Genomic DNA, 51,296 nt, shown 5'->3' on the forward strand with positions numbered 1-51,296 from the left:
TTTGGGTCCCTTTTCGCCCCCAGGCGGGAACAATCCCCCTCGCCCACAAGCCCGCTCCCATAGTTGATCTTCATTTGTCTGTTCTTAATCGGTTCTATCGCCATGAATATTTCAACTGCCAAAGCTCACATGGACATTTCCCAACCGGTGCGTAAAAGCCGGTTGGCCAATCCCGGCTGGTTCCTGGTCAGTCCCTCGGTGGCGTTGTTGCTGCTGTGGATGATCGTGCCGCTGGGCATGACCGTTTACTTTTCGCTGATCCGCTACAACCTGCTCTACCCTGGTGAAAACGAGTTCGTCGGGCTTGAGAACTTCAGCTACTTCCTCAGCGACTCGGGCTTCATACCCGGCGCCACCAACACCTTGTTGCTGGTCGGCAGCGTGCTGCTGATCAGCGTGGTGTTCGGCGTGTTGATCAGTGCGCTGCTGGAGGCCAGTGAGTTTCTCGGTCGCGGCATCGTGCGGGTGATGCTGATCTCGCCGTTTTTCATCATGCCCACCGTCGGCGCGCTGATCTGGAAGAACCTGATTTTCCATCCGGTGTCGGGGATCCTCGCCTACGTCTGGAAGCTGTTCGGCGCGCAACCGGTGGACTGGCTGGCGCACTACCCGCTGCTGTCGATCATCATCATCGTGTCCTGGCAATGGCTGCCGTTCGCGATCCTGATCTTGATGACTGCCATGCAGTCCCTCGACCAGGAACAAAAGGAAGCCGCGCGCCTCGACGGTGCCGGGCCGATCGCGATTTTCTGGCACCTGACCCTGCCGCACCTGGCACGGCCGATTGCCGTGGTGGTGATGATCGAAACCATCTTCCTGCTCTCGGTGTTCGCCGAAATCTTCACCACCACCAACGGCGGCCCCGGCTACGCCTCGACCAACCTCGCGTACCTGATCTACAACCAGGCGCTGGTGCAGTTCGACGTCGGCATGGCGTCCGCCGGTGGCTTGATCGCAGTGGTGATCGCCAACATCGCCGCCATCGTGCTGGTGCGCATGATCGGCAAAAACCTGACAGACAAAGCCTGAGGCCTGCGCCATGACCCTTCAACAATCCCGCCGTCTGCAAAGCCTGCTGCTCGGCACCCTGGCCTGGGCCATCGCGATCCTGATCTTCTTCCCGATCTTCTGGATGGTGATGACCAGTTTCAAAACCGAAATCGACGCGTTCGCCACGCCGCCGCAGTTCCTCTTCACGCCGACGCTGGAGAACTACCTGCACATCAACGAGCGCAGCGATTACTTCAGCTTCGCCTGGAACTCGGTGGTGATTTCGTTCAGCGCTACGGCCCTAAGCCTGCTGATCGCGGTGCCGGCGGCGTACTCGATGGCGTTCTACGAAACCCAGCGCACCAAGGGTACGCTGCTGTGGATGCTCTCCACCAAGATGCTGCCACCGGTGGGCGTGCTGATGCCGATCTACCTGCTGGCCAAGAGTTTCGGCCTGCTCGACACGCGCATCGCGCTGATCGTGATCTACACGCTGATCAACCTGCCGATCGTGGTCTGGATGATTTACACCTACTTCAAGGACATCCCCAAGGACATCCTCGAAGCCGCGCGCCTCGACGGTGCCACGTTGTGGCAGGAGATGGTCCGGGTGCTGCTGCCGATCGCCAAGGGCGGGTTGGCGTCCACAGTGTTGCTGTCGCTGATCCTGTGCTGGAACGAGGCGTTCTGGTCGCTGAACCTGACCTCGTCGAAAGCCGCGCCGCTCACTGCGTTGATCGCCTCCTACTCAAGTCCCGAAGGTCTGTTCTGGGCCAAGTTGTCGGCAGTGTCGACCCTGGCTTGCGCACCGATCCTGATCTTCGGCTGGATCAGCCAGAAACAATTGGTCCGCGGCCTGTCGTTCGGCGCCGTGAAATGAAGATCGCCGACTCAATGCGACCACTGTAGGAGCGAGCCTGCTCGCGATAGCGGAATGTCATTCAACAGTGATGTCGACTGACACGGCCTCATCGCGAACAGGCTCACTCCTACAGAAAAGCCCGCACGGCTCAACTGAATAACAACAAGTGGAGGCCCACCATCATGGCCAACCTGAAAATCAAGAATCTGCAAAAAGGCTTCGAAGGCTTTTCCATCATCAAAGGCATCGACCTGGAAGTGAACGACCGCGAGTTCGTGGTGTTCGTCGGCCCGTCGGGCTGCGGCAAATCCACCTTGCTGCGCCTGATCGCTGGCCTGGAAGAAGTCAGCGGCGGCACCATCGAACTCGATGGCCGCGACATCACCGAAGTCAGCCCGGCCAAGCGCGACCTGGCGATGGTGTTCCAGACCTACGCCCTGTACCCGCACATGAGCGTGCGCAAAAACATGTCGTTTGCCCTCGACCTGGCGGGCGTACCGAAAGCCGAGGTCGAGAAGAAAGTCGGCGAAGCGGCGCGCATCCTCGAACTGGGGCCAATGCTCGAACGTAAACCGAAACAGTTGTCCGGCGGTCAGCGTCAGCGCGTGGCCATCGGCCGAGCCATCGTGCGCAATCCGAAGATCTTCCTGTTCGATGAGCCACTGTCCAATCTCGACGCCGCCCTGCGGGTGCAGATGCGCCTGGAGCTGCTGCGCCTGCACAAAGAACTCAAAGCCACAATGATCTACGTGACCCACGACCAAGTCGAAGCCATGACCATGGCCGACAAGGTTGTCGTACTCAATGGCGGCAAAGTCGAACAAGTCGGCTCGCCACTGGACCTGTATCACCAACCGGCCAACCTGTTTGTCGCGGGGTTCCTCGGCACGCCGAAAATGGGCTTCCTCAAGGGCAAAGTCACCCGCGTCGAAAGCCAGCGCTGCGAAGTGCTGCTGGACGCCGGCACCCGCATCACCTTGCCACTGAGCGGTGCCAACCTGAGCGTCGGCGGTGCGGTGACCCTGGGCATTCGCCCGGAGCATCTGAATCTCGCGCAGACCGGCGACTGCACCTTGCAGGTCACCGCCGACGTCAGTGAACGCCTGGGCAGCGACACCTTTTGCCACGTGGTGACCTCGTCCGGCGAAGCCCTGACCATGCGCGTTCGCGGCGACCTGGCCAGCCGTTATGGCGAGTCGCTGAGCCTGCATCTGGACGCCGAACACTGCCATTTATTCGATGCCGACGGCGTGGCGTTGACCCGCCCGTTGCGCGCTGCAGCCTGATTTCGAGACCTTGTGATGAAACTCAATAAACACAACCTCAACCGCCTCGCCCCTGAGGTGATCCTGCCGGCCTATACCCTGAGCGACACTCGCCAAGGCATCGCGCACATCGGCGTCGGCGGTTTCCACCGGGCGCATCAGGCGTATTACACCGATGCGTTGATGAATGCCGGCGAAGGTCTGGACTGGGCGATTTGCGGTGTCGGCCTGCGCGCCGAAGACCGCCGCGCCCGGGACGATCTCAAAGAGCAGGACTACCTGTTCACCCTGTTCGAGCTGGGCGATACCGACGACACCGAAGTTCGAGTGATCGGTGCGATTCGCGACATGCTGTTGGCTGAAGACGGCGCACAAGCACTGATCGACAAACTCGCCAGCCCCGAGATCCGTATCGTTTCGCTGACCATTACCGAAGGCGGCTACTGCATCGACGACAGCACCGGCGAGTTCATGGCCCAGCTGCCGCAAATCCAGCACGATCTGGCACACCCAAACACACCGGAAACCGTGTTCGGTTTCCTCTGTGCCGCGCTGGCTAAACGCCGTGCAGCCGGCACGCCCGCGTTCACCTTGATGTCCTGCGATAACCTGCCGCACAACGGCTCAGTCACGCGCAAAGCGTTACTGGCGTTCGCCGCCCTACGTGATGCCGATCTGCGGGACTGGATCGCTAGCAATGTCAGTTTTCCGAACGCGATGGTCGACCGCATCACGCCGATGACCAGCACCGAACACAAGCTGCAACTGCACGATAAACACGCTATCGACGATGCCTGGCCGGTGGTTTGCGAACCGTTTGTGCAATGGGTGCTGGAAGACAAGTTCGTCAATGGTCGGCCGGCCTGGGAAAAGGTCGGCGTGCAGTTCACTGACGACGTCACGCCTTATGAAGAGATGAAGATCAAACTGCTCAACGGCAGTCACCTCGCCCTCACTTACCTGGGGTTCTTGAAGGGTTACCGTTTCGTTCACGAAACCATGAACGACCCGCTGTTCGTGCGCTACATGCGTGCCTACATGGACCTGGACGTGACCCCGCAACTGTCACCCGTGCCGGGAATTGACCTGACCGAATACAAGAACACCCTGGAGGCGCGCTTCTCCAACCAGGCGATTGCCGATCAACTGGAGCGCGTGTGTTCGGACGGTTCGTCGAAGTTTCCCAAGTTCACGGTGCCGACGATCAATCGATTGATTGCCGATGGGCAGGAAACCAAACGGGCGGCGTTGGTAGTAGCGGCTTGGGCGCTGTATTTGAAGGGCGTGGACGAGAATGGCCAGACCTACAGCATTCCTGATCCGCGGGCGGCGTTCTGTCAGGCGCTGGTGGCGGATGATGCGTTGATCACGCAGCGGTTGCTGGCGGTTGAGGAGATTTTTGGAACGGCGATCCCGCATTCGCCCGAGTTTGTGGCAGCGTTTGAGTGGTGCTGTAACAGCTTGCGCGATGCCGGCGTGACAACAACCCTCGAACGAGTACTCGCCAACTGATCATTCCCACGCTCTGCGTGGGAATGCCTCAAGGGACGCTCCGCGTTCCAATTCGCGAAAGGGACGCGGAGCGTCCCGGGCTGCATTCCCACGCAGAGCGTGGGAACGATCTTCGGCAGGGTGTATTCATGACAAACCAACATTTATTCCTCGGCATCGACTGCGGCACCCAAGGCACCAAAGCCATCATCCTCGACGCCGTCAGCGGTCAGGTGCTGGGCCAGGGTGCTGCCGCCCACACTCTGATCAGTGGCGCCAACGGCCGCCGCGAGCAAGACACCGCCCAATGGCTGGAAGCCTTCGCGAGTGCCACCCGCCGCGCATTGCTCGCGGCGAAGGTCGACGGCCAGGACATCCTTGGCATCGGCGTTTCCAGCCAGCAACACGGGCTGGTGCTGCTCGACGATCAGGGCCAGGTGCTGCGCCCGGCCAAACTCTGGTGTGACACCGAATCCACCCCGGAAAACGACCGTCTGCTGGTCCATCTGGATGGCGAAAAAGGCTCGCTGGAACGCCTCGGCGTAGTGATCGCGCCGGGCTACACCGTCTCCAAACTGCTCTGGACCAAAGAACAACATCCGCTGGTTTTTTCCCGGATCGCCCGCATCCTGCTGCCCCATGACTACCTCAACTATTGGCTCACCGGGCGCAGTTGCAGTGAATACGGCGACGCCTCGGGCACCGGGTATTTCAACGTGCGTACCCGCCAATGGGACTTGCAGCTGCTGCGGGATATCGATGCCACCGGACGACTGCAAGCTGCGCTGCCGGAGTTGATAGACGCTCATCAAGCCGTCGGCACGATCCTGCCGAGCATCGCTGAACACCTGGGTATCAACCCGCAGGCGCTGGTCTCCAGCGGCGGTGGCGACAACATGATGGGCGCCATCGGCACCGGCAACATCAAGCCAGGCGCTATCACCATGAGTCTCGGTTCTTCGGGGACGGTGTACGCCTATGCCGACCAGCCAAAAGTCAGTCCGGACGCTTGCGTCGCAACGTTCTGTTCCTCCAGCGGTGGCTGGCTGCCGCTGATCTGCACGATGAACCTGACCAACGCGACCGGGGTGATTCGCGAACTGTTCGAGCTGGATATCGAACAGTTCAACGACCTCGTCGCGCAAGCCCCCATCGGTGCCGAAGGCGTGTGCATGCTGCCATTCCTCAACGGCGAGCGCGTCCCCGCCCTGCCCCATGCCACCGGCAGCCTGCTGGGCTTGTCCATGACCAACCTGACCCAGGCCAACCTGTGCCGCGCGGTGGTCGAAGGCACGACCTTCGGTTTGCGTTATGGGCTGGACCTGCTGCGGCAGAATGGCTTACAAAGCCGCAGCATTTGCCTGATCGGCGGCGGCTCGAAAAGCCCGGTGTGGCGGCAGATCGTCGCCGACATCATGAACACCCCAGTCATCTGCACCGAACAAAGCGAAGCCGCGGCCCTTGGCGCCGCGATTCAGGCAGCGTGGTGCAAGTCCTGGGAAAGCGGGCATGAAGACAGCCTGGAGGATCTATGCAAACGCTGCGTGAAGCTCGATCCAGCCAGCGAAACCTTGCCGATCGCCGACAATGTGGCGGCCTGTCAGCAGGCCTACGAACGCTATCAACAGCATGTCGCAACCCTTTAAAGAGTAAATAACTATGTACCTGGTGTGTGGCGAAGCGCTGTTCGATTTCTTCAGTGAAGAGGACGCCAGCGGCCTGGCGTCAAAAGTGAATTTCAAGGCGATTGCCGGCGGCTCGCCGTTCAACGTGGCGGTGGGTTTGCGTCGTTTGGGGGTGGATGCGGCGCTGTTTGCCGGCCTGTCCACCGACTACCTCGGTCGGCGCTTGCAGCAGGTGCTGCAGGATGAAGGTGTGCGCCCGGATTACCTGGTGGATTTCGCAGCGCCTACGACTCTGGCGATGGTGGCGGTCGGGGCCAATGGTTCGCCGCATTACAGCTTCCGGGGTGAAGGCTGCGCGGATCGTCAGCTGAAAACCGAGCATCTGCCAGAACTGGGATCTGAAGTGCGCGGCCTGCACATCGGTTCGTTTTCGCTGGTGGTACAACCGATTGCCGACACGCTGTTGGCCTTGGTGCAACGGGAAAGCGGTAAACGCTTGATCAGCCTGGACCCCAACGTGCGGCTCAATCCTGAGCCAAGTATCGATCTGTGGCGCTCTCGGGTTGCCACCTTGGTTGAGTTGGCCGACCTGATCAAAGTCAGCGATGAGGATTTGAGCCTGTTGTACCCCGAGCAGGATCCGCAACGGGTCATTCAAGGCTGGCTGCAGCATCGCTGTCAGTTGGTATTTCTGACCCGTGGTGGCGAGGGGGCGACGGTGTTCAGTAGTGCCCATGGTTCATGGTCGGTACCGGCGAGTTCAGTGAAAATCGCCGACACCGTGGGCGCTGGCGATACGTTCCAGGCGGCGTTGATTGCCTGGCTGACGGAGCAGCAGCTGGATTCGGTTGAGGGCGTGCAGCAACTGAGCCGTGAGCAGATCGACGGCATGCTCAAATTTGCAGTGCAGGCGGCAGCGCTGACCTGCAGTAAGACCGGGCCGGATCTGCCGTATCGCCATCAGTTGGATCTTCGCTGAGGCTGATGGCCTCCTCACGACAGGCGGCATTCAGTCGGGTTAACCATTGCTTAACCTCGCGGTCCAAAACTTTACTGGACCGCACGCCCTCAGAGTTCTCTGACGCCCAGTGCGGCAGGTTCGACGCTTGAACGTCGAGCTTACTTCAAGCCTGCATCGGAGATCGTTCATGAACATGCGCATCTTGCTGGTTACCAGCGCTCTCGCCTGCACCGCGTTTGCCGGTCTGGCCCAGGCCAATGACACTTCGAGCTCCCAGGCGGTGCCATACCACTATGGTATGCCGCTGCACGTGGGCAAGGTCATTGCCTTGACCGAACCGTCGACGCAGGACTGCCAAGTGGTCACAGCCGACATGAAGTACATCGATAGCACCTCGGGCAAACCTGCTCAAATCTCATACCGTAAACTTTCTGACGCCTGCAGTTATCAGAACTGATTGAACGGTCTGATCGAACTGGCGCTGGGTCTGGTGATTTTCCAGACCTGGCGTGCGTCGGTGGAATTCGAAGCCGCGGGTTAAAGCGCTTTTCTGTCTGGATGCAGAGCCTGGGCAATGGTTTGGTGCTGCATGTCAGAGCGCAGCCCGGCGATCAGGTCATTGATTTCGCGGCAACCATTTAGCCTCTTGGCATTTATTCCGGTCACCATGAGATCGAGATGGTCGGTTTCCCGATCGGAATACACCTTCACGGTCATCGACAGGTCCGGCGACAGCGTGCATTGACAACGTTTCGGCAAAAAACTGCTTTCAATGATATTGCGAAGTTCCAAGGCAGAAAGAAACATGGTGACCCCTCTCCTTAAAGTGAGACTGCCAAACGACACTATCGAAACTGACGCAAGGAAATCCCCCGATCAGCTTAAGACCAGCTACAGCATAAAATACGCCTTGGATTTCGCACTGCAGCTCATCGGTAAATCAACGATTTAGCGAAACTAGTGCCAAACGGCCTCATGCGACCTGCAAGGCCGGCCCATTGTGCCGCTGGAATTGGCACACCTCCTTGAGTTTGCATTCACAGCTGACGGCAGTAAGAATGCGGCCTGGCAATCAGTATCTGCTGACACCACTCACAAGCAAGGAGGCAATCATGGGTTCGTTGATCCACATCAATACCGTTGGGCTAATAGTTGCTGGCCTGTCGTTCGCTGCGCACGCCGCGAAACTCGAAGAGGTCGCCCCATTCCCCAAAGCTGACAGCGGTTTCACCCGCCAGGTCATTCACCTTGCCCCACAGACTCAGGAAGACGACTACCAGGTCGAAATCCTCGCCGGCAAAACCCTGGCCGTCGACTGCAATCGCCAACGCCTGGGTGGCATTCTCGAGGAGAAAAACCTCGAAGGCTGGGGCTACCCGTTCTACCGACTGGAAAAAGTCATCGGCCCGATGAGTACGCAGATGGCCTGCCCGGACGGCAAGAGCAAAAAGGACTTTGTACCGGTGGTCGGTGACGGTTTCCTGCTGCGCTACAACAGCAAACTGCCGATCGTGCTCTACGTGCCTAAAGACGTCGAAGTCCGCTACCGGATCTGGTCGGCGTCGAGCAAGGTCGAGAAAGCCGTCCAGGAATAACCGTTCTATCCCGTTACAGGAGCGCCAATTTGATTACCTGCCACGTCAAATATGTGATCGATCCGTATCAACTCAGCGAGTTCGAAGCCTACGCCAAAGCCTGGCTCGGCATCGTCGAACGTTTGGGTGGTACGCACCACGGGTACTTCCTGCCTTCCGAGGGCGCGAGCAATATCGCCTACTGCCTGTTCAGCTTTCCTTCGCTGGCAGATTACGAAAGCTACCGGCATATCGCGATGACCGACGCCGAAAGCGCCGCGCTCGTAGCTTCGCTGGTCGAAAAGAAGTTTATCGTCAGCTATGAGCGGACCTTCCTGCGCCCGCTGCTGGCCTGACACTGCTCACGCCGGGACGTCGCTCAATGCGGCGCGCTCGGCCACATGACGCAAACTGTCGAAATTGATATTGGCGCCCGAGTCGATCGCGACCAGCGTCTGACCACGGGCGCCGGTCTGCGCTACGTATTTCTTGATGCCGGCCACGGCCAAGGCGCCGGAAGGTTCGGTGATCGAGCGGGTATCGTCGTAGATATTCTTGATGGCGGCGCAGAGTTCGTCGTTGCTGACCGTCAACACTTCATCGACGCAAAACTGGCAGACCTCGAAACCATAAGCACCGATCTGGGCGACGGCGACACCGTCGGCGAAAGTGCCTACGCTCGGCAGGACAACTCGCTCGCCAGCCTGTAATGCCGCGGATAAACACGCGGAATGCTCCGACTCGACACCGATGATGCGGACTTCAGGTCGCAAGTATTTGACATACGCTGCAATGCCCGCGATCAAGCCACCTCCGCCCACCGGGACAAAGATTGCATCCAGCGGACTTTGATGCTGACGCAGGATTTCCATGGCGACGGTGCCCTGACCGGCGATCACATCCGGGTCGTCGAAAGGCGAGACAAAGGTGCGACCGGTTTGTCGTGCCAGGTTCAGCGCATAGTCCAGGGCAAACGGAAAACTCTCGCCGTGCAGCACGGCGTCAGCCCCCCGACTGCGAACACCGAGCACCTTCAATTCCGGTGTCGTGCGCGGCATCACAATGGTCGCGGCGATCCCCAATTCACGTGCTGCCAGCGCTACGCCCTGGGCATGATTGCCCGCCGAAGCGGTGATCACGCCGCATGCCTTTTGCTCATCGCTCAACTGCACCAGTTTGTTGTAGGCACCGCGGATCTTGAAGGAAAAGGTCGGTTGCAGGTCTTCGCGCTTGAGCAGGATCTGATTGCCGAGCGCCTCGGACAACGCTGGCGCCGGTTGCAGCGGCGTACGCACCGCGAGCTCATACACGGGCGCGGCGAGGATCTTTTTCACGTAATGCTCAAGCAAGGTTTGCTGGGCTGTGCTGCTGCTCATGGTCGTCTCCTGACGTTGATCGAAAACCCAGGAGGCAGAAAGTAAAAACCCGCCTCTAGGGCGGGTTGGGTGCTGCAGTCGTGAGCTAGCCCGCCAAATAAGGAATGGCGGTAATAATGCTTGGCTGGCAGCGCAATACAGTGGAAGTCATGCCCGGAAATTAGCCGGGCGTTGATGGCAAGTCAATGGCCAATTTTACTCGGCCTCTGTAGGCTGGCGACTCTACTCATCATCCCAAGGAAGGAAACATGAAGTCTGTCGCCCTGCCCCTCATTGCCTTGATCGCGTTCGCCGGCTACACCGTTTCGGTGATGCTGCAAGCCGAACAGTCATTGATCGATTTCGGCATCGGCCTGATGTCGCGCCCCGACACGGCGCAGGTGGTGATTGATTTGTACCTGCTGGCGACGCTCGCGGGCATCTGGATGTACTCGGATGCGCGCAAGCGCGGATGGTCGGGGTGGTCGGTGGTTCCCTACCTTTTGATCACCGCTGTTTTCGTCTCCATCGGGCCGCTGGTATACCTCGTGGTCCGTGGCCTGCAGGATCGGAGAACGGCCGTCACTTCGCCAACCGTCTGAGCCCCAGCACCATCATTCCAGCCCCCACTATCATCGCGCTCAGAAACAGCGGATACGAAACCCACCATGGCACGCCCGCCGTCATCATGCTGAACTCGGACATGCCGCCGATACTTGCAATCAGGTTCAGCGGCAGAAACACCACATTGATCAACGTCAGTTTGCGCAGCAGGTTGTTCATGCTGTTGTTCATCAGGTTGCCCCGGGCGTCGATCAGCCCGGAGAACACTGTGGAGTAGATTTCCGCCTGTTTGTAGCACTGGTTGTTTTCGATGATCAGGTCGTCGATCAGGCCAATGGCTTCGGCACTGAAATGTTCCTTGGCGGCGTGATTGCGCAGCCGGGTCAGGACGGCGCCGTTGCTGTGAATCGCGTTGATGTAATAGATCAGGCTTTCGCTGAGGTTGAACATCTGGATCAGGTGCTGGTTCTGCATCGACGCGTTGAATTTCTGCTGCAACTCCCGGGCAACCAGTTTGATCACCTTCAGGTGGCCCAAGTAGTGATGGATGTTGTTGAACAACAGGTCGAGCAACACATCCAGCGGCGTGTTCAGAGGTTGGCGCAGGCCGAGGCCGCTGAGCGGCGAGTCGTCGGTGGCGATCACCAGCAAACGGTGCTCGGAAAACAGCAAACCGCAGGACGACACTTCAAAAGCCAGGCTGCCGGCACCGGAATAGTTTTCCGGGCGTTTCCAGATCAGGAACAGGTTGTCGGGGTGAAACTCGATGCGTGACACCTCGTCGGGGTCCAGGGCCGAGGCCAGGGCGTGTTCATCGAGCTTGAAATGGCTGTGCAGCAAGTCCCGCTCGGCGGCGTCGGGGTTGCTGAAGAGCATCACTTCGGCGTCCAGCCGTTCGACTTTGTGCAGGGCGCCGTGGATCAGTTGAAAGCTCTTGATCATCGGCCGCTCACCAGGCCTGGCCGCGGCGCTTGAGTTCAAGGCGACGGACGAACTCTTCCAGCACCAGTGAATACAGATCGTCCTGCAAGTAAGCGTCTTCGATGCCAGCGTCCATGTTCGGATTGTCGTTGACCTCGATCACCACCACTTTGTCGCCGGATTGCTTGAGGTCGACACCGTAGAGGCCATCGCCAATCAGGTTCGCGGTCTTCACCGCCAGTTCCACCACCGCCCGCGGCGCTTCGTGAACCGCCAGGGTACGGCATTCACCGTTGATGTCCTGACCCTTGGCCTTATGGTTGTAGATCTGCCAATGGCCCTTGGACATGAAGTACTGGCAGGCAAAAATGGGTTTGCGGTTGAGCACGCCGATGCGCCAGTCGTATTCGGTGTAGAAGAATTCCTGGGCCAGCAACAGCACCGAATGCTCGAACAGTTCGGCCGTGGCTTCGAGCAAGGCCTGCTGGCTTTCGACCTTGATCACACCCCGAGAGAAACAGCCGTCGGGGATCTTCAACACCAACGGGAAGCCAAGGCGCTCGCCGACCCGCTCAAAGTCTTCCGGTCGCTCTTTGTAGAGAATCTCGGTGGCGGGCATGCCCAATTGATGACTCTTGAGCAGATCGGTCAGGTAAACCTTGTTGGTGCAACGCAGAATCGACGCCGGATCGTCCATCACGACCAGCCCTTCGCTCTCGGCTTTCTTGGCAAACCGGTAGGTGTGGTTGTCGACGCTGGTCGTCTCGCGGATCAACAGACCGTCGTATTCGGCAATACGTGCGTAGTCCTTGCGTTCGATCAGCTCGACGTCGATGCCCAACGTTTTGCCAACCCTGACGAAGTTGTCCAGCGCCTTGGCATTCGACGGCGGCAACGCTTCCTGGGGATCGTGCAGGATGGCCAGGTCATAACGGGCCACACGGCGGGAGCGCGGTACTCGCCAGATCTTGCGACTGAAACTGTCGAGTGAGTGGGCGAACTGATCTTCCTGATCTTCGCGTAACTTATGCAAGGCACCGGACTTTATCCCGTCAATGTGCCAGCCGTTAGTTCGACGAAACTCAACTAACAATATCGGACACGGAAAGACTTCAAACAACTGTCGCGCCAGATCCTGTAACGGCTCGATATGAGTCTTGCCGAAGTACAGCGTCAGGGTAAAACCTTCTGTGTCGCTGTAAAGATGATGACTGAGGGCTTTTTCCAAGGTTTTATCCAGATCATCCAGGGCCAGGCCATACAAGGACTTTCGAGTCAGTTCGCTGATGGTCCGCACCGACGGAATTACCTTGTGTCCGCGGGCTTCGGCCAGCAACGAGCAGTAGTAGCCGTGCCCCAGGTATTTGTAGCTGCGGCACAGGTTGATCACCTGGACCCGCTTGCCCCGCTCGTCATCACGGGTTTTTTCGAGGTATTCCTGTGCCGTCACGATGTCTTCACTGGGGAAGTAGGATGCCCAGTCTTCCTTGCGTTCTACGATGATAATCAACTGGCTGGAAGTTCTAACACCGTCATTTAAATAAGTTGCCGCCGGCAAAGTTTGCTCGGATACTTCGCGCCAATGACCCTGTACCGCTGACATAGTGATTGATCCGTTGGAGAACAAGACCTTTCCTATTAAGCACGAACTTTTTAGAAAGTCCCGTTTCGTTACGCAACTTTTACGGTGGTCATATGAATCTGGTTTTTCGCTTGGCGATGGTTGAAGACTTGCCAGCACTGCTGGAACTCGAACAACACTGTTTCACCACGGATCGGCTTAATCGTCGCAGTTTTCAATGGATGATCACCCGGGCCCACGGGCAACTGCTGGTGGCCCAGCGTGGCGAGCACTTGGTCGGTTACGCCGTGGTGCTGTTTCACCGGGGCACTTCGCTGGCGCGCCTTTACTCGATTGCGATCGCCACCGACGCGCGCGGCAGCGGCCTGGGCAAACAATTGCTCCAACGCATCGAGGCCTGCGCCCTTGAGCACGACTGCGCCTACCTGCGACTGGAAGTGCGCATCGACAACCCGGCAGCCATCGCTTTGTACGAGCGCAATGGTTACCGACGCTTCGCACTGATTCACGACTACTACCAGGACCATACCGACGCGCTGAGGCTGGAGAAGCGCATCCTCCAGCACCGCGACTCGCGCAACATCAAGGTGCCCTGGTATCAGCAGACCACCGATTTCACCTGCGGCCCGGCCTGTCTGCTGATGGGCATGGGCGCACTGCAAGCGGATCGCGTGCTGGAGCGGCGCGAAGAACTGCAGATCTGGCGCGAAGCGACCACCGTGTTCATGACTTCCGGCCATGGTGGCTGCAGCCCTCAAGGCTTGGCGCTGGCGGCATGGCGACGGGGTTTTGGGGTGCGTTTGCAATTGAGCATGGCCGGGGCCCTGTTTCTTGATGGCGTACGCGATGCGCATAAAAAAGAGGTAATGCGGTTGGTACACGAGGAATTCACCACGCAGCTACAGGAAACTGATGTGGAGCGAGTGATCGGCGGACCACTGAACCTTGCACGGTTACTGGACGGTGGCGGACAACCGCTGGTGCTGATCAGCAGCTATCGACTGACCCGTTCCAAATCGCCGCATTGGGTGATCGTCACCGATTGCGATGAAGAGTTCGTCTACCTGCATGACCCGGATGTCGATCACAGCCAGCATCGCCAACCCATGGACTGCCAGCATCTGCCGGTCAGCCATGGCGAATTCGACAAGATGAGCAGCTTCGGACGAGGCAAGTTGCGCGCGGCAGTGGTTCTGTACACCCGATCATGAGCGGCTACAGTGATGCGTTACTTCAGGCCGATCCTGTACAGGCCGCCGTCGTCCTCATCGGTCAGCACATACAAATACCCGTCAGGGCCTTGCCGCACATCGCGAATGCGCTTGTTGAGTTCGCTCAGCAATCGCTCTTCGTGAACGACCTTGTCGCCATCGAACTGCAAGCGAATCAACTCCTGGCTCACCAGCGCGCCGATAAACACATTGTGCTGCCAGGCTTTGAAACGGTCAGCGTCATAGAACGCCATACCGCTGAGGCCGGGGGACTTTTCCCAGACGTGGCGCGGGCCGACGGTGCCTTCGGCGGTCTTGCCCGTGGCTTCCGGAATCGGTTGGCCGGAATAGTTGATGCCATGGGTTGCCATCGGCCAGCCGTAATTCTTGCCACGCTCGATGATGTTGATTTCATCGCCTCCCTGGGGACCGTGTTCGTTTTCCCAGAGGGTGCCGGTCCAAGGGTTGAGCGCCGCGCCTTGCGGATTGCGCTGGCCGTAGGACCAGATCTCCGGGCGTACGCCAGCCTGACCGACAAAAGGGTTGTCATCCGGCACCTTGCCGTCCGGGTAGATCCGCACGACCTTGCCTTGCAGCTTGTCGAGGTCCTGAGCAGTCGGACGGTCATTGTTCTCGCCAAGGGTGATGAACAGATAGCCGTCGCGGTCAAACACCAGGCGCGAACCAAAGTGGTTGCCGACCGAAAGCTTGGGTTCCTGGCGGAAGATCACGTTGAAATCCTTGATGGCGGTGAGGTCGTCAGAGAGACGCCCACGCCCGACTGCCGTCCCGGCCCTGTCGCCCTCACCGCCACCTTCGGCATAAGACAAGTAGACCGTGCGGTCTTGCTTGAAGTCGGGCGATAACGCTACATCCAGCAAACCGCCCTGCCCCTTGGCCCAAACCTTTGGCACACCACTGAGCGGAGCGGACAGTTTGCCATCGGCGCTGACCACCCGCAGGTTGCCGGGCCGTTCGGTCACCAGCATTCCTTGGCGATCGGGAAGAAACGCCAAGGCCCAGGGATGTTCAAGCCCCTTGGTCATGGTCGTCACCTCAAGGGTGCCCTGTTCGCTTTTGAAGTTCTGGGTCGGCGCCGCGAAAACCGGCGCGGTGACAGTGATCAGTGCGCTGGCACACAGAGTGGCCAGAAGGGTTGTACGCAACATGCACGATTCCTTTTGTCGTTCGAATGGCTGGCAAGAACGCTGTCGTGCCGTTCAACGGTTGCTGGTGTTTGCGTCTCGATGAGGTGGATTGGGAATGAATTTCGGTGGAGTGGAAGGAGGCGAGCGATCCTGGGGATAGCGGTTGCCGATGCCACCATTGTCCAGCGTCGGAGGGCGCGGCACGGGCACTGTGTTTGGCCCACGAATGACCGGCGCGCCGGGTTGCGTGCCTTGCATGCTGTTGGGATTGGCCCGGCGAATCGGGCTGTTGTAAGGATTGCTGGAGTTGCCCGTCGGGCTCTGGGCCAACAGCAATGAAAAAGGTGGCGATGTGGTGTCAGCCTGGACCAGATTGCTCAGCACGCCACTCAGTGCCAACGCGGTGCAGCCGAGCACAAATCTGTTCATGGGGGAGCCTCTCGACATCAGGGGGATTGGAACTTCGATATCACGCTACGCCCGGGGTTCGGATTTGTTAACTAAAACCTCCTGGGCAAGATGTAACACGAAGTTGAGGACGCCGTTCATCCCCCGCTGGACTGGGCCGCAAGCCACTGAAACTTTTACGCCAGGACACAGGTCACCTGAACATCACTCGCGAGAAGACGACCATGGCACGGGCAATCTGGAAAGGCGCGATCAGTTTCGGTCTGGTGCATATCCCTGTGGCACTGGTCTCGGCGACGTCCTCGCAAGGGATCGATTTCGACTGGCTCGACAGCCGCAGCATGGACCCGGTGGGTTACAAGCGCATCAACAAGGTCACCGGCAAGGAAGTGACCAAGGAACATATCGTTAAAGGTGTGCAGTATGAAAAGGGCCGGTATGTGGTCCTCAGCGAAGAGGAAATCAAGTCGGCGCACCCGCTGTCCACCCAGACCATCGACATCTTTTCTTTTGTCGACAGCGAGCAGATCCCCCTGCAAAACATTGATACGCCCTACTACCTCGCGCCGGACAAACGCGGTGGCAAGGTCTATGCGCTGTTGCGCGAAACGTTAAGCCAAACCAATAAAGTCGCCCTGGCTCATGTTGTGCTGCACACGCGCCAGCACCTTGCGGCTTTGATGCCGCTGGAGTCGGCGATGGTATTGGTGATGCTGCGCTGGCCTGCCGAAGTGCGAAGCCTGGATACGCTTGAGTTGGGCAGTGAAGTCACCAAGCCCCAACTGGCCAAGGGTGAGCTAGAGATGGCCAAACGACTGGTTGAGGACATGAGCGCAGACTGGAGCCCCGAGGATTATCGCGACAGTTTTGAAGACAAGATCATGGCGCTGGTGGAGAAAAAGGCCAACGAAGGAAAAATCGAAGCTGTCGAAACGGCAACTGGTGAAGAGGAGCGTAAGACGGCGGATGTTATCGATCTGACCGAATTGCTTAAACGCAGCCTCGGCGGTAAGAGCACGGGCAAAACGAAGCCCGCTGCGAAACCCGCCGTAAACAAAAAAGCCACGAAGACTTCTCGTGGCTGATTGAAAGTTTGCGGTGAATATTACTGCCCCATCGCGAGCAGCCTCGCTCCCACAGGTGATCGCGATTAACTGTGGGAGCGAGCCTGCTCGCGATGGCGTTATACGCCGCAACAGAACATTCAGATCAGTACAAAAATCGCCAGCAATCCGCCAAAAATCGCCCACTTTTCGAGGTAGTAGAGCTTGCGGTTACGCTTCTTCAACGCTTTGCCACGCAGGCGTATCTTGTAGACCTTGGCGAACAAGCGGTTGAGACCGCCGGTCTTGTCACCCGCATCGTTCGGCGCGCCCGCCGCCGACATCACATGACGGCTGAACCAGCCATTGAACGCCGCCGCCCAGCGATACTTCAACGGCCGCTCAACATCGCAGAACAGAATGATGCGGTTCTGCCCGGTGGTGTTTTCGGCGTAATGAATGAAGGTCTCGTCGAACATGACCGCCTCACCGTCGCGCCAGTGGTAGTTCTCGCCATCGACGTTGATGTAGCAACCGGCATCGTTCGGGGTTTCCAGGCCCAGGTGATAGCGGTAGGAACCGGCGTACGGATCGCGGTGACGCACCAGCTTCGAGCCCGGCGGCAGCTCGGCGAACATCGCAGCCTTGATCGAGCCGATGCTTTGCACCAATTCGGTTGTGCGCGGGCAAAGTTTCATCGCCGATGGATGGCTGTCGCCGTACCACTTCAGGTAGAAACGCTTCCAGCCCGTCTTGAAGAACGAGTTGAAGCCGACATCGTCGTATTGATTCGAGCGCTTGATCTCCCCGGCCCTGAGCAGGTTCTGGCCCTCGGCGCGAATTTCTTCCCAATGGTCCTGCAACGGAGTGAGATCGGGAAAGTCGGCCGGGTTGAGAAAAGGCTTGTTGGGGATTTTCGAGAACATATAAAGGAAGCAGTTGATCGGCGCCAGAAACGTCGAGTGGTCGCTCAGTTGGCGCCCCAGCTTGTGGCGCACACGTCCGCGCAAGTGGACGTACGCGATGGATACAACATATATAGCGGCAATGATCAATTTCACAAAAATCGTCACACGTCAGAAGTGAACAAACTGCGTCCCTTGCCGATCGATCGGCCCGAGGGTCTTGTGCAGCGTCTGAATTAACAACAGCGGTCCTGAATGGCCCGTTCTTGAGCCTGCGCCGTCTGTCGGCAGCAGGTGACAGATGGCATTTTAGCCACAGTTTGTAACCAATAGTTATCCTTCAGATGTGAAAAACTGTCCACTGATGCTGCCAAAGTGGCCGTGCGGCCTTAACGCCCTATCGTTTAAAGAGCCAGACCAGTACAATCGCCGCCAAACATTACGCGCCCCCCTTGGTTGATGACGGGAATGAACCCCGTCTCAGCGCACTTCGACTCGGGCCAAGCGCTCCATATGCTGCTGTCCACTTATTGCCAGATGGACCTTCCGCTTCTGACCGGGATGCATTTCCTGTGGTTCGAAAACCGGAAACGGGTACTGAATCGGTACTGCCGCACCCCTAGCTACTCTGAATGCTTCGCAGGAAAAACCTTTGATCTCTACAGCTAACATCACGATGCAGTTCGGCGCCAAGCCGCTATTCGAAAACGTTTCGGTCAAATTCGCCGCGGGCAACCGCTACGGCCTGATCGGCGCTAACGGTTGCGGCAAGTCGACTTTCATGAAAATCCTCGGCAACGATCTTGAGCCGTCCGGCGGCCAGGTCATGCTCGAGCCGAACGTGCGTCTGGGTAAATTGCGCCAGGACCAGTTCGCCTACGAAGAATTCACCGTGATCGATACCGTGATCATGGGTCACGAAGAGCTGTGGAAGGTCAAGGCCGAGCGCGACCGTATCTACTCGCTGCCGGAAATGACCGAAGAAGATGGCATGGCCGTTGCCGAGCTGGAAACCGAATTCGCCGAAATGGACGGCTACACTGCCGAATCCCGTGCTGGCGAACTGTTGCTGGGCCTGGGTATCGGCATCGAGCAACACTTCGGCCCGATGAGCGAAGTCTCCCCAGGCTGGAAACTGCGCGTATTGCTGGCCCAGGCGCTGTTCTCCGATCCTGAAGTGTTGTTGCTCGACGAACCGACCAACCACCTGGACATCAACACCATCCGCTGGCTGGAAAACATCCTGACCCAGCGCTCCAGCCTGATGATCATCATCTCTCACGACCGTCACTTCCTGAACAGCGTGTGCACCCACATGGCTGACCTGGATTACGGCGAGTTGCGCCTGTTCCCGGGCAACTACGACGAGTACATGACCGTGGCGACCCAGTCCCGCGAGCAACTACTGTCGGACAACGCCAAGAAGAAAGCGCAGATCTCCGAACTGCAATCGTTCGTCAGCCGCTTCTCGGCCAACGCCTCGAAAGCCAAGCAGGCCACGTCCCGCGCCAAGGCGATCGACAAGATCCAGCTGGCTGAGGTCAAGCCTTCGAGCCGCGTGAGCCCGTTCATCCGTTTCGAACAAACCAAGAAGCTGCACCGTCAGGCGGTCATCGTCGAGCGCATGGCCAAAGGCTTCGACGGCAAGACCCTGTTCAAGGACTTCAGCTTCCAGGTTGAAGCCGGCGAGCGCGTGGCGATCATCGGCCCGAACGGCATCGGCAAAACCACCTTGCTGCGCACCCTGGTCAACGAACTGACCCCGGATGCCGGCACCGTGAAATGGACTGACGCCGCGGAACTGGGCTACTACGCCCAGGACCACGCGCACGACTTCGAAGACGACTGCAACCTGTTCGACTGGATGGGCCAGTGGACCCAGGGCGGCGAGCAAATCGTTCGCGGTACCCTCGGCCGTATGCTGTTCTCCAACGACGAGATCCTCAAGTCGGTCAAGGTCATCTCCGGTGGTGAGCAAGGTCGCATGCTGTTCGGCAAGCTGATCCTGCAAAAGCCGAACGTGCTGATCATGGACGAACCGACCAACCACTTGGACATGGAATCCATCGAGGCGCTGAACCTGGCGCTGGAGAACTACCCGGGCACGCTGATCTTCGTCAGCCACGACCGTGAGTTCGTATCGTCGTTGGCTACTCGCATTATCGAACTCAGCCCTAGCGGCGTGATCGACTTCAGCGGCACCTATGACGACTACCTGCGTAGCCAGGGCGTTGTGTTCTAAAAAGCTGCCGAAACTGAAAAGCCCTGTCCTGGTGACGGGGCTTTTTGCATTTCAGGGTCTGATCGTTCCACGCTCTGCGTGGAAATGCCTCAACGGACGCTCCGCGTTCGGCTTCTGATGGGACGCGGAGCGTCCCGGGCTGCATTCCCACGCAGAGCGTGGGAACGATTGGCTCAGGAGAAAGTAGTTAGCCTGCTTTCTTTTATTTTTCGCCCACGCCATGATGCGGTTCTCCTACCGCCGCCCGCGAACGAGCCCTCATGTCTGTGCAGCAGCTGCCACCGCAAAGCTCCCTGGCGATCACCCTGCAGATCGTCTCCATCGTCTTTTATACCTTTATTGCCTTCCTCTGCATCGGTCTGCCAATTGCGGTGTTGCCGGGGTATGTCCACGAGCAGTTGGGTTTCAGCGCGATCATCGCGGGGCTGACCATCGGCTCTCAATACCTGGCCACCCTGCTCAGCCGCCCGATGGCCGGGCGTCTGTCGGACAGCATCGGCACCAAGCGGGCGATTGTTTACGGGTTATCGGGGATTGTGTTGAGCGGCGTGCTGACGTTGATTTCAACGCTGCTGCAAAGTCTTCCGTTGCTGAGCCTGTTGATCCTGATCGCCGGCCGCTTGTTGCTGGGGATTGCCCAGGGCCTGATCGGGGTCGGCACCATCAGTTGGTGCATGGGTCAGGTGGGCACGGAACATACCGCGCGATCGATCTCCTGGAACGGCATCGCCTCCTACGGCGCCATTGCCATCGGTGCGCCACTGGGGGCGTGGTGATGGTCGGTGAACTGGGATTCGCCAGTCTTGGGATCGCGCTGTCGGTGCTGGCGCTCGCGGCGTTGGTGCTGATCCGAAACAAACCCTCGGTGCCGGTGATTCGCGGCGAGCGCCTGCCGTTCTGGGCGGTGTTCGGGCGCATTGCGCCGTTCGGCGCGAGCCTGAGCCTCGCCTCCATCGGTTACGGCACGTTAACCACTTTTATTACCCTGTATTACGTCAGCCGTGGCTGGGCCGGCGCGGCTTACTGCCTGACGGTGTTCGGCGTGTGTTTCATATTGGCGCGACTGTTGTTCATCTCCAGCATCAGCCGTTTTGGTGGATTCACCTCGGCCATTGCCTGCATGAGCATTGAAACGGTGGGCCTGGTGTTGCTGTGGCTCGCGCCTTCGACCGGTTATGCGCTGATCGGCGCAGGCCTGACCGGGTTCGGTCTGTCGCTGGTGTATCCGGCGCTGGGGGTCGAAGCGATCAAGCAAGTGCCCAATTCCAGTCGAGGGGCGGGGTTGAGTGCTTACGCGGTGTTTTTCGACCTGGCGCTGGCCATTGCCGGGCCGTTGATGGGCGCCGTGGCATTGAACCTGGGCTATTCGTGGATTTTCTTCAGTGCGGCAATGTTGTCTGTAACTGGTCTGGGACTGACGTTGTTACTGAAACGCCGCGCGATGGCCTGACACTCCTACAAGGATTTCTTATTGATCGGCGGTCTGCATTCCGGCGCGGGTCGGCTTGGCCAGGGCATGTGAGAAGAAACGCCCGGCTTCGGAAATCATGTTGCGATGGATGTCTTTGCGATCGACGCCATCGGCATCGGTACACAGCGCCGGCATGGCGATGATCTGCTCTTCGTTGCACGGCGCCAGGAACACAAAGTGCCCTGCCCCCGCCAGCAACTTGAAGTCCGGTGCAATCGGCAGTTTGCGCGCCAGGGCGGCGGCATTCTTGTCGAACGCCACCAGTTTGTCGCCGTCGCCGCTGTAGAGCAGCACCGGCACATGCACATCGGCCAGAGTATGGCGGCCAAACTTCAGGCTCAACGGCGCCATGAGCAGCAAGGCGCGAACCCGCGGGTCTGCCACCGGTTGCAAGTCATCACGATCCGCAATCAATTCGCCTTGGGTGTTGCAGGCATCGCGGTCGTCCGGGCGCTCCTGACAATAGCGGCGCAGACGGTCCAGGTCGGGTGTCGCGCCGGACAGAATCAGCGCCGTCTCCCCGCCCGCCGAATAACCGATTACACCGATCTGATCGGCATTGACGAAGGGCGCGAGCATTCGGTCGCCCAGCGTCGCGGTGATGGCTTCGGAAATCTGGATGGGCCGACCGTAAAGGTTACTCAACGTACCGAGGCGGCTGTGGTCCTTGGAGTTGTCACCGGGATGGATCACCGCCACCACCACAAACCCTTTGCGTGCCAGCGACGTGGCGAGGTCGTGCAAGGCCAGCGGGGTTCCGGTGTTGCCGTGGGACAGCATCAGCATCGGGAAACGGCCGATAGCGACTCGGGTGTCTTCGCCCGCTTCGACCGTGTAGCCCTCGAGGAGGCTGGAGTGTTCCTTGTCGCTGGAAGGATAGAAGGCGATGGCGCGCATCGGCTGCAAATCCAGAGGGTCAAGGAAACTCATCTCATGGAAGCCGACGCTCCAGTGAGGATGCGGCGCAGGCGCGGCGTGCACCGAGTTCAGGCTGCTGAGCAGGCAAATCAGCAAGGTTGCACAAAGACGCACCATGGAAGGTTCCACCTGGCTACTGACCGGGGACGTTAACCCTCGACTGCATGACTCGGGCCACTATTTAATGAAACTCTAAACAGCAAGAAACAGCCAGAAACAAAAAACTCCGTATCTGGCACTTGCGTGATCAGAATACAGAGTTTTTTGAGTGCTGCTCGAGCTGTTTGATTTTCTTTACAAAGGCCTTACGCGGCGGCGAACAACTGCTCGCTGATTTGCGTGTGCGCGTCGCTCATGGCTTTGGTGCGGACTTCGTCACCGTAGGCAAGGCCATGGGCACGGACGAACTCGAGGTCGGTGATGCCGATGAAGCCGAACAGCACCTTCAAGTACTCTTCGTGAGCCACGCCAGTCGCTTGACCGGCATGCAGGCCACCGGAAGTCGATACGATGACGACTTTCTTGCCACCGCACAGGCCTTCAGGACCGGCTTCGGTGTAACGGAAAGTCTGACCGGCGACGGCGATGCGGTCGATCCAGGCCTTGAGTTGGGTCGGGATGGTGAAGTTGTACATCGGAGCTGCAATCACCACGGCATCGGCGGCGAGGAACTCGGCCAGGGTGGTGGCACTCAACTCGGCTTCGTGCTGCTGGGCGGCATTGCGCAGTTCAGCGGTGGTGCCGGCGGCGACCAGGGTCGTGGCGGAGAAATGGCTGATGGCATCGGCGGCCAGGTCGCGGTAGGTCACCACGGCCGTCGGCTCGGTGGTTTGCCAGGCTTTAACGACTTCGCTACTCAGCTGACGGGAAGCCGAGTTGTCACCAAGAATGCTCGAATCGATATGCAGCAGTTTCATGGGGGGATCTCCAGGTGAGGATCGCTACGTGGCGATCTGATGGGGAGAATCCTACAGGCGAAACCAATAGCTGATTAGACTGCAACAATGCGATAGTTCGTCCCACTGATAGAACAATCGAGCACCCTCCATGCAAGACCTCAATGATCTGTACTACTTCGCCAAGGTGGTTGAAGCCGGAGGTTTCGCCGCGGCCGGGCGTTTGCTCGGCATTCCCAAGTCGCGATTGTCGCGGCGCATCGCCGAGCTGGAAGAGCGCCTCGGCGCGCGCCTGCTGCAACGCACCACCCGACAACTGAAGCTGACCGCCGTCGGTGAACGTTACTTGCGGCACTGTCAGGCAATGCTGCTGGAAGCCGAAATGGCCGACGAAGCCGTGGCCAGTATGTCCAGCGAACCTCGCGGGCGGTTGCGGGTGTCCTGCCCCGTCGGGTTGGCCCACGAAATTCTGCCGACAGTGATCAGCAATTTCCTTGAGAAGTATCCTCAGGTTCAGCTTGAAGTCATGTTGCTCAACCGCCGCGTCGACCTGGTGACCGAGGGCGTCGATGTGGCATTGCGGGTGCGTGATTTGGGCGATGAGGATCCGCTGTTGGTCACCCGACGTTTGCGCCAGGCGCAGATGGCGATGGTTGCCAGCCCCGGCTTTTTGCAAGGACGTAAAATCAATCACCCCGAAGACTTGAGAAAGCTGCCCGTACTCGGCGCCCTGGAAGCCGATCGCCTGGTGCATATCCGCCTGCTCGACCAACAGGGCAAAAGCTGCGACCTCACCCTCGAAGCGCGATTGGGCATCGATGACTTTATCGTGCGCAAGGCCTGCACCCTCGCCGGCCAGGGCTTTACCATGCTGCCGATGATGTATTGCGAGCAGGAACTGCAAGACGGCTCGCTGGTACAGTTGCTGCCCGACTGGTCGTTGCCTGGCGGCTGGCTGCAAGCGGTCTACCCTCATCGGCGCGGAGTGATGCCGGCCGTACGCGCCTGGCTCGACCATTTGATCGAATCATTCAATGCCTGCGGGGACCGACTGATATGAAAGCTGGACGTATGAGCGAAGAAGATGTCGCGCAATTCTGTCTCGCGCTGCCGGGTGCGCGGGAAGACTACAAGTGGGGTGGCGTAAGGGTGTTTTCGATTGCCGGGAACAAGATGTTTGCCTTGCAGAATCTGCGGGGCGAATCCCTGGCCTTCAAGGTCGACAAGGACTTGTTTCTCGGTCATTGCGACCGCCCGGGAATTCGCCCGGCGCCGTATCTGGCGCGGGCTCAGTGGATCATCATGGAAACGCCCTACCCGCTGGGCCGTGAAGAGCTGCAAGGTTTGTTGCAGCGTTCCCATCAATTGGTCGTGAGCAAGTTGCCCAAGCGCACCCAGGTCGGGCTGCTGCTTTAAAACAGCGCCAGCAGATTTGCACCCAGAAACAATTGATCGATCCAGAACACCTGATGCATCAGCAGGATGATCCAGAACACCAACTGATACGAGAGCTTGCGCGTCTTGTGACGGAACAGCTGCTGCGCCAGTAAGGCGCCCGGCCAGCCTCCGGCAAACTCCACCGCATGCAACACGTTTTCCGGCGTGCGCCAATGGTCAGAGCGTGCCTTGCGCTTGTCGCTCCAGTACAGCAAGAACGCCAGCAGGCTGACGACCCCGTAAGCCACCAGGGGAATCACCGAAACCCCACGCAGCCACAACGAGATCGAGCCAAACAGCGGCAACGCGCACAGGACCGCAAACACCAACAGTTTCAGCTGGAGATTGCGAATCACTCCTGAGGGCTTGCGTCCGGGGTTGTTGCGCGTGCTGCCATCATTCATGGCTTGACCGCCGTCCAGTCGACCCAGCCGAACTGCCAGGTGGCCAGGATGACCAGGCCGAACGCGATGCGATACCAGGCGAACGCCGCATAACTGTGACTGCCGATGAACACCAGCAAGGCTCTGACGGCAATCATCGCGAAGATGAACGCCGTGACAAAACCGATCGCGAACACCGGAAAATCAGACGGAACGAACAGGTCGCGATACTTGTAGCCCGAGTAAACCGCCGCAGCGACCATGGTCGGCATCGCCAGAAAGAACGAGAACTCGGTAGCGGTCTTGCGCGACAGCCCGAACAACAAGCCACCAATGATCGTGGAGCCGGAGCGTGACGTCCCGGGAATCATCGCCAGGCACTGGGCGAAGCCGACTTTCAGGGCATCTTTCCAAGTGATGTCGTCAACAGTTTCGGCATGCACTTCATGCTGACGCTTTTCGGCCCACAACATGACGATCCCGCCCACAACCAACGCCGTCGCGACAGTGATCGGGTTGAACAGGTACTCGTGGATCAAATCGGAAAAAATCACCCCAAGTACCACGGCCGGCATGAACGCAATCAACAGGTTCGCGGTAAAGCGTCGAGCGCTCGGCTGGGTCGGCAAACCGATGACCACATCGAAGATCTTGCGGCGGAACTCCCACACCACCGCCAGAATCGCCCCCAGCTGAATGATGATGTTGAAAGCGATGGCCCGTTCGCCACCGAAATTGAGCAAGTCCGCCACGATGATTTGGTGACCGGTACTGGAAATCGGTAAAAACTCCGTCAGCCCTTCTACCACCCCAAGTATCAACGCCGAAAAGGCAGTCCAAAGATCCATCAATCCCCCAAGAAGCAATGCGCTACGGCATGCCCCATTAATATTTTTTCACAACGTTGACTGCGGTCAGCGTCGCTGCTGCGCCGCACGCATAGAATCCGGACGAAACCATAAAAATTCCGTGAAAAATCGACTTGGATTCAGGTTTTTCCGCGCGGGGCCGAAATCCTATCAGACAAGTCTGATTAACGCTGCCGCGTTGTTGGACTTGGGTCGGATATGACCGATTGGCAAAGTGTGGTTGGATGCTGGCGATCATTTTTTACAAGAAAAAGAAACCGGAGTGACAGCGTTATGAACAGCTTGCGCAGTATGTCGATCAGCCGACGCTTGTGGCTCATCTTGATCGTGGCCGTCCTGATGCTAATGACGTTGGGCGTCTTGATGCTCAAGCAGATTCACGATGACCTGTACCAGGCCAAGGCCCAGAAAACCCAGCATGTGGTGCAAACCGCCAGCGGCATTCTGACTTATTACCATGGCCTCGAAACTGCCGGCACCCTCACTCGCGATGCGGCGCAGAAGCAGGCACTGAGCGCCGTTCGCGGTCTGCGTTATGACCAGAATGACTACTTCTGGATCAATGACCTGACGCCGGTGATGATCATGCACCCGGCCAACCCGAAACTCGACGGCCAGAACCTCTCGGCGATCCGCGACCCGGACGGTTTTGCCCTGTTTAATGAAATGGTCGCCGTCGCCAAGTCCAAGGGTGCCGGTACCGTCGACTATCGCTGGCCGAAACCGGGCGCCAGCGCTCCGGTAGAAAAAACGTCCTACATCAAACTCTTCGAGCCCTGGGGTTGGATAATCGGTTCCGGCGTGTATATCGATGACATGCAGGCCGAGTTCTATGGCCAGGTCTGGAAAGCCACATTCGTGGGACTGGTGATTGCGCTGATCATGGCGCTGCTGGTCATCCTGATCGCCCGCAGCATCGTGCGTCCCTTGCAGGAAACCGTGAACGCCATGGCCAACATCGCCAGCGGCGAAAGCGACCTGACCCGCAGCCTCGACACCCATGGCCAGGATGAAGTCACGCAACTGGCACGCCACTTCAACGCCTTCACCGCCAAGCTGCGGCTGGTGATCAGAGAGCTGCAAGTGTCCGCCAGTGCCTTGGGCCAGTCTTCCAGCGAACTGGGCAACGACGCCGCCCAGGCCCAGCAACGCAGTCAACAACAATCCCAGCAAATGGAACTGGTGGCCACAGCCATTAATGAAGTGACGTATGGCGTCCACGACGTTGCGAAAAACGCCGAGCACGCCGCCAGCGAAATGCGCGATGCCGAGTCTCAGGCGCAGCAAGGCCAGGTCAACATCGATGGCAGCCTGCAACAGATCGACAAACTGTCGTCGACCATCGATCAGGCAGTGGACGTGATTCGTACCCTGGCCGCTGAAAGTACGCAGATCGGCAGCGTTCTCGAAGTGATCCGTTCCATCGCCGAGCAAACCAACCTGCTGGCCCTCAACGCAGCCATTGAAGCTGCTCGCGCCGGCGAGCAAGGTCGCGGTTTTGCGGTGGTGGCCGATGAGGTGCGACTGCTGGCCCAGCGTACCCAAAAGTCCACGGCCGAGATCCAGTCGATGATCGAACGCCTGCAAAGTCACTCCGAAGCGGCGGTCAAAGTGATCGGCGACAGCAGCCGTGCATCGCAGTTGACCATCGAGCAGGCCGGCCTGGCCGGCGCCAGCCTGAATGCCATTGCCCAGGCGCTGCGCAACCTCAACGGGTTGAACGCCTCCATCGCCAGCGCGACCTTGCAACAGGCGCATGTGGTCGAGGACATCAACCAGAACGTCACCCAGGCCGCCGGTTTGTCCCACAGCACTGCGCTGGCCGCCGAACAGTCGAGCGTGGCCAGCGTCCACCTGAAGGAATTGAGTGAGCAATTGAACGGGCTGCTCAAGCAGTTCCGGGTGTAACGACGCCGAGCCTGCGTTCGGCGGTGTAGCAACTGTCGAGCAGCGCGAGCCTGCGTTCGGCGGTGTAGCAGCTGACGAGCAGCGCGAGGCTGCGTTCGGCTGCAGAGCAGTCGTCAATCCTGCCTGCGAGTTTTTTCTGATGCACCGCGGTGTCTGATTTCACGACTGCTTCGCAGCCGAACGCAGCCTCGCGCTGCTCGTCAGCTGCTACAGAGGATGCCGGTTCTACTTGGCCACGCCTGCCGTTACAATCGCCCCCCTCTTCGACTTTCCCCAAGGAACCTCCATGTCCGGGCTTGAACTGTTTGCCGCTGCCCTCGGTGTCATTGCCGTCTGGTTAACGGTCAAACAGAACCCTTGGTGCTGGCCGATCGGTCTGGTCATGGTGCTGCTTTATAGCTGGATCTTTTTTGAGGTAAAGCTCTACTCGGACATGCTCCTGCAAGTGATCTATGCCGCATTGCAGCTCTATGGCTGGTGGCAGTGGACACATGCGGGTGGCGCGCGACATGGTCGGCAGGTCAGCCTGCTCGACGGTAAATCAGTTGCTATCAGTCTGGCCATTGGCGCGGTCGGCAGTCTGTTGCTCGGCGCTGCAATGGCGAACTGGACCGATGCTGCACAACCCTGGCTCGATGCGGCACTCACTGGCTTCAGCCTGGTGGCGCAGTTATGGATGGCGCAAAAACGCGTTCAATGCTGGCCGTTGTGGTTCACCCTGGACATAATTTTCGTCGGGCTGTTTATCTACAAAGGCCTGTACCTGACTGCCGGGCTCTACGCGCTGTTCGCCGTGATTGCCGTGCAAGGCTGGCGGGAATGGCGGGCCGATCCGGCGTTGCGCACATGAAAGTCCTGGTACTCACAGGCCCCGAGTCCAGCGGCAAGAGTTGGCTGGCAGCCGAGTTGCAACAGCATTTCGGCGGGATTCTGGTAGACGAATATGTACGCTGGTTCATCGAACAAAACCCACGAGACACCTGCCTCGCCGACATTGCGCAAATCGCTCGCGGACAGCTGAAATGGGAAGACGAGGCACGCGCTGGGCAGCCGCATTTGCTGATTCTCGACACTCACTTGTTGAGCAACATTCTCTGGAGCCAGACCTTGTTTGGCGATTGCCCGACGTGGATCGAACAAGCCTTGCTGGCACGGCACTATGACCTACATTTGCTGTTGAGTCCTGAAACCGTGGACTGGCATGACGACGGACAACGTTGCCAGCCGCAACTGGCGGAACGTCTGGCATTTTTCCAGGCCAGCCGCCAATGGCTTGACCTGCACCATCAACCTTTCCAGGTGCTGCAAGGTGACTGGCAACAACGCAAGGACGCAGCATTCGAGGCTGTGACGCACTTGCTCAACACCTGAGCGCCCCCCACCGCTCTGCCGCAAATGTCCATTACTGAAACACCCTCCCCCGAGCAAACCCGCGTACTAAAGCGGTTCAAGCATTCCCGCAAGAACATGTTAAGCCACCGATACAACCTGCCTTCTGCGCCGTTAGCGAGCAAATGCCGCCAGCCTGGACGGCATTTTCACGTAGCGATGTCTCGGCGGCGTTACAAACTTTTTTGACTCTATCAACAAATAAAGCCAACTAACTGTTTTCAAAAGAAAAACCAAAACCGGCACACCTTCTGCTCTCTCCCTCGCAACGCTGATAAGGGCCAGCGTTCCACTTACAGAAGGAATTGCCGTCGTGGGGAAATTTGATAACAGCATTTATGGCCTCCTGCTGATCGGATGCGCACTGGGCTCAAGTGTCTGCATGCCCGTACAAGCTGACAACGGCATCATTATTATCAAACGTGATGTCCAACCGCGCATGGCAACGCGTGCTCCGATAATTCCCGATCCTAGCCCCACGACCGCCAACGCCAACCCGTCCAAACAAATCATCAGTCAAACGAACGAGTTGAGCGATGGCGACTTTGCCGGTGTTGCCAGTGGTGCAGGCATCTCCCGCCTGGTCACTCAAAACACCAACAACCTGGGCGGCAATATCAGCAACCAGACCCAGCTTTCCAACCTCCCCGCCGGGCGCTCTGGAAATGCCGGAAACGGTATTGCCAACATGGTCAATTCAAGCGTCCAGCAAGGCCTGGGTGCTCTGAAAGTCATAACGGGAGACCGTTAAGATGAATCGTACGCTGCTGATTATTGCCATGTTTTGCAGTGCATCGACCTTCGCCCAATCTCCCGTCATCAATAACGCCACCATCGACGGCTCGGGCACGCAGTACCAGGGCAACCTCGCGGTCAACCAGGCTGCCGGCGATCTACAGCAACAGGCTAACGCCCGGGCCATCGCCGCTGGCCATGGAGCCAATGCGACCACGCAGATTCGCCAACGACTGCGTACGGTGGTCGACCCCAGGATCGATGCGCGATCCAGCATTCAAGGCGACTCCTTCAGCCAGGGCAACGGTGTTCTGGGCGTCAACCAGAGCGCGGGCGCCAGCAACCAGCAGGCCAATGCCCTGCGTATAAGCATCGGCACACAGCCGCAAAGCATCGACGACAGCGTCCTCAGGCAACAGAACGTGGCGCTGATCATCAACTCCGATCCAACTGACTCTGCACCAGGCTATCGCCAGGTCGCTACCAGCGATCAGGCCTTCACCGGTAGCCGTGGGGTGATCCAGTTGAATCAGAGCGCAGGGGTGGGAAACCGAACGGCCAACACCCTGAGCGTACGGGTCATGGATTGACCCAAACAGGTAGGTACAACACTTAACCTAAAATAAGTACGGAGAACCACCATGAAACCTTCGATGGCAATAAAACCTCTGGTTTTTGCAATCGCTGCGGTCTTGGCTGTTGCTGCACAAGCTGGGCAAAACGATCGGCGTGGTCACCATCACAACGGTGGCCATCACACCCCTCCTGCAAAAATGATCCCTATCAGCGCGACTGCCAATGCTAACGACAGACAAAGCAGTACCGGCAACCGCATCTGGAATGAAGGGGTAGAAAACTCAGCCGAGATGAGTAGTTCGGCCGCAGGCGCGAGCGGCAACGTCGGCGTCAACGTGGCGGCAGGTTCCGGCAACCAGCAAGACAACGCCGCCGCGATCGCTAACGCAGCCTCCGACAACGCCGCGATCGATAACAGCTTCGTGTTCGGCACTGCCAATGCCACCGCTGACGTCAGGCAAACCAGCAACCGTAACCGCGTCGACAACTTCGGCGTAACCAACTCTGCCGTGATGAGTGGATCCGCCGACGGCAGCAGCGGCAACGTGGGTGTCAACATTGCTGGCGGCGATCTGAACCAACAGAAAAACACCATGGCAATTGCCAATACCAATGCTCCACTCGGTAGCGCAAGAGCCACCGCCTCCGCCAATCAAGACGGTCCTGGCCTGATAGTGAACAACACCGCTGACCGGACCTACCGCGTGGATACCATTACGGTTACCAAAACTGCTAGTGGTAGTGCCTCTCGCGAGAAGTCCTTCGAGGCTAGCGGCAGTCAAAGCGCTTCTTCGAGCTGGGCTGCGGCCGGTTCCAAAAGCTCCGAAGCCAGCGGTTCGCTTAGCATTGATGTAAGCGGTTCATCCGCCAGCGCTGCAAGTGGTTCCAACAGCAGCGCTGCAAGCGGTTCCAACAGCAGTTCTGCGAGCGGATCCAGCAGCAGCAGTGCTAGCGGTTCCAACAGCAGCAGTGCTAGCGGTTCTTCGAGTGCATCCTTGAGCGCTTCCTTGGGCGCTACTTTGGACGCAGAGGCGGCGGCGTCCAGGTCCACTACCTACAATAATGGCTTTGGCGATCGCACCCGCAGCAGCAGTTCCGAGGCATCGCTTAGCGCATCGGTTGACGCAACACTTGATGTAGCGGTAGACAGATCGTACGACCGTTCGCGCGATTCCTCGTTCGACCGTTCACGCGACTCCTCGTACGACCATTCCCGTGACTCCTCGTACGACAAATCGCATGAATCCTCGTACGACAAATCGCGCGAATCGTCGTTCGAGAAAGCGTTCGATGCTTCGTTCGAGAAATCGACCGCGTCCTCGTACGATAAATCGGGCAGCAAGTCGTCCGAATCTGAGTACGCCAAAGCGGGAAGCTGGAGTGAAAGCAGCTCATATGATTTGAGCAACACCTACTCCTATCAAGTGCTGACTCCAACTGGCTGGGCCAACCCTGTGACCAACACTGCAACCCTGAGCGGTTCGGTGAATGGCGGCAGTGGCAACCTGGGCGTCAACGTAGCTGCCGGTGTGGGCAACCAACAAAGCAACTCGCTGGCCATTTCCAACCAGTCGTTCTGATTGCTGTCTCTGGAGGCCCCCTTACGGGGGCCTTTTTCAACACCACCAGAAGGCATCCCGCTATGCGCATTATCGCCTTGGCGTTCCTGCTTTGCGTGGCCAGTGTTATCGAGGCTGCACAACTGCCGCTTTCCGTCCTGCCGGGTGGCGGGTTGGTATATAAGCCGATCCAAAGCATTCGTGAGCGCAAGTTTTCCGACCTGGTACAGCAGAAAACCGACTTCAGTTGCGGCGCAGCGGCGCTGGCGACGATATTGCGCCAGGCCTATTGGCTGGATGTAGACGAAGAACAAATCATCGAAGGCATGCTGGCACATTCCGATCAGGATCTTGTCCGCGTCCAGGGCTTTTCAATGCTCGACATGAAGCGTTACGTGGAAAGTCTCGGCATGCGGGCCCGTGGTTACCGGGTAGCGACGGAAACGTTGAGCGAAATCAAAATTCCGGTCGTGGTACTCATGGATATCCGTGGCTACAAACATTTTGTAGTCATGCAACGGGTTCATAACGGCTGGGTATACATCGGAGATCCGGTACTCGGTCATAAACGTTACAAAGTCGAAGACTTTGTAAAAGGCTGGAACGGCATCATCTTTGCCGTCATCGGCCAGGGCTACGACAAAACCAATGCACTGCTCGACCCACCCCTGCCCCTGACCGCCAAGAACCGCATCAACACCTTCAGCCCGGTGCAAGACGCAGAGTTGATGGACTTCGGATTCATCCAAAGCGACTTCTTCTAATAACAAGGGAGCACGACGCTCCGGGAGCATTCCAATGAAGACTCCGATCTGGCTGGCCGTGGTTTGCCTGGCCGCCAGCCTGCCGACCCAGGCACAAACGCTCAAACCCATTGAACTCAACGATCACGAATTGGCATCCCTGCGCGGCCGCTATGTCATGCCGGGACGGATCATCAGTTTCGGCATCGTCATGACCAGTACTTGGCAAAATGCCAACGGTGAAGTGATCGGGGCAACGTCCTCGATGCAAATCCAACAATCGACCATCAAGCCACAATTCTATGTGTCGATAATCAATGAAAAAGGTTATGGCTCAGCGAGCTCGCAAGGCACCGGCACCGTGACCGGCGGCGGCGGCCTCAATACCACCGAAGGCGTCACTCAAGTCGTACGTGCTGCCGGCGACCACAACACTGCCTACAACAACGTTGATATCAACGTCACAAGGTCTAATCAGGCGCCAACAACGCAACAGCAGGGTCAGGCATTAGCCGCAGGCTCGACGCTGACCGACGCCAATGGCGCGGGCTCGCTGAGCGTTTCTTCGAACGGTACGGGTATGCAACTCAACATCGTGGCCAACAACAACCAGGGCAATACCGTACAACGCCTGGGCCAGGGTGGGCTGATGCAGAACACGACTTTGCTCGGCGCTGATAACCAGGTCCGAAACATCACGTCTCTCAATGTCGTGCTGCGTGACAACATGGCGACAGCCGGCTCGCTGAACGGCAATCTGGACCAGCTCAAAGGTCTTCGCACCCAGGGATTCTGATCTACGCTCAGTCTCATCAGATGAAGTCAGAAGGGACGGCTAACCCATGCACCGATCGTTTACGTTCAGAGCTATCGTTTGTTTGAGTAGCCTGGCCCCGGCGACACTGCTATACGCAGCACCGGACCCCCAGGTCGAATTATTAAAACAAGAACTCATGGAGTTGAAACAGCGTTACGAAGCACAGCAGAACGCATTGATGGTACTGGAGCAACGCGTTCGCCAAGTCGAAGAAACACCTGCAACACCGGCTCCCAAACGCCTGACCAAATCCCCCGCCGAAACGCCAAAGGGTGGCCAGACGCTGGCCGCTGGTGCGCCGGGAACCACAGGCAGTTCATATGGCCAGTCGCTCAAGGATGATTCGGAGCCTGCGCAAAGCGTTTCCAACCTGTACGACGAAGCCAGCGGCTTCTTCGGTGGCGGCAAGTTCAGCTTCGAAACCGGCCTGACCTACACGCATTACGATACCCGCGCATTGGTACTTAACGGCTTTCTGGCCCTGGACTCGATTTTCCTCGGCAACATCAACATCGACCGTATCAAGGCAGATAACTGGACCCTGGACCTGACCGCCCGCTACAACACCGGACAACGCTGGCAGTTCGACATTAACGTCCCCGTGGTTTATCGCGAATCAACGTATTCCTCTGGTGGCGCCGGCGGCGCAGGCCCGGTGACGACGGACGCCACCGTTACCCGCGATCCGACCATCGGCGACGTGAACGTTGGCGTTGCCTACAAGTTTCTGGATGAGTCGGCCAACCTGCCCGATGCGGTCGTTACACTGCGCGTCAAAGCACCAACCGGTGATGACCCTTACGGCATCAAGCTGGTTAATGACCCGGGCAACGATAACCTTTCGGTTCCCGAGGACTTGCCTACCGGTAACGGTGTCTGGTCGATCACCCCGGGTATCTCGCTGGTCAAGACCTTCGACCCGGCCGTGCTGTTTGGCAGCCTGGCCTACACCTACAACATTGAAGACTCTTTCAGCGACATCAGCCCTCAGGTCAACGCCAAGGTGCCCGGTGACGTGAAACTGGGCAATTCCTGGCAGGTCGGCGCCGGCATCGCTTTCGCCTTGAACGAGAAGATGAGCATGTCGTTCTCGTTCACCGACCAGTTCGCCCGCAAGAGCAAGATCAAGCCGGACGGTGGCGATTGGCAATCGATTACCAACAGTGATTACAACTCGGCCAACTTCAACATCGGCATGACGTTGGCAGCAACCGATAACCTCACGATTGTTCCCAACCTGGCCATCGGCCTGACCGACGACTCGCCAGACTTTTCCTTCAGCCTGAAATTCCCGTATTACTTCTGATTCGGCACCCACAAAAAACCCGCTTTTTCAGCGGGTTTTTTGTTGATCCTGCAATCGCTCAACGTATCTGATGCTTGTGCAACAACCGGTAGAAGGTAGGCCTGGAGATCCCCAGCACCTTGGCGGCGATGCTCAGATTATCGCTGTGGCGGTTAAGCACATCGCACAGGGCCTGGCGCTCTGCCCGGTGCTTGTAATTTTCCAGCGTGCCCATCGGCGCGGCAATGACATGCTGGCTGATCAGGCCCAGGTCTCGCGCTTCGATCTGCCGGCCTTCGGCCAGTACCAACCCGCGACGTACCCGGTTGGCCAGCTCGCGCACATTGCCCGGCCAGTCATGCTTGCCCATGGCAATCAACGCGTCTTCACTGAAGCTGCGCGGACGGCGGCCGGTTTCATGGCTGTAGAAATGGGAAAAGTGGTTGGCCAGCATCGACAGATCGCCATTGCGCTCACGCAAGGGCGCGGTCGCGACCTGCAACACGTTGAGGCGGTAATACAGATCTTCGCGAAAGAGCTTCTTCTCGATCGCAGCCTCAAGATCGACATGGGTCGCGGCCAACACCCGTACATCCACGGGAATCGGCTGACTGCCGCCTACCCGCTCGATGTGCTTTTCCTGGAGGAAACGCAACAGGTTCGCCTGCAGTTCCAGGGGCAGATCACCGATTTCGTCGAGAAACAGCGTGCCGCCGTTAGCCGCTTCGATCCGCCCGATCTTGCGTTGATGGGCGCCCGTAAAGGCCCCCTTCTCATGGCCAAACAGTTCGGACTGGATCAAGTGTTCGGGAATTGCGCCGCAATTGATCGCGACAAAGGGTTTGCTGTGACGTTGGGATTGTCGATGGAGCGTGCGTGCGACCAGTTCTTTACCGGTACCGCTTTCACCTCGGATCAATACCGGAGACTCGGTGGGCGCCAGCTTGCTCAGCAACTTGCGCAGTTCGCGAATGGGTTTGCTGTCGCCAAGCAGTTCGTGTTCAGGCGAATCAATGTGAACCGTGCCTTGCCCACGCAGGCGTGCCATCCCGAATGCCCGGCCCAGCGTCACCTGAACCCGGGATACATCGAATGGCAAGGTATGGAAATCGAAGAACCATTCGCAGACAAAGTCTCCGACATTCTGCAAGCGCAGGACTTCCTGGTTGAGGACGGCGATCCATTCGGTACCGCTACGGCTGATCAGCTCTTTGACGGCTTCCGGGTGTTCGAGGTGAAAAGGTTGCAAACGCAACAGGCCGACATCACAGGTTTTATCGGCAACATTTTCCAGGGTACAGCTGTCAACATCCCAACCCACAGAGCGCAAACCCGGCAGCAGACGATAACAATCGTCGCAAGGGTCCACTACTAACAGACGTCGTAAGGCAGGCACTTCGATCATGACTGTTCCTTGGCGCCAAATTTATGAAATATTATTAAAAACAGTCGTTTGGCGGATCTGGCTGTAACGTTAGCAATAATTTGACGTGACCTTGTATCGTTTGACTATAGAGCGGTTGCGTTATTAGTTATAAGAAGCGACTTGGTTAGTTACCTAACGAGTCATTCCTTTCATTCAGCTTTCAACGCCTGTCCAAATCTTGAACCCATCAAAGAAAGTTGATATTTCTTTTAATTGTATGTGACCCGCCCCCCGGTTGCGGGCATCAGTACAAGTAACCAGCCGAACGGTAAGCCCAACCGACGGCACATCACTTGATTGGGCATACAGAGAGAAAACCCCATGAACGCCCCGCTCCGCATCAACGAAGCTCTTTTGATTGCCGACCGCGCATTCCAACCGTTCCAGTGCGTGGCCTGGGCCCCACAAGATGGTAATGGCGAACTCTGCCTGACCGTTATCGACCGCACCAATACCCGCAGCATCGGCCGCAAGCAGATCCCAAGCAGCGCCTATACCGATCCTGCGCAACTTGAATGCCTGCTTGAAGCGGCACGTGCGGAATTGAGCGAGGAGGGTTACAAACTCCAATCGTGGTCAATGCCACACTAAGCGTTTTTGCGGGTTACCAAAGGGTAGCCCGCGCCCTCCCCCGATTACTTTTCGAAACCGCACACGCCTAACTACTTGGCAGGCTTCTCAGTGGGTCGAAAAGACACTGTTCTGGCACACAGCGACCCTCCGCCTGTTAGTTATGACAGTTGTGCATTCAGCCGTTCAGGGATTGAATGTTTCCTTATACAGTCGCCACCCAAACTCCCGGTTCAGGACGACTCGCAAGGAGCTGCGTGCATGTCAATCCAGACCGCGTTTGCATTACCGGCAACCCTGAGTGACGCCGGCAAACTTGATACAGCCTTCGCCTCGTCCGGCAAAACCCAAGTGTATTTCGCTGGCAGCCTTTCAAGCATGGCCAACGGAGTTGCGATTGATTCAAGCGGCAGATTGTTAGTCGCAGCGAAGGTCGGAACGCCAGGCGGCAGCCGCTTCGGCCTGGCTCGCTTACTCGAGGACGGCTCGGCGGATCTGGCGTTCGGCAACCAAGGCAGCGTCATCGGGCAATTTCAACACGGCTTTGAAGCCATGGCCGGCAAAGTCCAGGTACTGGCCGATGGGCACATACTGGTAGCCGGCCTGCATTACGAAAATGCTCACCGGACAGTGCCCGCCCTCGCCCTGTTTGATCAGCATGGGCGGCCGGCACAATGTTTTGGCGACAATGGCCGCTGCGTCGTGCGTCTGCCGGGCGATCTTTCCCAAGGCGTGCGTGACACCTGGCTACCCCCCGGCGTACCGGGCGCAGAAGCCTGTGATGTCTGCGTGCAGGAGGATGGTCGGATCCTGCTACTGGCCAATCATCACTTCGAACTGTCCGATCATGTCGGCATGCTGATACGGCTCAACACCGACGGCTCGCTGGACAACACCTTCAACGGTCGTGGCTTCGTGATTGCCAGGCACTTGTTGATGAACACCTGGCTCAGCAGCCTGATAGTGCAACGAGACGGCCGGATCCTGGTGGGCGGCTCGATCAACTTTCCTGAAGAAGGTCTGTTGGCCCGCTATCACATCGACGGCAGGCTCGACGATTGTTTCGCCGTGGATGGTTTCATGACCTTCAAGGCACGTGGCTATAGCGCTCAGGTCAGCCAGATCGTCCAACACGAAAACGGTGATGTGCAGTGCTTTGGCAGCAGCCGCGACCCGATGCACTGCCTGGCACTGAAAATACACAGCAACGGGCGCCCGGACATTCATTGCAATGGAGGCCAGGCCCAATTGCTGGAAATCGGCCACAGTGGCTGCCAGTGGACCGACGCAACGGCACTGCCGGACGGCAGCGTGGTGACGGTCGGAGCCACGATCGGCGGCGTCGAGGCGGATTTCATTCTGGCGCGACATCTACCCGACGGGCATCTCGATCGCAGCTTCGGCAATGGCACCGGTTGGGTTCGCACCCGCCTTGGCCGCAGCCTGGATACCGCGACTTCAGTGGTCATGCAGGCCGATGGAAACATTGTCGTAGGCGGTTATTCACTCGATGGCAATTATCGGGCGGTTGTCGCGCGCTATCTGGGATAGGCCCGCACAATATTCTTGCACTTGATCTTCCCTTGCTCTTACGGCAAGTTGCGCGCTTCTTAATACAAGGAGTAGCCGATGCCCGGTTCAATGGCTCAGGCGTTCGCGCACAATTTTCTCGGGCATTCACCCCGTTGGTACAAGGCAAGCATTGTCGGCTTCCTGATTCTCAACGCATTGGTGTTTTGGACCGTCAGCCCGGTAGTGGCCGGTTGGCTGCTGGTGCTGGAGTTCATCTTTACCCTGGCGATGGCGCTCAAGTGTTATCCGTTAATGCCCGGCGGCCTGCTGGTGATCGAAGCACTGCTGCTGAAGATGACCACGCCCCAGGCACTCTACGACGAGCTGGTGCACAACTTCCCGGTGATCCTGCTGCTGATGTTCATGGTGGCCGGCATCTACTTCATGAAAGACCTGCTGCTGTTTCTGTTCTCACGGCTGCTGCTCGGGGTTCGCTCCAAGGCGCTGCTGGCATTGATGTTCTGCTTCCTCTCGGCGTTCCTGTCGGCGTTTCTTGACGCCTTGACCGTGACCGCCGTGATCATCAGTGCAGCCGTCGGGTTTTACTCGGTGTATCACCGCGTCGCCTCAGGCAACGATCCGCGTCAGGACAGTGAGTTTGGCGATGACCAGCACCTGCCCACCCTCCATCACGCCGACCTCGAACAATTCCGCGCCTTTCTGCGCAGCCTGCTGATGCATGGAGCCGTGGGTACCGCACTGGGCGGTGTTTGCACATTGGTAGGTGAGCCGCAGAACCTGCTGATCGGCCACGAGATGGGCTGGCACTTTTCTGAGTTCTTTCTGAAAGTCGCCCCGGTTTCATTGCCGGTCCTGGTGGCGGGCCTGGTGACCTGCGTCCTGCTGGAGAAACTTCGCTGGTTCGGTTACGGCACGCTGTTGCCGGACAACGTGCGCGCGATTCTGGCCAACTACGCGGCAGAAGACGATGCCGAACGCACCTCGCGCCAACGTGCAGCGCTCATCGTGCAGGGATTGGCAGCGCTGATTCTGATTGTCGGGCTGGCGCTCCACATTGCCGAGGTCGGCCTGATCGGCTTGATGGTGATTGTGCTGATCACCGCATTCACTGGCATCACCGACGAGCACCGAATCGGCAACGCGTTCAAGGACGCCATGCCGTTTACAGCGCTGTTGGTGGTGTTTTTCGCGGTGGTGGCGGTGATTCACGATCAGCAGCTGTTCACCCCGTTGATCCATTGGGTGCTGGCGCTGCCAGCGGATCAACAACCGGGCATGCTGTTTATCGCCAACGGCTTGCTGTCGGCCATCAGCGATAACGTGTTCGTCGCGACCATTTACATCACCGAAGTCAAACAGGCCTTCATCTCCGGCCACATGAGCCGAGAGCATTTCGAGACGCTGGCGATTGCGATCAACACCGGCACCAACCTGCCGAGCGTGGCGACACCCAATGGTCAGGCTGCGTTTTTGTTCTTGCTGACTTCAGCGATCGCACCGCTGATTCGCCTGTCGTACGGGCGGATGGTGTGGATGGCGTTGCCGTACACCGTGGTGATGGGTGTTCTTGGCTGGTATGCCGTGAGTTATTGGTTGTAACACCGACCAAAAAATATGGGAGCGGGCTTATGTGGCGAGGGGGCTTGCCCCCGTTGGACTGCGCAGCAGTCCCATTTTTTGGGGCCGCTCCGCGACCCAACGGGGCAAGCCCCCTCGCCACACAAGCCCGCTCCCACAGGTTTTTTGCATGAGTTATCGAGGGAGGATGTAGCGCTCGATTGCCTGGGCCGCACCCTCTTCGGTATTGGCGCCCGTCACCACGTCCGCCTGGCGCTTCACCGCCTCTTCCGACTGCCCCATGGCGATCGACAAGCCTGCGCGGTGAAACATCGCCGGGTCATTGCCGCCATCGCCCAGCGCCGCGGTCTGCTCCAGCGGTACACCGAGAAATTCAGCCAGTGTCACCAGCGCTGCACCCTTGTTGGCTTGCATGGCGGTCACGTCCAGATAAATCGGCTGTGAACGGGAAACCTGTGCCTGGCCTTCCACTTTGGGCAGCAGCAGCGCTTCCAGTTCAATCAACAACTGCGTGTTGTTGCTGGTGGCGACGATCTTGTCGATACGTTCCAGGTACGGTTCAAAACTCTCGACCACCACTGGCGGATAACCCAGGCCGTGCTGTTCACGAGGCACCATTGGGCCGTTCGGATCTTTGAGCAACCAGTCGCCACCACTGAACACCCAGATTTCGATGTCCGGCCGGTCGGCAAACAGCGCTAATGCCGTCAGCGCAACCGTCGCCGGCAAGAAATGTGCGACCAGCAAACTGCCGTCCGGATTAACGATGGTGCCGCCATTGAAGGCTGCCGTTGGCAAGTCGACGCCCAGGGCTTCGATCTGCTGCAACATGGCTTTGGGTGGGCGGCCGGTGGCGAGGCTGAACAACACGCCCGCCTCGCGCAATGAACGGACGGCTTCAATCGTGCGTTGGCTGAGGCTGTGATCGGGCAGCAACAAGGTGCCGTCCATGTCACTGAGCAGAAAACGAATGGGTTGCGCTGTATCACTCATCCGAGGCCGTGCCAGACGCGACCATCGCGAGTCAGCAGATCTTCTGCAGCCTGCGGGCCGTCTTCGCCAGCGGCATAGCTCTGCACGCTCGCGTCCTGCTGCCAGGCGTCGAGGAACGGCTGCACGGCGCGCCAGCCATTCTCGATGTTGTCGGCGCGCTGGAACAGCGTCTGATCGCCAGTCAGGCAATCGTAGATCAGGGTTTCATAGCCGGTGGACGGCTGCATTTCAAAGAAATCCTTGTAGGCAAAGCCCAGTTCGATATTGGCCATTTTCAAGGCTGGGCCAGGCCGCTTGGCCAGCAGATCGAACCACATGCCTTCGTTGGGTTGAATCTGGATTCGCAGATAGGTCGGTTGCAGTTCATCGACCTCGGTATCGCGAAACTGCGCATACGGCGCCGGTTTGAAGCAGATGACAATCTCGGTGTCACGCACGCTCATGCGCTTGCCGGTGCGCAGATAAAACGGCACGCCGACCCAGCGCCAGTTGTCGATCATGACTTTCAGCGCGACATAGGTTTCGGTATTGCTGTCGGGCGCCACGTTGTTTTCCTGGCGATACCCCGGCAACGGCTTGCCGTCGATTTCGCCGGGCGTGTATTGGCCGCGTACCGAATTGGCCAGCGCTTCCTCGACCGACCAAGGACGAATCGCACCGACCACCTTGGCCTTCTCGCCGCGTACTGCGTCGGCGCCAAAGGCAGCCGGCGGCTCCATCGCGACCATCGCCAGCAATTGGAACAGGTGATTGGGCACCATGTCCCGCAAGGCGCCGGTGTGCTCATAAAAACTGCCACGGGTTTCCACGCCGACGGTTTCGGCGGCGGTGATTTGTACGTGGTCGATGTAGTGGTTGTTCCAGAACGCTTCGAACAGACTGTTGGAAAACCGGCTGATCAGAATGTTCTGCACGGTTTCCTTGCCAAGATAGTGATCGATCCGGTAGATCTGGTTTTCCGTCATTACCTTGAGCAAACAAGCGTTCAAGGCTTCCGCCGTTGGCAGATCGGAACCGAAGGGTTTTTCGATCACGACCCGTCTGAACGCTTCCGGCGACTCTTGCAGCAAGCCGGAGGCGCCGAGACGACGCACCACCTCACTGAAGAAACGTGGCGCAGTGGCCAGGTAGAAGACGGCATTGCCGGTGCCGCTGTCGGCGATTTTCGCCGCCAGGGCTTGATAGGTGCTGTCGTCCAGGAAGTCGCCCTGGACGTAGCTGATGCCTTTGGCCAACTTGGCCCACAAGGCCGGGTCAAGGGCATGCTCGCCCTTGCCGACCTTGGCAGCCACTTCGGCCCGAATGAAGTCTTCGAGTTTTTTCGCAAAGGCTTCATCGGTGATGGCGTTGTGGTCGACGCCGATGATCCGCAGTCCATCCCCAAGCAGACCGTCACGACTCAGGTTGTACAGCGCCGGCATCAGCAGACGCTTGACCAGGTCACCGTGGGCACCGAACAGAAACAGCGTGGTCGGTGGTGCGACTTCTGCCTTGGATTTATTGCGGATCAAGCGGGTCATTTTTTCGAAGTCTCCACGTGGCCACCGAAGCCGAAACGTTGGGCCGAGAGAATTTTGTCGCCAAAGGTGCCTTGCCCGCGCGACCGATAGCGGGAGAACAGCGAGTTCGACAGCACCGGTACGGGCACCGATTGCTCCATGGCGGCTTCGATGGTCCAGCGACCTTCACCGCTGTCAGCTACCGAGCCTGAGTACCCGTCGAGTTTCGGGTCGCTGGCCAGCGCGTCGGCGGTCAGGTCGAGCAACCAGGACGACACAACGCTGCCACGACGCCAGACTTCGGCGATGTCGCCTACGTTCAGGTCGAAACGCTGGTCTTCCGGCAGGTTGGTGCTGGCTTTGGTCTTGAGGATGTCGAAGCCTTCGGCGAAGGCCTGCATCATTCCGTATTCGATGCCGTTGTGGATCATTTTCACGAAATGGCCAGATCCGGCCGGGCCTGCGTGGATGTAACCGCGCTCGGCACGGTCGTCTTCGGACTTGCGGTCCTTGGTCCGAGGGATGTCACCCAGGCCCGGTGCAAGGCTGTCGAACAGCGGATCAAGGCGCTTAACCACCTCGGCTTCGCCACCGATCATCATGCAGTAACCACGCTCAAGGCCCCAGACGCCGCCGGAGGTGCCGACGTCGACGTAGTGCAGGCCTTTCTGCGAGAGGGTTTTCGCCCGGCGGATGTCGTCCTTATAGAAGGTGTTGCCGCCGTCGATGATGGTATCGCCAGCTTCGAGCAGGGTGCTCAGGGTGTCGATGGTGTCTTCGGTCGGTGCGCCGGCCGGCAGCATCACCCACACCGCACGTGGCTTGGCCAGGCCAGCGACCAACGCTGGCAGGTCGATGACGCCAGCGGCGCCTTCTGCGGCCAGGGTGTCGACAAAGGCGGTATTGCGGTCGTAAACAACGGTGGTATGCCCGTTGAGCATCAGGCGCCGCGCAATATTACCGCCCATGCGGCCCAGTCCAATAATCCCGAGTTGCATGTGCTGATGCTCCTTACTACAAATAAAGTGTGTCAAAGGTTATAGCCCAACGTGACTAATGAGGGTTAGTCCAGAGCGCTGGCACATAGTTTCCGGGCATTGTGCCCGATTCAGATTGATAACGTCGGTAATCGAGCCGAAGACACAACGACCATGAAAAATAAAAAAGTTCCCTTCAAGGGCAAAAGAAATCAAAATCGGCGCCGATAGTAAATAAGCACCCGATGTCGGGGGCAGGTTTACAGTTGAGACAGCCATTTGCGAGGTGAGCAATGGGCACAGTACAAGCAGCACGGCCAGCACAAACCCTTTACGTCACGATTCGTCGCGATGAATTGCGCCAGTTGAAAGACGAGCGCGACCAATTGAAGCAGGAGCTCGCGCAATTGCGCTTGTTGACACAAAGCAATCAGGCCCAGCCTTTGCCCGTCACTCACCGTGTGCCTCACGCCTGATCCCCTCGCTTGATTCGGAAGCAGCCCATTGCTGTTTCCGACCTGCCATTCCCTCTTTGCCAAACCCGGCAACATCACGAAGTTTTCACATCCGTTTGTTGATACTCCGGCTCATTATGGCCGCTCGGTATCCGCGCGGTGCCTGTTCGTCGGTGACGTCGATGTCCCGACGATGAAAGTGATGACTGGCTGGAGCGCTGAATGGCTTTGTTTAAACGCAGCAATACGTCTGCGAATGGTTTCGACTGGACAGGATTTCTCTGGCTGTTCCTGTTCTTCTGGTATTTTTCCGGCATTACCCAACTGCTGATCCAACTGACAGGCACCTCTGGTTTCAGCGGGTTCCGCCAGGCCTTTGTGATGAGCGCCCTCTGGCTTGCGCCGATGTTGCTGTTCCCCAAACAGACACGTGTCATGGCGGCAGTCATCGGTGTGGTGCTGTGGGCCTGTTCAATGGCCAGCCTGGGCTACTTCTTCATCTATCAGCAGGAGTTTTCCCAAAGCGTCATCTTCATCATGTTCGAGTCGAACATCTCTGAAGCCGGCGAGTACATGACTCAGTATTTTGCCTGGTGGATGGTGGCGGCATTCCTCGCCCACACCGCTTTCGCTTACTTCCTCTGGACTCGCTTGCGCCCGGTGTACATGCCCCGCGGTCGGGCACTGGTGGCTGCAACGGCGATTGTGGTGGCCGTGGTCGGTTATCCGCTGATAAAGCAAACCGCGCGTACCGGCAGCCTTGCCAGCGGTTTCGAGAAGTTTGAAACCCGTATCGAGCCCGCCGTGCCTTGGCAGATGGCCGTGGCTTATCACCGTTACCTCGATACCCTGGCGGGTATGCAAGACATGCTCCATAGCGCGAGCAAGATCCCTCCCCTGCACAATCTCAAGGATTCGGCGGCCAGTCAGCCGGCGACCCTGGTGCTGGTGATCGGTGAGTCCACCAACCGTCAGCGCATGAGCCTGTACGGCTACCCTCGGGAAACCACCCCGGAGCTGGACAAGCTCAAGGATCAACTGGCGGTCTTCGATAACGTCATCACCCCACGCCCTTACACCATCGAGGCGTTGCAGCAGGTTCTGACCTTCGCCGATGAAGAAAACCCGGACCTGTACCTGTCGACCCCGTCGCTGGTCAGCATGATGAAACAGGCAGGCTACAAGACCTTCTGGATCACCAACCAGCAGACCATGACCAAGCGCAACACCATGCTGACGACCTTCTCCGAGCAGGCCGACGAGCAGGTGTACCTGAACAACAACCGTAACCAGAATGCCGCCCAGTACGATGGCGACGTGATCGAGCCGTTCAACAAGGCCTTGGCCGACGCTGCGCCGCGCAAGCTGATCGTCGTGCATTTGCTCGGCACGCACATGAGCTATCAATACCGCTATCCGTCGTCCTTCGACAAGTTCAAGGACCGCAAAGGCGTTCCCGACGGTGTGCGTGACGATCAGGTGCCGACGTACAACAGCTATGACAACGCGGTGCTGTACAACGACTTCGTGGTTTCGAGCCTGATCAAGGACTACGCCAAGTCTGATCCGAACGGCTTCCTGCTGTACCTTTCCGACCACGGTGAAGACGTTTTCGATTCTCCTGGTCACAGCACCCTTGGCCGCAACGAAAGCAAACCGACGGCGCCGATGTACACCATTCCGTTCATGGCCTGGGCCTCGCCGAAATGGCGCGAAAACCATGACTGGAGCTTTGCCGGTGATCTGGGGCGGCCTTACAGCAGCTCGCACCTGATCCATACCTGGGCTGATCTGGCGGGTCTGAGCTTCGATGAACTGGATCGCAGCAAGAGCCTGGTCAGCGACAGTTTCAAGCCACGGCCATTGATGATCGGCAATCCTTATGAGCGCGAGCAAAAGGCATTGATCGACTTTAGCCTGATGAAACCCAAGGCCCTGCCAGGCGCTACGGCAGCCGTTCAGAAGTAATCCTTTCAGGGGCCGGTTCCGGCCCCTTTTTCCTGTGCCTTTGCGCGGCGGCGCTGCCCGAAACGCTGCAAAGATAATAATTATTCTCGTTTATAGCTAAATCCCGCCTCTCCCCTTCGTCTTTGAACAAACGGAAATTTTCCCTCGAAGACAAGGAGTCGGTCGCGATGTTCGCGCCTATCACCCGTTCCATGACCTTTACCCTGGGCCTGTGCAGTGTCGCCCTGTGCCCCGACTTGCTGGCTGACACCAGCCCAGATAAAGAACCCGCCCGCACCCTCGAACTGGGCGCCACCAATGTCACCGCCCAGGGCTTGGGCAGCACCACCGAAAACACCGAGTCGTACACCACGGGCGCCATGAGCACGGCGACGCGCCTGAACCTGTCGATCAAGGAAACGCCGCAATCGGTGTCCGTGGTCACGCGCCAACAAATGGACGACTTCAAACTCGGCACGCTGTCCGAAGCCATGAGCCAGACCACCGGCGTGGTGGTTCAGCACAACGATTCGGACCGGGTCAGCTATTCGTCCCGGGGTTACTCGATCAGCAATTTCCAGATCGACGGCATGCTGAACACCTTCACCTTCATGAAGTCCGATTCCGACACCATCATCTACGACCGCATCGAAGTGGTTCGTGGTGCCACCGGCCTGACCACTGGCGCGGGCGACCCTTCGGCCACCATCAACATGGTGCGTAAACGGCCGACGTCGCAGTGGCAAGTCCAGACCGGTGTCAGCGGCGGCAGTTATGACGACTACTACAGTTATCTGGATGTCGGTGGCCCGCTGGCGTTCGACGGCCGCTTGCGCGGACGCAGCGTGCTGGCCTATCGCGACAGCGATTCGTTCCGCGACAAGTACCAGCAACAACGTGAAGTCGGCTACGGGATTCTTGAAGCCGATTTGACCGATGACACTGTGTTGGCCGTGGGTTACGACTATCAGAACAAACACGTCCAGGGCACATCCTGGGGCACGGTGCCGTACTGGAACGCTGACGGTGGCAAGGCCAACCTCGGACGCTCCACCAACATGGCCACCTCGTGGAGTTCCTGGCCGCTCAAGGACAAAACCGCGTTCGCCACGCTGGAACACCAATTGGGTGCCGGGTGGCGCGCCAAGGCCGCCTACACCCATCGCGAGAGCGATACCGACGGCAAGATCTACTACGGCGGCGGGGGTTTCCCTGAGGCTGATCGCAGTGGCATGAGCGCTAACGTCAGCCACATGCTCAGTACGCAAAAAATGAAGGCGTATGACTTCAACATAGCCGGCCCTTACTCGCTATTCGGAAGGGAACACGAAATGATGATCGGCTACGGCGAGGCCGAGCGCCGGGAAGATTCGCCCTACATGGTGGACGGCCCCAGGGCGGCGGATTACGAAAGCATCCGCGACTGGAAGTACATGGGTGATATCGCCAAGTTTCCCGACACGGTCACCAGCCTTTCAGGTTCAAAAGACAGTACCCGCCAGAAGGCCGGTTACCTGGCCACTCGCCTGAGTCTGACGGATGAGCTGCACGCCGTACTCGGCAGTCGTTATGGCAGCTGGAAGGTGTCGACCAGGACCAACAAGTACGACAACAACCTGCAACTGAGCAGCGTCGATGCCAGCAGCCAGGAACACAACGACATGTGGACGCCCTACGCCGGGCTCCTCTACGACCTCACCCCCGAATACACCGCGTACGTCAGCTACACCGACATTTTCAAGCCGCAAGACAACCGCGACAGCGACCGCAAATACCTCGAGCCGGTGGTGGGCAGCAACTATGAACTGGGGCTCAAGGGCAGCCTGCTGGAAGAACGCCTCAACCTGGCGACCGCGCTGTTCTGGAGCAAACAGGACAACGTTGCCGAACTCGACGATTCGGTGCCACCGGACCCGGTGACCGGTGACGAGTTCTACAAGTCGGGTGGTAAAGGCAACAAGGTTCAGGGCTTCGAAGCCGAGGTCTCGGGCGAAGTCATGGCCGGTTGGAACATGACGGCCGGCTACACCTACACCCACGCGGCCAATGGCGAAAAGAAACGCGCCAATACCAACCAGCCGCTGAACATGTTCCGGCTCTCCACGGCCTATCGTTTGCCCGGCGACTGGCAGGCACTGACCGTCGGTGGCGCGGTGAACTGGCAAAGCGATGTGTTCCGCGCCGCCAGTCGCCCAGTGGGACGTGATGCCAACGGTGCGGTGATCACTGAAAAAACCAACATCCGCCAAGAGGCTTATACCGTGGTCAAACTGATGTCGCGGTATGAGTTCGACAAGCACCTGTCGGCTTCGCTGAACGTCGATAACCTGTTCGACAAGAAGTATTACGACAACGTCGGGTTCTATAACGGTGTGTTTTGGGGTGACCCGCGTACGGTGACCCTGAGCCTGGACTGGAAGCTCTAGCGCAGGCAATTCCCATTTGACGGAATCGGCGGATAATGTCCCTTCGACATTGCTTCATGGACGAAAGGACCCGACAACTCGTAGTGGGGCATACCATGAAACGTACAACCATGATCCTCGCCGGCCTGATGCTAATCAGTTCAACCGCTGTATTCGCCGAAGGTGGCGCTGAACGCATGCGGTATTACTTTGAGAGTCTGCGTCTGAGCCAAACGGCGAATCAAAGTCACGCCAGCACCGCTGAAATCAGGGTTCCGAATGATCAAACCGCGCAAGTGACAGAGCACTACAAACCGTAACGACAAAGGGCGTCCTGATGGACGCCCTTTTTCATTGCTCGTATTACCTTAAAGCGCCTTGGTCCAGAACAGCATCCGGCCGTGCGCTGGGTCGAACATGCCTGCGGCAAAACCGAACTTGCCATAGGACGCCTGGGCGACTGCATTACCTTCCAGCACTTCCAGCGTGATTTTGCAGCAGCCGCGCTGGCGGGCGATGTCTTCGACCTTTTGCAGCATTTTCTGGCTTAACCCCAAGCCGCGAAACTTCTTCACCACCGCCACATCGTGCACGTTGACCAGCGGTCGACAGGCGAAGGTCGAGAAACCTTCAAAGCAATTGACCAACCCGGCCGGCTCGCCACCGACAAACGCCAGAACACTGAACGCATGGGGACGTTTGGCCAGTTCCGCCGGGATTTGCTTCAACAAGTCGGCGGGCAATGAGTGGCCGCCCCCCATCGGGTCTTCGGCGTAAGCATTCAGCACCAGCCCAATTGCCTCGGCATGCACCGAATTGGTGTAACTGGCCTGAAGCACAAGAATTTCTGCGGATTCCATTTCCACCCTCGTTCACACATTAAGTTGCCCCAGCGCATTTCGAACTGAAAGGCCGACCGACAATATCGCGGGCACCGCCGTGTCGACAACCCGACCCTGCGCTAATTTTTCACTCAAGCGCCCCAGATCAACGCTTCGGTCCACCCCAGTTCAGCAAAATCCTCAGCCCTCAAGTCTGACTCACCGGCACAGAAAAACTCGTCCAGTTGCGGTGGTTTGACCGAGGTGCCGCTGAGCATGGCGTGAACCTGCCCGCGATGATGAATCTGGTGCTCGAACAGATGCGACAGCAGGCGCAAGCGGCTGTCATGTTGCGGCGTGTCCCGGGCGATGGTCACGATCTTGCCAAGGTCTGCGTCGCGCATTTGCTCGCAATAGGCAATCAGTCGACGGTCCACCAGCGCTTGTTCGCGCTTGAGGTCTGCGGCGTGCGTAAACGGCTCGTCCTGGTTGAAAAACACAGAGCAGTCAGGATGCGGGTCATCGCCGCGCAACTCCCGCTCCAGCGCATCCACATAAAACCAGTCGCAGGTCAGGATGTGGTTGAGGGTAGCGCGCAGACTGGGAAAGAAGCTGACCCGGGGCGCCGTCAGCTCGGTCGGGCTCAACTGGCTCCAGGCCTTGGCGAGTCGATGATTGGCCCAGGCATTCTGATAGGCCATCGTCAGCAAATGGTGCGACAGAGGCTGATTCATGTTCGCGGCTCCTTGTTCAAGCTTCGGCGAAACGTTGCAGCTGCATTTCCTGTAAACGGCTGAGGGTGCGGCGGAACGGAAACTCCAGATAACCCTCGGTGTACAACGATTCCATGGGCACCTGCGCTTCGAGGCACAGCGGCACCTTGCGGTCGTAGCACTCGTCCACCATGGCGATGAAACGCCGTACACCGTCGTCATGCACCGACAATTGCGGCAACTCGCGATCGCCCGCTACCACCCGTTCGACGCCGTCTTCAGTGCCTCGGGCGATGCGCCCTTCGCGCTTTTGCGCGCTGAGGTTGGGCACCTCACTCAAAAGAATAGCGCTGAAGGTGTCGCACAGGACGATGAAATCCATGGCGGCAAACGGCTGCTCACAGAGATCGGCGTAACGAGTCCAGAGTACGGTTTGACTGGCCTGCACGACATTGAGTGAGCGGTAGCCGACCTTGATCGGGTCACTGGACACCGACTGGCCGACGGTCAGTGCCTTGAACACTTCACCCAGAGCGCTGGGTTGCCCCGGTGCCGCCACCCAGTAACGTTGCAAACCTTTGCCGGGGTGCAGGCGATGATCTTCGCCGCCATCCACCGCAATCACCTGCATATGTTTCTTGATGGCTTCGATGGCGGGCACGAACCGGTCGCGGTTGAAGCCATCGGCGTACAGCTGATCCGGTGGCTGATTGGAGGTGCAGACCACCACCACGCCCTGTTCGAACATCACCTGAAACAAACGCCCGAGAATGATCGCGTCGCCGATGTCGTTGACGAACAATTCGTCAAAGCACAGGACCCGCACTTCCTCGCTCAGTTCGCGAGCCAACGCCTTCAACGGGTCGGCGGTGCCGGTCAGCTGAAACGAACGCTGATGCACCCAGCCCATGAAGTGGTGGAAATGTTGGCGGCGGGCCGGGACCTTCAGGCTTTGGTAAAACTGGTCCATCAACCAGGTCTTGCCGCGACCGACCGGACCCCAGAGGTACACGCCAGTGACCGGCGTGCGCCCTTCATGCAGCGCCTCGTAGCATTTCTGCAGCGCCCACACGGCATGTTCCTGGGCTTCGTCCTGGACGAAGCCCTTCTGTTCGATAGCGTGTTGCCAGGCGTTTAAGGGGGAGTCGACATTCATGCGCGGCAGTATACGTCCATGTGGCACCTGTGTTGGGGGGGGGGGGGGGGGGGGGGGGAAAAAAAAAAAAAAAAAAAAAAAAACCAACCC

Annotated in this window: 51 protein-coding genes and 1 pseudogene; 32 read left to right on the top strand and 20 right to left on the bottom strand. The window is 58.4% G+C overall.

The genetic code is table 11. From position 1 onward, the window contains the following. Nucleotides 1-129: 129 nt before the first annotated feature. The 7 genes from ACQ4OB_RS25900 (at nt 130) to ACQ4OB_RS25930 (ending at nt 7,651) form a co-directional block, all read left to right on the top strand. Nucleotides 130-1,029, top strand: a complete 900-nt coding sequence (locus ACQ4OB_RS25900) for a carbohydrate ABC transporter permease (RefSeq protein ID WP_235865042.1) — start codon at nt 130-132, stop codon at nt 1,027-1,029. Nucleotides 1,030-1,039: 10 nt separating this feature from the next. Beyond that, nucleotides 1,040-1,870, top strand: a complete 831-nt coding sequence (locus ACQ4OB_RS25905; protein WP_074876465.1) for a carbohydrate ABC transporter permease — start codon at nt 1,040-1,042, stop codon at nt 1,868-1,870. 164 nt (nt 1,871-2,034) lie between these two features. After that, nucleotides 2,035-3,138, top strand: a complete 1,104-nt coding sequence (locus ACQ4OB_RS25910) for an ABC transporter ATP-binding protein (protein WP_074876463.1) — start codon at nt 2,035-2,037, stop codon at nt 3,136-3,138. A gap of 15 nt (nt 3,139-3,153) precedes the next feature. Continuing rightward, nucleotides 3,154-4,629, top strand: a complete 1,476-nt coding sequence (locus ACQ4OB_RS25915; protein ID WP_430956716.1) for a mannitol dehydrogenase family protein — start codon at nt 3,154-3,156, stop codon at nt 4,627-4,629. Between the two features lie 128 nt (nt 4,630-4,757). Further along, nucleotides 4,758-6,254, top strand: coding sequence for a xylulokinase (xylB, locus tag ACQ4OB_RS25920; RefSeq protein WP_430956717.1), 1,497 nt, complete (start codon nt 4,758-4,760; stop codon nt 6,252-6,254). 13 nt (nt 6,255-6,267) lie between these two features. Next, nucleotides 6,268-7,212 carry a carbohydrate kinase family protein gene (locus ACQ4OB_RS25925; protein WP_430956718.1) on the top strand — a complete coding sequence of 315 codons (945 nt, stop codon included), beginning with the start codon at nt 6,268-6,270 and terminating at the stop codon, nt 7,210-7,212. 169 nt (nt 7,213-7,381) lie between these two features. Next, the gene (locus ACQ4OB_RS25930) at nt 7,382-7,651 is read left to right on the top strand and encodes a DUF2790 domain-containing protein (protein ID WP_076031184.1); all 270 of its coding nucleotides are present in this window, start codon (nt 7,382-7,384) and stop codon (nt 7,649-7,651) included. Nucleotides 7,652-7,731: 80 nt separating this feature from the next. Here the strand turns inward: ACQ4OB_RS25930 and ACQ4OB_RS25935 are convergent, their stop codons facing one another. Continuing rightward, nucleotides 7,732-8,001 (bottom strand): DUF1652 domain-containing protein, encoded by a 270-nt coding sequence (locus tag ACQ4OB_RS25935; protein WP_076031185.1) that lies wholly within the window; start codon nt 7,999-8,001, stop codon nt 7,732-7,734. Nucleotides 8,002-8,306: 305 nt separating this feature from the next. On the opposite strand from ACQ4OB_RS25935, the gene eco reads away from it, so the two are divergent. After that, nucleotides 8,307-8,789, top strand: coding sequence for a serine protease inhibitor ecotin (gene eco / locus ACQ4OB_RS25940; RefSeq protein WP_102614733.1), 483 nt, complete (start codon nt 8,307-8,309; stop codon nt 8,787-8,789). A 29-nt stretch (nt 8,790-8,818) separates the two neighbouring features. Continuing rightward, nucleotides 8,819-9,124 carry an NIPSNAP family protein gene (locus ACQ4OB_RS25945; RefSeq protein WP_074876451.1) on the top strand — a complete coding sequence of 102 codons (306 nt, stop codon included), beginning with the start codon at nt 8,819-8,821 and terminating at the stop codon, nt 9,122-9,124. A 6-nt stretch (nt 9,125-9,130) separates the two neighbouring features. Here the strand turns inward: ACQ4OB_RS25945 and ilvA are convergent, their stop codons facing one another. Then, nucleotides 9,131-10,144 (bottom strand): threonine ammonia-lyase, biosynthetic, encoded by a 1,014-nt coding sequence (gene ilvA, locus ACQ4OB_RS25950; RefSeq protein WP_102614734.1) that lies wholly within the window; start codon nt 10,142-10,144, stop codon nt 9,131-9,133. Nucleotides 10,145-10,392: 248 nt separating this feature from the next. Between ilvA and ACQ4OB_RS25955 the strand changes: the two genes are divergently transcribed. Then, nucleotides 10,393-10,725 (top strand): DUF2834 domain-containing protein, encoded by a 333-nt coding sequence (locus ACQ4OB_RS25955; RefSeq protein WP_074876447.1) that lies wholly within the window; start codon nt 10,393-10,395, stop codon nt 10,723-10,725. On the opposite strand, the gene ACQ4OB_RS25960 is transcribed toward ACQ4OB_RS25955, so the two are convergent. Continuing rightward, the gene (locus ACQ4OB_RS25960; protein WP_074876445.1) at nt 10,706-11,629 is read right to left on the bottom strand and encodes a magnesium transporter CorA family protein; all 924 of its coding nucleotides are present in this window, start codon (nt 11,627-11,629) and stop codon (nt 10,706-10,708) included. The two genes, ACQ4OB_RS25955 and ACQ4OB_RS25960, sit on opposite strands and share 20 nt — an antisense overlap. A 7-nt stretch (nt 11,630-11,636) precedes the next feature. Next, nucleotides 11,637-13,211 carry a RimK family protein gene (locus ACQ4OB_RS25965; RefSeq protein WP_076031189.1) on the bottom strand — a complete coding sequence of 525 codons (1,575 nt, stop codon included), beginning with the start codon at nt 13,209-13,211 and terminating at the stop codon, nt 11,637-11,639. Nucleotides 13,212-13,303: 92 nt separating this feature from the next. Between ACQ4OB_RS25965 and rimI the strand changes: the two genes are divergently transcribed. Then, nucleotides 13,304-14,401 (top strand): ribosomal protein S18-alanine N-acetyltransferase, encoded by a 1,098-nt coding sequence (gene rimI, locus ACQ4OB_RS25970; RefSeq protein WP_102614735.1) that lies wholly within the window; start codon nt 13,304-13,306, stop codon nt 14,399-14,401. Between the two features lie 17 nt (nt 14,402-14,418). Here the strand turns inward: rimI and ACQ4OB_RS25975 are convergent, their stop codons facing one another. Both ACQ4OB_RS25975 and ACQ4OB_RS25980 read right to left on the bottom strand, forming a co-directional pair. Beyond that, nucleotides 14,419-15,570: a PQQ-dependent sugar dehydrogenase gene (locus ACQ4OB_RS25975; RefSeq protein ID WP_430956719.1), complete on the bottom strand. Its 1,152-nt coding sequence runs from the start codon at nt 15,568-15,570 to the stop codon at nt 14,419-14,421. A gap of 51 nt (nt 15,571-15,621) precedes the next feature. Then, entirely contained in the window at nt 15,622-15,978 is a 357-nt protein-coding gene (locus tag ACQ4OB_RS25980) for a hypothetical protein (protein ID WP_430956720.1), read from the bottom strand. A 203-nt stretch (nt 15,979-16,181) separates the two neighbouring features. On the opposite strand from ACQ4OB_RS25980, the gene ACQ4OB_RS25985 reads away from it, so the two are divergent. After that, nucleotides 16,182-17,042 (top strand): Ku protein, encoded by an 861-nt coding sequence (locus ACQ4OB_RS25985; RefSeq protein WP_074876435.1) that lies wholly within the window; start codon nt 16,182-16,184, stop codon nt 17,040-17,042. A 119-nt stretch (nt 17,043-17,161) separates the two neighbouring features. Here ACQ4OB_RS25985 and lpxO read toward each other — a convergent pair whose 3' ends face one another. Beyond that, a complete protein-coding gene (gene lpxO, locus ACQ4OB_RS25990; protein WP_074880671.1) occupies nt 17,162-18,061 on the bottom strand; it encodes a lipid A hydroxylase LpxO in 900 nt (299 codons plus the stop codon). A gap of 496 nt (nt 18,062-18,557) precedes the next feature. On the opposite strand from lpxO, the gene ACQ4OB_RS25995 reads away from it, so the two are divergent. Both ACQ4OB_RS25995 and ACQ4OB_RS26000 read left to right on the top strand, forming a co-directional pair. Continuing rightward, complete coding sequence (locus ACQ4OB_RS25995) at nt 18,558-20,147, top strand: ABC-F family ATPase (protein ID WP_074876433.1); 1,590 nt, start codon at nt 18,558-18,560, stop codon at nt 20,145-20,147. Nucleotides 20,148-20,407: 260 nt separating this feature from the next. After that, nucleotides 20,408-21,597, top strand: a pseudogene (locus ACQ4OB_RS26000) (MFS transporter). An 18-nt stretch (nt 21,598-21,615) separates the two neighbouring features. On the opposite strand, the gene ACQ4OB_RS26005 reads toward ACQ4OB_RS26000, so the two are convergent. Next, nucleotides 21,616-22,653 carry an alpha/beta hydrolase family protein gene (locus ACQ4OB_RS26005; RefSeq protein WP_074876429.1) on the bottom strand — a complete coding sequence of 346 codons (1,038 nt, stop codon included), beginning with the start codon at nt 22,651-22,653 and terminating at the stop codon, nt 21,616-21,618. 188 nt (nt 22,654-22,841) lie between these two features. Then, nucleotides 22,842-23,453: an FMN-dependent NADH-azoreductase gene (locus ACQ4OB_RS26010; RefSeq protein ID WP_102614739.1), complete on the bottom strand. Its 612-nt coding sequence runs from the start codon at nt 23,451-23,453 to the stop codon at nt 22,842-22,844. A gap of 130 nt (nt 23,454-23,583) precedes the next feature. On the opposite strand from ACQ4OB_RS26010, the gene ACQ4OB_RS26015 reads away from it, so the two are divergent. Continuing rightward, on the top strand, nt 23,584-24,492 hold the full coding sequence (locus ACQ4OB_RS26015) for a LysR substrate-binding domain-containing protein (RefSeq protein WP_430956721.1): 909 nt from the start codon (nt 23,584-23,586) through the stop codon (nt 24,490-24,492). Beyond that, nucleotides 24,489-24,848: an MmcQ/YjbR family DNA-binding protein gene (locus tag ACQ4OB_RS26020; protein WP_076031196.1), complete on the top strand. Its 360-nt coding sequence runs from the start codon at nt 24,489-24,491 to the stop codon at nt 24,846-24,848. The genes ACQ4OB_RS26015 and ACQ4OB_RS26020 overlap by 4 nt, the downstream gene beginning before the upstream one ends. Here ACQ4OB_RS26020 and ACQ4OB_RS26025 read toward each other — a convergent pair. Next, entirely contained in the window at nt 24,845-25,273 is a 429-nt protein-coding gene (locus ACQ4OB_RS26025) for a DUF1294 domain-containing protein (RefSeq protein WP_430956722.1), read from the bottom strand. The two genes, ACQ4OB_RS26020 and ACQ4OB_RS26025, sit on opposite strands and share 4 nt — an antisense overlap. Then, on the bottom strand, nt 25,270-26,100 hold the full coding sequence (locus ACQ4OB_RS26030) for an undecaprenyl-diphosphate phosphatase (RefSeq protein WP_074876421.1): 831 nt from the start codon (nt 26,098-26,100) through the stop codon (nt 25,270-25,272). The genes ACQ4OB_RS26025 and ACQ4OB_RS26030 overlap by 4 nt, the downstream gene beginning before the upstream one ends. A gap of 294 nt (nt 26,101-26,394) precedes the next feature. Here ACQ4OB_RS26030 and ACQ4OB_RS26035 point away from each other — a divergent pair, with 294 nt between their 5' ends. Next, entirely contained in the window at nt 26,395-28,029 is a 1,635-nt protein-coding gene (locus ACQ4OB_RS26035; RefSeq protein ID WP_074876419.1) for a methyl-accepting chemotaxis protein, read from the top strand. Here ACQ4OB_RS26035 and ACQ4OB_RS26040 read toward each other — a convergent pair. After that, complete coding sequence (locus tag ACQ4OB_RS26040) at nt 28,010-28,306, bottom strand: hypothetical protein (RefSeq protein ID WP_430956723.1); 297 nt, start codon at nt 28,304-28,306, stop codon at nt 28,010-28,012. The two genes, ACQ4OB_RS26035 and ACQ4OB_RS26040, sit on opposite strands and share 20 nt — an antisense overlap. Before the next feature lie 9 nt (nt 28,307-28,315). Here ACQ4OB_RS26040 and pnuC point away from each other — a divergent pair, with 9 nt between their 5' ends. Both pnuC and ACQ4OB_RS26050 read left to right on the top strand, forming a co-directional pair. Beyond that, nucleotides 28,316-28,879: a nicotinamide riboside transporter PnuC gene (gene pnuC / locus ACQ4OB_RS26045; RefSeq protein WP_430956724.1), complete on the top strand. Its 564-nt coding sequence runs from the start codon at nt 28,316-28,318 to the stop codon at nt 28,877-28,879. After that, the gene (locus ACQ4OB_RS26050; protein WP_430956725.1) at nt 28,876-29,400 is read left to right on the top strand and encodes an AAA family ATPase; all 525 of its coding nucleotides are present in this window, start codon (nt 28,876-28,878) and stop codon (nt 29,398-29,400) included. Before pnuC ends, ACQ4OB_RS26050 begins: the two co-directional genes overlap by 4 nt. A 132-nt stretch (nt 29,401-29,532) precedes the next feature. Here ACQ4OB_RS26050 and ACQ4OB_RS26055 read toward each other — a convergent pair whose 3' ends face one another. Beyond that, a complete protein-coding gene (locus tag ACQ4OB_RS26055; RefSeq protein ID WP_146011582.1) occupies nt 29,533-29,754 on the bottom strand; it encodes a hypothetical protein in 222 nt (73 codons plus the stop codon). Between ACQ4OB_RS26055 and ACQ4OB_RS26060 the strand changes: the two genes are divergently transcribed. From ACQ4OB_RS26060 to ACQ4OB_RS26085, 6 genes are all read left to right on the top strand, one after another. Next, entirely contained in the window at nt 29,732-30,169 is a 438-nt protein-coding gene (locus tag ACQ4OB_RS26060) for a hypothetical protein (RefSeq protein WP_102614743.1), read from the top strand. The genes ACQ4OB_RS26055 and ACQ4OB_RS26060 overlap by 23 nt on opposite strands. 1 nt (nt 30,170) lies before the next feature. Next, entirely contained in the window at nt 30,171-30,743 is a 573-nt protein-coding gene (locus ACQ4OB_RS26065; protein ID WP_074876411.1) for an adhesin, read from the top strand. Nucleotides 30,744-30,794: 51 nt separating this feature from the next. Then, on the top strand, nt 30,795-32,309 hold the full coding sequence (locus tag ACQ4OB_RS26070) for a heme utilization protein (protein ID WP_102614744.1): 1,515 nt from the start codon (nt 30,795-30,797) through the stop codon (nt 32,307-32,309). A 62-nt stretch (nt 32,310-32,371) separates the two neighbouring features. Further along, nucleotides 32,372-33,052, top strand: coding sequence for a C39 family peptidase (locus ACQ4OB_RS26075; protein ID WP_074876407.1), 681 nt, complete (start codon nt 32,372-32,374; stop codon nt 33,050-33,052). Between the two features lie 34 nt (nt 33,053-33,086). Then, nucleotides 33,087-33,827, top strand: coding sequence for a hypothetical protein (locus tag ACQ4OB_RS26080; protein ID WP_430956727.1), 741 nt, complete (start codon nt 33,087-33,089; stop codon nt 33,825-33,827). A 46-nt stretch (nt 33,828-33,873) separates the two neighbouring features. After that, nucleotides 33,874-35,154, top strand: coding sequence for a hypothetical protein (locus ACQ4OB_RS26085; protein ID WP_430956728.1), 1,281 nt, complete (start codon nt 33,874-33,876; stop codon nt 35,152-35,154). Nucleotides 35,155-35,212: 58 nt separating this feature from the next. Here the strand turns inward: ACQ4OB_RS26085 and ACQ4OB_RS26090 are convergent, their stop codons facing one another. Next, complete coding sequence (locus tag ACQ4OB_RS26090; RefSeq protein WP_102614747.1) at nt 35,213-36,538, bottom strand: sigma-54 dependent transcriptional regulator; 1,326 nt, start codon at nt 36,536-36,538, stop codon at nt 35,213-35,215. 342 nt (nt 36,539-36,880) lie between these two features. Between ACQ4OB_RS26090 and ACQ4OB_RS26095 the strand changes: the two genes are divergently transcribed. From ACQ4OB_RS26095 to nhaB, 3 genes are all read left to right on the top strand, one after another. Further along, nucleotides 36,881-37,150 (top strand): hypothetical protein, encoded by a 270-nt coding sequence (locus ACQ4OB_RS26095; protein WP_074876399.1) that lies wholly within the window; start codon nt 36,881-36,883, stop codon nt 37,148-37,150. Nucleotides 37,151-37,390: 240 nt separating this feature from the next. Next, complete coding sequence (locus ACQ4OB_RS26100; protein ID WP_430956729.1) at nt 37,391-38,680, top strand: hypothetical protein; 1,290 nt, start codon at nt 37,391-37,393, stop codon at nt 38,678-38,680. Between the two features lie 78 nt (nt 38,681-38,758). Next, nucleotides 38,759-40,261: a sodium/proton antiporter NhaB gene (nhaB, locus tag ACQ4OB_RS26105; protein WP_074876395.1), complete on the top strand. Its 1,503-nt coding sequence runs from the start codon at nt 38,759-38,761 to the stop codon at nt 40,259-40,261. Between the two features lie 153 nt (nt 40,262-40,414). On the opposite strand, the gene ACQ4OB_RS26110 is transcribed toward nhaB, so the two are convergent. Genes ACQ4OB_RS26110 through gnd form a run of 3 tightly spaced genes read right to left on the bottom strand, consistent with a single transcriptional unit; the run spans nt 40,415 to nt 43,730 of the window. Continuing rightward, complete coding sequence (locus ACQ4OB_RS26110; protein ID WP_102614749.1) at nt 40,415-41,233, bottom strand: HAD family hydrolase; 819 nt, start codon at nt 41,231-41,233, stop codon at nt 40,415-40,417. Next, complete coding sequence (zwf, locus tag ACQ4OB_RS26115) at nt 41,230-42,753, bottom strand: glucose-6-phosphate dehydrogenase (RefSeq protein ID WP_430956730.1); 1,524 nt, start codon at nt 42,751-42,753, stop codon at nt 41,230-41,232. Before zwf ends, ACQ4OB_RS26110 begins: the two co-directional genes overlap by 4 nt. Further along, complete coding sequence (gnd, locus tag ACQ4OB_RS26120) at nt 42,750-43,730, bottom strand: phosphogluconate dehydrogenase (NAD(+)-dependent, decarboxylating) (RefSeq protein ID WP_074876389.1); 981 nt, start codon at nt 43,728-43,730, stop codon at nt 42,750-42,752. Before gnd ends, zwf begins: the two co-directional genes overlap by 4 nt. Nucleotides 43,731-44,002: 272 nt before the next feature. Between gnd and ACQ4OB_RS26125 the strand changes: the two genes are divergently transcribed. From ACQ4OB_RS26125 to ACQ4OB_RS26140, 4 genes are all read left to right on the top strand, one after another. Continuing rightward, nucleotides 44,003-44,185, top strand: a complete 183-nt coding sequence (locus tag ACQ4OB_RS26125) for a DUF6026 family protein (protein ID WP_008149922.1) — start codon at nt 44,003-44,005, stop codon at nt 44,183-44,185. Between the two features lie 201 nt (nt 44,186-44,386). Beyond that, nucleotides 44,387-46,132 carry a phosphoethanolamine transferase CptA gene (locus ACQ4OB_RS26130; protein WP_102614751.1) on the top strand — a complete coding sequence of 582 codons (1,746 nt, stop codon included), beginning with the start codon at nt 44,387-44,389 and terminating at the stop codon, nt 46,130-46,132. 167 nt (nt 46,133-46,299) lie between these two features. Beyond that, complete coding sequence (locus ACQ4OB_RS26135) at nt 46,300-48,537, top strand: TonB-dependent siderophore receptor (RefSeq protein ID WP_430956731.1); 2,238 nt, start codon at nt 46,300-46,302, stop codon at nt 48,535-48,537. A gap of 95 nt (nt 48,538-48,632) precedes the next feature. Then, the gene (locus ACQ4OB_RS26140; RefSeq protein ID WP_074876383.1) at nt 48,633-48,836 is read left to right on the top strand and encodes a hypothetical protein; all 204 of its coding nucleotides are present in this window, start codon (nt 48,633-48,635) and stop codon (nt 48,834-48,836) included. A gap of 48 nt (nt 48,837-48,884) precedes the next feature. Here ACQ4OB_RS26140 and ACQ4OB_RS26145 read toward each other — a convergent pair whose 3' ends face one another. From ACQ4OB_RS26145 to zapE, 3 genes are all read right to left on the bottom strand, one after another. Next, nucleotides 48,885-49,376: a GNAT family N-acetyltransferase gene (locus ACQ4OB_RS26145; protein WP_074876381.1), complete on the bottom strand. Its 492-nt coding sequence runs from the start codon at nt 49,374-49,376 to the stop codon at nt 48,885-48,887. A 113-nt stretch (nt 49,377-49,489) separates the two neighbouring features. Further along, nucleotides 49,490-50,071: a DinB family protein gene (locus ACQ4OB_RS26150; protein ID WP_430956732.1), complete on the bottom strand. Its 582-nt coding sequence runs from the start codon at nt 50,069-50,071 to the stop codon at nt 49,490-49,492. 16 nt (nt 50,072-50,087) lie between these two features. Next, on the bottom strand, nt 50,088-51,206 hold the full coding sequence (gene zapE / locus ACQ4OB_RS26155) for a cell division protein ZapE (protein WP_430956733.1): 1,119 nt from the start codon (nt 51,204-51,206) through the stop codon (nt 50,088-50,090). Between the last annotated feature and the right edge of the window lie 90 nt (nt 51,207-51,296).

The organism is Pseudomonas sp. ES4 (genome assembly GCF_050586665.1).
In the GTDB taxonomy this organism is placed as follows: Bacteria; Pseudomonadota; Gammaproteobacteria; order Pseudomonadales; family Pseudomonadaceae; genus Aquipseudomonas; species Aquipseudomonas frederiksbergensis.

Excerpts from the sequence above, each read along its gene's own strand:
- ACQ4OB_RS26020 (WP_076031196.1), top strand. The coding sequence starts at position 24,489 with ATGAAAGCTGGACGTATGAGCGAAGAAGATGTCGCGCAATTCTGTCTC.
- ACQ4OB_RS26005 (WP_074876429.1), bottom strand. The coding sequence starts at position 22,653 with ATGGTGCGTCTTTGTGCAACCTTGCTGATTTGCCTGCTCAGCAGCCTG.
- ACQ4OB_RS26055 (WP_146011582.1), bottom strand. The coding sequence starts at position 29,754 with ATGCTGTTATCAAATTTCCCCACGACGGCAATTCCTTCTGTAAGTGGA.
- ACQ4OB_RS26080 (WP_430956727.1), top strand. The coding sequence starts at position 33,087 with ATGAAGACTCCGATCTGGCTGGCCGTGGTTTGCCTGGCCGCCAGCCTG.
- ACQ4OB_RS26145 (WP_074876381.1), bottom strand. The coding sequence starts at position 49,376 with ATGGAATCCGCAGAAATTCTTGTGCTTCAGGCCAGTTACACCAATTCG.
- ACQ4OB_RS26090 (WP_102614747.1), bottom strand. The coding sequence starts at position 36,538 with ATGATCGAAGTGCCTGCCTTACGACGTCTGTTAGTAGTGGACCCTTGC.
- ACQ4OB_RS26085 (WP_430956728.1), top strand. The coding sequence starts at position 33,874 with ATGCACCGATCGTTTACGTTCAGAGCTATCGTTTGTTTGAGTAGCCTG.
- ACQ4OB_RS25985 (WP_074876435.1), top strand. The coding sequence starts at position 16,182 with ATGGCACGGGCAATCTGGAAAGGCGCGATCAGTTTCGGTCTGGTGCAT.
- ACQ4OB_RS25935 (WP_076031185.1), bottom strand. The coding sequence starts at position 8,001 with ATGTTTCTTTCTGCCTTGGAACTTCGCAATATCATTGAAAGCAGTTTT.
- ACQ4OB_RS26065 (WP_074876411.1), top strand. The coding sequence starts at position 30,171 with ATGAATCGTACGCTGCTGATTATTGCCATGTTTTGCAGTGCATCGACC.
- ACQ4OB_RS25925 (WP_430956718.1), top strand. The coding sequence starts at position 6,268 with ATGTACCTGGTGTGTGGCGAAGCGCTGTTCGATTTCTTCAGTGAAGAG.
- ACQ4OB_RS26075 (WP_074876407.1), top strand. The coding sequence starts at position 32,372 with ATGCGCATTATCGCCTTGGCGTTCCTGCTTTGCGTGGCCAGTGTTATC.
- ACQ4OB_RS25915 (WP_430956716.1), top strand. The coding sequence starts at position 3,154 with ATGAAACTCAATAAACACAACCTCAACCGCCTCGCCCCTGAGGTGATC.
- zwf (WP_430956730.1), bottom strand. The coding sequence starts at position 42,753 with ATGACCCGCTTGATCCGCAATAAATCCAAGGCAGAAGTCGCACCACCG.
- ACQ4OB_RS26015 (WP_430956721.1), top strand. The coding sequence starts at position 23,584 with ATGCAAGACCTCAATGATCTGTACTACTTCGCCAAGGTGGTTGAAGCC.
- gnd (WP_074876389.1), bottom strand. The coding sequence starts at position 43,730 with ATGCAACTCGGGATTATTGGACTGGGCCGCATGGGCGGTAATATTGCG.
- ACQ4OB_RS25975 (WP_430956719.1), bottom strand. The coding sequence starts at position 15,570 with ATGTTGCGTACAACCCTTCTGGCCACTCTGTGTGCCAGCGCACTGATC.
- ACQ4OB_RS26025 (WP_430956722.1), bottom strand. The coding sequence starts at position 25,273 with ATGAATGATGGCAGCACGCGCAACAACCCCGGACGCAAGCCCTCAGGA.
- xylB (WP_430956717.1), top strand. The coding sequence starts at position 4,758 with ATGACAAACCAACATTTATTCCTCGGCATCGACTGCGGCACCCAAGGC.
- ACQ4OB_RS25930 (WP_076031184.1), top strand. The coding sequence starts at position 7,382 with ATGAACATGCGCATCTTGCTGGTTACCAGCGCTCTCGCCTGCACCGCG.
- ACQ4OB_RS26125 (WP_008149922.1), top strand. The coding sequence starts at position 44,003 with ATGGGCACAGTACAAGCAGCACGGCCAGCACAAACCCTTTACGTCACG.
- ACQ4OB_RS26010 (WP_102614739.1), bottom strand. The coding sequence starts at position 23,453 with ATGAAACTGCTGCATATCGATTCGAGCATTCTTGGTGACAACTCGGCT.
- ACQ4OB_RS26070 (WP_102614744.1), top strand. The coding sequence starts at position 30,795 with ATGAAACCTTCGATGGCAATAAAACCTCTGGTTTTTGCAATCGCTGCG.
- rimI (WP_102614735.1), top strand. The coding sequence starts at position 13,304 with ATGAATCTGGTTTTTCGCTTGGCGATGGTTGAAGACTTGCCAGCACTG.
- ACQ4OB_RS25900 (WP_235865042.1), top strand. The coding sequence starts at position 130 with ATGGACATTTCCCAACCGGTGCGTAAAAGCCGGTTGGCCAATCCCGGC.
- ACQ4OB_RS26140 (WP_074876383.1), top strand. The coding sequence starts at position 48,633 with ATGAAACGTACAACCATGATCCTCGCCGGCCTGATGCTAATCAGTTCA.
- nhaB (WP_074876395.1), top strand. The coding sequence starts at position 38,759 with ATGCCCGGTTCAATGGCTCAGGCGTTCGCGCACAATTTTCTCGGGCAT.
- ACQ4OB_RS26130 (WP_102614751.1), top strand. The coding sequence starts at position 44,387 with ATGGCTTTGTTTAAACGCAGCAATACGTCTGCGAATGGTTTCGACTGG.
- ACQ4OB_RS26050 (WP_430956725.1), top strand. The coding sequence starts at position 28,876 with ATGAAAGTCCTGGTACTCACAGGCCCCGAGTCCAGCGGCAAGAGTTGG.
- pnuC (WP_430956724.1), top strand. The coding sequence starts at position 28,316 with ATGTCCGGGCTTGAACTGTTTGCCGCTGCCCTCGGTGTCATTGCCGTC.
- ACQ4OB_RS25905 (WP_074876465.1), top strand. The coding sequence starts at position 1,040 with ATGACCCTTCAACAATCCCGCCGTCTGCAAAGCCTGCTGCTCGGCACC.
- ilvA (WP_102614734.1), bottom strand. The coding sequence starts at position 10,144 with ATGAGCAGCAGCACAGCCCAGCAAACCTTGCTTGAGCATTACGTGAAA.
- ACQ4OB_RS25960 (WP_074876445.1), bottom strand. The coding sequence starts at position 11,629 with ATGATCAAGAGCTTTCAACTGATCCACGGCGCCCTGCACAAAGTCGAA.
- ACQ4OB_RS26035 (WP_074876419.1), top strand. The coding sequence starts at position 26,395 with ATGAACAGCTTGCGCAGTATGTCGATCAGCCGACGCTTGTGGCTCATC.
- ACQ4OB_RS26030 (WP_074876421.1), bottom strand. The coding sequence starts at position 26,100 with ATGGATCTTTGGACTGCCTTTTCGGCGTTGATACTTGGGGTGGTAGAA.
- ACQ4OB_RS25910 (WP_074876463.1), top strand. The coding sequence starts at position 2,035 with ATGGCCAACCTGAAAATCAAGAATCTGCAAAAAGGCTTCGAAGGCTTT.
- ACQ4OB_RS26110 (WP_102614749.1), bottom strand. The coding sequence starts at position 41,233 with ATGAGTGATACAGCGCAACCCATTCGTTTTCTGCTCAGTGACATGGAC.
- ACQ4OB_RS26150 (WP_430956732.1), bottom strand. The coding sequence starts at position 50,071 with ATGAATCAGCCTCTGTCGCACCATTTGCTGACGATGGCCTATCAGAAT.
- ACQ4OB_RS26095 (WP_074876399.1), top strand. The coding sequence starts at position 36,881 with ATGAACGCCCCGCTCCGCATCAACGAAGCTCTTTTGATTGCCGACCGC.
- eco (WP_102614733.1), top strand. The coding sequence starts at position 8,307 with ATGGGTTCGTTGATCCACATCAATACCGTTGGGCTAATAGTTGCTGGC.
- ACQ4OB_RS26135 (WP_430956731.1), top strand. The coding sequence starts at position 46,300 with ATGTTCGCGCCTATCACCCGTTCCATGACCTTTACCCTGGGCCTGTGC.
- zapE (WP_430956733.1), bottom strand. The coding sequence starts at position 51,206 with ATGAATGTCGACTCCCCCTTAAACGCCTGGCAACACGCTATCGAACAG.
- ACQ4OB_RS25980 (WP_430956720.1), bottom strand. The coding sequence starts at position 15,978 with ATGAACAGATTTGTGCTCGGCTGCACCGCGTTGGCACTGAGTGGCGTG.
- ACQ4OB_RS25955 (WP_074876447.1), top strand. The coding sequence starts at position 10,393 with ATGAAGTCTGTCGCCCTGCCCCTCATTGCCTTGATCGCGTTCGCCGGC.
- ACQ4OB_RS25965 (WP_076031189.1), bottom strand. The coding sequence starts at position 13,211 with ATGTCAGCGGTACAGGGTCATTGGCGCGAAGTATCCGAGCAAACTTTG.
- ACQ4OB_RS26100 (WP_430956729.1), top strand. The coding sequence starts at position 37,391 with ATGTCAATCCAGACCGCGTTTGCATTACCGGCAACCCTGAGTGACGCC.